General features: G+C 68.7%; 41 protein-coding genes, 2 tRNA genes and 2 pseudogenes (1 of these 45 running past the window's edge). 24 read left to right on the top strand and 21 right to left on the bottom strand.

Features of this window, described 5'->3' with window-relative positions; genetic code table 11:
- Both L687_RS0121635 and L687_RS32610 read right to left on the bottom strand, forming a co-directional pair.
- A pseudogene (locus tag L687_RS0121635) lies at positions 1-598 on the bottom strand (helicase-associated domain-containing protein); the annotation flags it as partial.
- A 10-nt stretch (positions 599-608) separates the two neighbouring features.
- Complete coding sequence (locus L687_RS32610) at positions 609-884, bottom strand: hypothetical protein (RefSeq protein ID WP_021200011.1); 276 nt, start codon at positions 882-884, stop codon at positions 609-611.
- Positions 885-1,001: 117 nt separating this feature from the next.
- On the opposite strand from L687_RS32610, the gene L687_RS32605 reads away from it, so the two are divergent.
- Together L687_RS32605 and L687_RS32600 are read left to right on the top strand one after the other, a co-directional pair.
- Positions 1,002-1,382 (top strand): cold-shock protein, encoded by a 381-nt coding sequence (locus L687_RS32605; protein ID WP_021200010.1) that lies wholly within the window; start codon positions 1,002-1,004, stop codon positions 1,380-1,382.
- A complete protein-coding gene (locus L687_RS32600; protein WP_021200009.1) occupies positions 1,366-1,974 on the top strand; it encodes a DUF3027 domain-containing protein in 609 nt (202 codons plus the stop codon). Before L687_RS32605 ends, L687_RS32600 begins: the two co-directional genes overlap by 17 nt.
- A 10-nt stretch (positions 1,975-1,984) precedes the next feature.
- Here the strand turns inward: L687_RS32600 and serC are convergent, their stop codons facing one another.
- On the bottom strand, positions 1,985-3,097 hold the full coding sequence (serC, locus tag L687_RS32595; protein ID WP_021200008.1) for a phosphoserine transaminase: 1,113 nt from the start codon (positions 3,095-3,097) through the stop codon (positions 1,985-1,987).
- Positions 3,098-3,197: 100 nt separating this feature from the next.
- On the opposite strand from serC, the gene L687_RS32590 reads away from it, so the two are divergent.
- From L687_RS32590 to L687_RS32580, 3 genes are all read left to right on the top strand, one after another.
- Positions 3,198-3,899 carry a metal-dependent transcriptional regulator gene (locus L687_RS32590; RefSeq protein ID WP_021200007.1) on the top strand — a complete coding sequence of 234 codons (702 nt, stop codon included), beginning with the start codon at positions 3,198-3,200 and terminating at the stop codon, positions 3,897-3,899.
- 286 nt (positions 3,900-4,185) lie between these two features.
- Positions 4,186-5,007, top strand: coding sequence for a M23 family metallopeptidase (locus L687_RS32585; RefSeq protein ID WP_021200006.1), 822 nt, complete (start codon positions 4,186-4,188; stop codon positions 5,005-5,007).
- A gap of 309 nt (positions 5,008-5,316) precedes the next feature.
- Positions 5,317-5,814: an HNH endonuclease gene (locus L687_RS32580; RefSeq protein ID WP_021200005.1), complete on the top strand. Its 498-nt coding sequence runs from the start codon at positions 5,317-5,319 to the stop codon at positions 5,812-5,814.
- Positions 5,815-5,860: 46 nt separating this feature from the next.
- On the opposite strand, the gene L687_RS32575 is transcribed toward L687_RS32580, so the two are convergent.
- The 9 genes and pseudogenes from L687_RS32575 to idi form a co-directional block, all read right to left on the bottom strand.
- Positions 5,861-5,933: transfer RNA gene (locus L687_RS32575), tRNA-Arg, on the bottom strand.
- A 40-nt stretch (positions 5,934-5,973) separates the two neighbouring features.
- Complete coding sequence (locus L687_RS32570) at positions 5,974-8,160, bottom strand: MMPL family transporter (protein ID WP_021200004.1); 2,187 nt, start codon at positions 8,158-8,160, stop codon at positions 5,974-5,976.
- 27 nt (positions 8,161-8,187) lie between these two features.
- The gene (locus tag L687_RS32565) at positions 8,188-9,081 is read right to left on the bottom strand and encodes a prenyltransferase (RefSeq protein WP_021200003.1); all 894 of its coding nucleotides are present in this window, start codon (positions 9,079-9,081) and stop codon (positions 8,188-8,190) included.
- Positions 9,078-9,422, bottom strand: coding sequence for a lycopene cyclase domain-containing protein (locus L687_RS32560; RefSeq protein ID WP_021200002.1), 345 nt, complete (start codon positions 9,420-9,422; stop codon positions 9,078-9,080). Before L687_RS32560 ends, L687_RS32565 begins: the two co-directional genes overlap by 4 nt.
- Entirely contained in the window at positions 9,419-9,766 is a 348-nt protein-coding gene (locus tag L687_RS32555; protein ID WP_021200001.1) for a lycopene cyclase domain-containing protein, read from the bottom strand. The genes L687_RS32560 and L687_RS32555 overlap by 4 nt, the downstream gene beginning before the upstream one ends.
- Positions 9,766-11,442: pseudogene (gene crtI, locus L687_RS32550) on the bottom strand (phytoene desaturase family protein); the annotation flags it as partial. The gene L687_RS32555 and the pseudogene crtI, both read right to left, overlap by 1 nt.
- Positions 11,364-12,272, bottom strand: a complete 909-nt coding sequence (locus L687_RS32545; RefSeq protein ID WP_021199999.1) for a phytoene/squalene synthase family protein — start codon at positions 12,270-12,272, stop codon at positions 11,364-11,366. The gene L687_RS32545 and the pseudogene crtI, both read right to left, overlap by 79 nt.
- The gene (locus L687_RS32540) at positions 12,269-13,348 is read right to left on the bottom strand and encodes a polyprenyl synthetase family protein (RefSeq protein ID WP_021199998.1); all 1,080 of its coding nucleotides are present in this window, start codon (positions 13,346-13,348) and stop codon (positions 12,269-12,271) included. Before L687_RS32540 ends, L687_RS32545 begins: the two co-directional genes overlap by 4 nt.
- Before the next feature lie 3 nt (positions 13,349-13,351).
- Complete coding sequence (gene idi, locus L687_RS32535; protein WP_021199997.1) at positions 13,352-13,873, bottom strand: isopentenyl-diphosphate Delta-isomerase; 522 nt, start codon at positions 13,871-13,873, stop codon at positions 13,352-13,354.
- Between the two features lie 88 nt (positions 13,874-13,961).
- On the opposite strand from idi, the gene L687_RS32530 reads away from it, so the two are divergent.
- The gene (locus tag L687_RS32530) at positions 13,962-14,609 is read left to right on the top strand and encodes a MarR family winged helix-turn-helix transcriptional regulator (protein WP_021199996.1); all 648 of its coding nucleotides are present in this window, start codon (positions 13,962-13,964) and stop codon (positions 14,607-14,609) included.
- Positions 14,610-14,654: 45 nt separating this feature from the next.
- On the opposite strand, the gene L687_RS32525 is transcribed toward L687_RS32530, so the two are convergent.
- From L687_RS32525 to L687_RS32515, 3 genes are all read right to left on the bottom strand, one after another.
- Positions 14,655-14,999: a histone-like nucleoid-structuring protein Lsr2 gene (locus L687_RS32525; RefSeq protein WP_031207426.1), complete on the bottom strand. Its 345-nt coding sequence runs from the start codon at positions 14,997-14,999 to the stop codon at positions 14,655-14,657.
- A gap of 97 nt (positions 15,000-15,096) precedes the next feature.
- Positions 15,097-15,954, bottom strand: coding sequence for a LuxR C-terminal-related transcriptional regulator (locus L687_RS32520; protein ID WP_021199994.1), 858 nt, complete (start codon positions 15,952-15,954; stop codon positions 15,097-15,099).
- A gap of 168 nt (positions 15,955-16,122) precedes the next feature.
- Positions 16,123-16,635 (bottom strand): methylated-DNA--[protein]-cysteine S-methyltransferase, encoded by a 513-nt coding sequence (locus L687_RS32515; RefSeq protein WP_021199993.1) that lies wholly within the window; start codon positions 16,633-16,635, stop codon positions 16,123-16,125.
- A 239-nt stretch (positions 16,636-16,874) separates the two neighbouring features.
- On the opposite strand from L687_RS32515, the gene L687_RS32510 reads away from it, so the two are divergent.
- Complete coding sequence (locus L687_RS32510) at positions 16,875-20,543, top strand: ATP-binding protein (RefSeq protein ID WP_021199992.1); 3,669 nt, start codon at positions 16,875-16,877, stop codon at positions 20,541-20,543.
- A complete protein-coding gene (locus L687_RS32505) occupies positions 20,536-20,739 on the top strand; it encodes a hypothetical protein (RefSeq protein ID WP_021199991.1) in 204 nt (67 codons plus the stop codon). Before L687_RS32510 ends, L687_RS32505 begins: the two co-directional genes overlap by 8 nt.
- Positions 20,740-20,875: 136 nt before the next feature.
- On the opposite strand, the gene mscL is transcribed toward L687_RS32505, so the two are convergent.
- From mscL to L687_RS32490, 3 genes are read right to left on the bottom strand one after another with little or no spacing between them, the layout of a single operon-like run.
- The gene (gene mscL, locus L687_RS32500) at positions 20,876-21,298 is read right to left on the bottom strand and encodes a large conductance mechanosensitive channel protein MscL (RefSeq protein WP_021199990.1); all 423 of its coding nucleotides are present in this window, start codon (positions 21,296-21,298) and stop codon (positions 20,876-20,878) included.
- Positions 21,299-21,322: 24 nt separating this feature from the next.
- Positions 21,323-21,595 (bottom strand): FmdB family zinc ribbon protein, encoded by a 273-nt coding sequence (locus L687_RS32495; RefSeq protein WP_021199989.1) that lies wholly within the window; start codon positions 21,593-21,595, stop codon positions 21,323-21,325.
- Between the two features lie 14 nt (positions 21,596-21,609).
- Positions 21,610-22,206 (bottom strand): 5-formyltetrahydrofolate cyclo-ligase, encoded by a 597-nt coding sequence (locus L687_RS32490; protein WP_021199988.1) that lies wholly within the window; start codon positions 22,204-22,206, stop codon positions 21,610-21,612.
- 41 nt (positions 22,207-22,247) lie between these two features.
- Here L687_RS32490 and galU point away from each other — a divergent pair, with 41 nt between their 5' ends.
- The 7 genes from galU to L687_RS42795 all read left to right on the top strand — a co-directional run bounded on the left by galU (position 22,248) and on the right by L687_RS42795 (position 30,395).
- Positions 22,248-23,135 carry a UTP--glucose-1-phosphate uridylyltransferase GalU gene (galU, locus tag L687_RS32485; RefSeq protein ID WP_021199987.1) on the top strand — a complete coding sequence of 296 codons (888 nt, stop codon included), beginning with the start codon at positions 22,248-22,250 and terminating at the stop codon, positions 23,133-23,135.
- A gap of 43 nt (positions 23,136-23,178) precedes the next feature.
- Positions 23,179-23,790 carry a GNAT family N-acetyltransferase gene (locus tag L687_RS32480; protein ID WP_021199986.1) on the top strand — a complete coding sequence of 204 codons (612 nt, stop codon included), beginning with the start codon at positions 23,179-23,181 and terminating at the stop codon, positions 23,788-23,790.
- Between the two features lie 92 nt (positions 23,791-23,882).
- A complete protein-coding gene (locus L687_RS32475) occupies positions 23,883-24,728 on the top strand; it encodes a hypothetical protein (RefSeq protein WP_031207424.1) in 846 nt (281 codons plus the stop codon).
- Positions 24,729-24,780: 52 nt separating this feature from the next.
- Positions 24,781-24,853, top strand: a tRNA-Ala gene (locus tag L687_RS32470).
- A gap of 143 nt (positions 24,854-24,996) precedes the next feature.
- Entirely contained in the window at positions 24,997-25,710 is a 714-nt protein-coding gene (locus L687_RS32465; RefSeq protein WP_040569730.1) for a GntR family transcriptional regulator, read from the top strand.
- Positions 25,711-25,869: 159 nt separating this feature from the next.
- Entirely contained in the window at positions 25,870-29,001 is a 3,132-nt protein-coding gene (locus L687_RS41880) for a LamG-like jellyroll fold domain-containing protein (RefSeq protein ID WP_021199983.1), read from the top strand.
- The gene (locus L687_RS42795) at positions 28,998-30,395 is read left to right on the top strand and encodes a HupE/UreJ family protein (protein WP_021199982.1); all 1,398 of its coding nucleotides are present in this window, start codon (positions 28,998-29,000) and stop codon (positions 30,393-30,395) included. The genes L687_RS41880 and L687_RS42795 overlap by 4 nt, the downstream gene beginning before the upstream one ends.
- A gap of 45 nt (positions 30,396-30,440) precedes the next feature.
- Here L687_RS42795 and L687_RS32455 read toward each other — a convergent pair whose 3' ends face one another.
- Together L687_RS32455 and L687_RS32450 are read right to left on the bottom strand one after the other, a co-directional pair.
- Positions 30,441-31,373, bottom strand: coding sequence for an arginase family protein (locus L687_RS32455; protein WP_021199981.1), 933 nt, complete (start codon positions 31,371-31,373; stop codon positions 30,441-30,443).
- A gap of 2 nt (positions 31,374-31,375) precedes the next feature.
- Positions 31,376-32,653, bottom strand: coding sequence for a DUF445 domain-containing protein (locus L687_RS32450; RefSeq protein ID WP_029267154.1), 1,278 nt, complete (start codon positions 32,651-32,653; stop codon positions 31,376-31,378).
- A 105-nt stretch (positions 32,654-32,758) separates the two neighbouring features.
- On the opposite strand from L687_RS32450, the gene L687_RS32445 reads away from it, so the two are divergent.
- Positions 32,759-33,031, top strand: coding sequence for a metal-sensitive transcriptional regulator (locus L687_RS32445; RefSeq protein ID WP_021199979.1), 273 nt, complete (start codon positions 32,759-32,761; stop codon positions 33,029-33,031).
- Positions 33,032-33,094: 63 nt separating this feature from the next.
- Here the strand turns inward: L687_RS32445 and L687_RS32440 are convergent, their stop codons facing one another.
- Positions 33,095-34,645, bottom strand: coding sequence for an amino acid permease (locus tag L687_RS32440; protein ID WP_021199978.1), 1,551 nt, complete (start codon positions 34,643-34,645; stop codon positions 33,095-33,097).
- 156 nt (positions 34,646-34,801) lie between these two features.
- Between L687_RS32440 and L687_RS32435 the strand changes: the two genes are divergently transcribed.
- The 8 genes from L687_RS32435 to L687_RS32400 all read left to right on the top strand — a co-directional run.
- Complete coding sequence (locus tag L687_RS32435) at positions 34,802-36,157, top strand: glutamine synthetase family protein (RefSeq protein ID WP_021199977.1); 1,356 nt, start codon at positions 34,802-34,804, stop codon at positions 36,155-36,157.
- Positions 36,138-36,890, top strand: coding sequence for a gamma-glutamyl-gamma-aminobutyrate hydrolase family protein (locus tag L687_RS32430; protein WP_021199976.1), 753 nt, complete (start codon positions 36,138-36,140; stop codon positions 36,888-36,890). Before L687_RS32435 ends, L687_RS32430 begins: the two co-directional genes overlap by 20 nt.
- Positions 36,887-38,248 carry an aldehyde dehydrogenase family protein gene (locus tag L687_RS32425; protein WP_021199975.1) on the top strand — a complete coding sequence of 454 codons (1,362 nt, stop codon included), beginning with the start codon at positions 36,887-36,889 and terminating at the stop codon, positions 38,246-38,248. Before L687_RS32430 ends, L687_RS32425 begins: the two co-directional genes overlap by 4 nt.
- Before the next feature lie 39 nt (positions 38,249-38,287).
- Positions 38,288-39,067: a 3-oxoacyl-ACP reductase gene (locus L687_RS32420; RefSeq protein ID WP_021199974.1), complete on the top strand. Its 780-nt coding sequence runs from the start codon at positions 38,288-38,290 to the stop codon at positions 39,065-39,067.
- A 33-nt stretch (positions 39,068-39,100) separates the two neighbouring features.
- Entirely contained in the window at positions 39,101-39,829 is a 729-nt protein-coding gene (locus tag L687_RS32415) for a FadR/GntR family transcriptional regulator (protein ID WP_021199973.1), read from the top strand.
- A 137-nt stretch (positions 39,830-39,966) separates the two neighbouring features.
- Positions 39,967-41,127 carry an ABC transporter ATP-binding protein gene (locus L687_RS32410; RefSeq protein WP_021199972.1) on the top strand — a complete coding sequence of 387 codons (1,161 nt, stop codon included), beginning with the start codon at positions 39,967-39,969 and terminating at the stop codon, positions 41,125-41,127.
- On the top strand, positions 41,124-42,302 hold the full coding sequence (locus L687_RS32405; RefSeq protein ID WP_021199971.1) for a polyamine ABC transporter substrate-binding protein: 1,179 nt from the start codon (positions 41,124-41,126) through the stop codon (positions 42,300-42,302). The genes L687_RS32410 and L687_RS32405 overlap by 4 nt, the downstream gene beginning before the upstream one ends.
- On the top strand, positions 42,295-42,658 hold the 5' end (the start) of the coding sequence (locus tag L687_RS32400; RefSeq protein WP_021199970.1) for an ABC transporter permease. Its footprint extends 521 nt past the window's final position; only the first 364 of its 885 coding nucleotides appear in the window; it begins with the start codon at positions 42,295-42,297; its stop codon lies off the right edge, out of view. The genes L687_RS32405 and L687_RS32400 overlap by 8 nt, the downstream gene beginning before the upstream one ends.

The following is a 42,658-nucleotide window of genomic DNA, read 5'->3' as shown; positions in this document are numbered from 1 at the left end:
GGCTCGATCGCAGCCGCCGGTCCGCGGACACGGCGAGCCCGGCCTGGAGGGCGATCGCGGCGAGGGTGTCGACGATCTCGGTGGGGACGCCGGCCTCCGCCAGCTGGCGCTTCTCACCCGCGCTGACGCCGCCGCCGGTGAGGAGGGCGAAGGGGCTCTCCCTCGCGATCAGGAGCAGGTCGGCGAGGACGGCCACTGTCGTGAAGGCCCGCTCCGCCGCGTGCGCCGCGGCGGTCTCCGAGGACGGAGACGCCGGTGCCGCGGCGGGCGGGAGGGGGATCGAGCGCCCGGCGATCGCGGTCACGACCGGTGGATAGGGGGTGCCGTCCGGGCGGAGCAGTGCGAGCGCCGTTAGCTGTTCCCGGTCCCGCCCGGCTTCGCCGCCGGACGCGGCGTCGAGCAACGCGCGCGCTTCGGATGCCGTGAGCGCGGGCAGGACACGCGACAGCGACGCCGGATCGAGCAGTGCCTCGGCGGCGTCGAAGAAGTCGTGCCACGGGGCGTCGGCGCGCACGGCCCGTGCCGCGAAGAGGCGGAGGAGGTCTTCGTCGCGCGCCGCCGCCAGCCAATCGGCCAGCGGTCGCGCGTGAGTGCTCATGGGCGTGGCCTCAGGAACGCGACGACGCGCGGCCCTTCCGGATGAAGCTCATCGTCAGGAGCGTGATGATCATGAGGAACGCCACCGGCAGTCCCCAATAGGGGATCGCGGCGATCACGGGCCAGATACCCTCGCCGAATGCGGCCTGCCCCATCCCGAGCGCCGTGCCGATGATGATCGCGAAGAAGCACACCACTGACGCGGCGGCGATTCCGAGCGCGGTGAACGCCAGGATGCGATCCAGCCGGCGGATGGGAACCTCCGGTTCCGAGTTCTGCGTGCTCATCCGCATCAGCCTACTCGCACTGAGGCTTCTGCTCTGCGCGCGCCGCGACCGGTAGGCTGGGGGCACGCGCACGAGCGCGTCCACTGTTCTGCATATCGATCTCAGCGAGGTTCTCCCATGCCCACCGGCAAGGTCAGGTTCTACGACGAAGACAAGGGTTTCGGCTTCATCGCCAGCGATGACGGCCAGGACGTCTTCCTGCACGCCTCCGCGATGCCTGCCGGCACCGCGGTGAAGGCCGGTGCGCGCGTGGAGTTCGGCGTGGCCGACGGCAAGCGCGGGCTGCAGGCGCTGTCGGTACGTGTGCTCGAAGCGCCGCCCAGCCTCTCGAAGGCCAAGCGCAAGCCGGCCGACGACATGGCCATCATCGTCGAGGACCTCGTGAAGCTCCTCGACGGCATCGGCGGGGATCTGCGCCGTGGACGTTACCCCTCCTCCGCTCAGGGTCGCAAGATCGCGGCCGTCCTGCGCAAGGTCGCTGATGACCTCGAAGCCTGACGCCGACGCGCGTCTTCTCGACGCCCATGATCTCGCGCTGGCCGCGCTGGCCGAGATCACTCCGGCGTCCACCGTCGGCCCCGCCGCCGGATATCTCGCCGAGGACGACGGGTCGGTGTCGCTGCGCTTCGAGAACCGGCTCGCCGGCTACCCGGGGTGGTACTGGACGGTGACCGTCGCTCGCGTCGAAGGCGAGGAGCCGACGGTACTCGAGGTCGAGCTCCTTCCGGGTGACGGCGCTCTCCTGGCCCCGGAGTGGGTGCCGTGGGCCGAGCGTCTCGCCGAGTACCGCGCGCATCAGGTCGAACTCGCCGAGGCGGCCGCGGCCGCCGGGGACGACGCAGCCGGCGAGGAAGCGCTCGACGCCGACGGGGACGGTGTCCTCGAGGACGACGACCTCGACGATGACGATGACGACGGTGAAGCCGACATCCTGCACGCCGGCGACCTGGACGGCGTCGACATCGACGAACTCGATGAGGGCGCCGCCGACGACGAAGAGTCGGAAGACGAAGAGTCGGAAGACGAAGAGTCCGACGACGACGCCGACGCCCTCGATGAGGACGCCGGCGAGGTCGACGAGGAGGAGTGACGCCGGGCGCTCAGGCGCCCAGGTTCTCCAGGACATACTCGATCGATCGGGTCAGCTGGCGCACGTCATCCGGCTCGATCGAGACGAACGTCGCCACCCGCAGTTGGTTGCGCCCGAGCTTCCGATACGGCTCCGTGTCGACGATGCCGTTGGCGCGGAGGGCCTTGGCGATCGCCGCGGCGTCGATGCTGTCGTCGAAGTCGATCGTCGCGACCACGGGGGAGCGGTGCGACGCGTCCGTGACGAAGGGCGTGGCGACCGAAGACGCCTCGGCCCAGTCGTACAGAACCGAAGACGACTCGGAGGTGCGTGCGGCCGCCCAGCCGAGCCCGCCGTTGTCGAGGATCCAGCGGAGCTGGTTGTCGAGGAGGTGCAGGGTCGTGAGCGCGGGGGTGTTCAGCGTCTGGTTGAGGCGCGAGTTGTCGACCGCGTTCTTCAGGCTCAGGAACTCCGGGATGTAGCGACCCGATGCCGCGATGCGCTCGATGCGCTCGACGGCAGCCGGCGAGACCGCGGCGAACCACAGGCCGCCGTCGGAGCCGAGGTTCTTCTGCGGCGCGAAGTAGTACACGTCGGCCTGAGCGGAGTCGAAGTCGATGCCTCCCGCGGCACTCGTCGCATCGATGACGGTCAGGGCGCCGTCGGCGGCGATGCGCTGGATCGGAGCGGCGACGCCGGTCGAGGTCTCGTTGTGCGGCCAGGCGTACACATCCACGCCCTCCACGACCTCGGCGACGGTGAGCGAACCGGGCTCGGCCTTGCGCACATCGGGCGCCTCGAGCCAGGGGGCGCCTGCGGAAGCGGCGAACTTCCCGCCGAACTCGCCGAAGACGAGGTTCTGGCTGCGCTGCTCGATGAGGCCGAAGGCCGCAGCGTCCCAGAACGCCGTCGATCCGCCGTTGCCCAGGATGATCTCGTATCCCTCGGGAATGCGGAACAGAGCGGCGAGCTGCTCGCGGATGCTGCCGACGAGGTTCTTCACGGGCGCCTGTCGATGGGATGTCCCCAGGATCGAGGCTCCCGACGTGACCAGCGCCTCGAGCTGCGCAGGGCGCACCTTCGAGGGACCGCAGCCGAAGCGGCCGTCGATGGGCAGGAGGTCACGGGGAATCTCGATCGCCATGCGTCGATTCTAGGGGGCGCCCGGCATGTCTCCGGACCGCAGCGAGTCCGATGTCGGTCCGGGAATGTAGGCTTGCCTAAGAACCTCGGAGGGCCTGCACATGACCGACCTGATCGACACCACGGAGATGTACCTCCGCACCATCCTCGAACTCGAGGAGGAGAACATCGTGCCGCTGCGCGCGCGCATCTCCGAGCGCCTCGGCCACTCGGGGCCGACCGTGTCGCAGACCGTCGGTCGGATGGAGCGCGACGGGCTCGTCATCGTCTCGGAAGACCGCACGCTCGAGCTCACCGACGCCGGCCGTCGCAAGGCGGTCGACGTGATGCGCAAGCACCGTCTCGCCGAGCGTCTGCTCTCCGATGTGATCGGACTCGACTGGGCGTTCGTGCATGAAGAGGCCTGCCGGTGGGAGCACGTGATGAGCGAGCAGGTGGAACGTCGCCTGGTCGAGCTGCTCGGACACCCGACGGAATCGCCGTACGGCAACCCGATCCCCGGTCTCGACCAGCTCGGCGACGTGCCGGCGCGCACCTTCGACGAGGGGGTCATCGGTCTCGTCCAGCGTCTCAATGCGGCGGGGGAACCGGTCGAGGGCACGGTCCGTCGTCTCGCCGAGCCCGCGCAGGTCGATCCCGAGCTTCTCGAGCAGCTGCGCGATGCGGGAGTCGTTCCCGGAGCGCACGGCGACTTCCGCTTCAGCGAGGGTTACGTGCTCATCCAGATGGACGGCAAGGAAGACGGCCTCGAGCTCCCGGTGGAGCTGGCATCGCACATCTTCCTGGTGGGCGAACCGGCCTGATCCCGCGCGGAAACCGGGTGCGACACCGCCACGGAGACGGGGCGTCGCGGGCTTCTGCGAGGATTGCCAGTTTCCCAGGGTGACATGATCGTTATCTTCCGGTAACCTCGGTCAAGTCGCCAGCGAAGAAGCCCGCTGGAGATGAACCCGCGAAGATCGCCTTCCAGGCTCGTCGTCTTCACGGCAGGAACGCACAAAGTACCCGAGCTACATTCGTGCCACGAGAGCAGAGTGCCGACGAGCCAGCGCTGACCCGAACAGCGTGAGGGCCCAGGAGGACCAAGTTTTGGCCGCAGACATCGAACCGCCCGCGAAGAAGACATCTGAAGACCGCGTACCCGCCCGCCGCACCGGCGCGAGGGTGAGTGCTCGCAAGGCCGTCAAGCCACTCCGATCCATCGCCATCTTCGGGGCCGTCGGAGCACTCGTCGCCGGCATCGCCCTGCCCGCTTTCGCCTCGTCGAAGCCGAGCGAGGCTGCGCCGACGACCGTGCAGCAGCTCGCTGCCGTCGACGCACAGTCGCTCGTCGTCGCCTCCCAGGCCACCGCGGCGCCGCTCGCTCGCGGCACGTTCAGTGCGACGACTCCCGAGGAGATCGCGAAGAAGAAGGCAGAAGAGGCTGCTGCCGCCCGTGCCGCTGCCGCTGCCGCTTCCACCGCATCGACTTCCTCCCGCTTCAACACCGCGGGCTACGCGCTCACGTCGCCGGGATCGGGTGAGGTGCGCTATCCGCTTCCGATGGGATCGTGGAACGTCAGCCGTACCGTGGGCGGTGGGCACAACGGTGCCGACATGCTCGCCCCGGCCGGCACCCCGATCTATGCGGCTGCCGCCGGTGTGGTCCGCGCCTCCGCAGAGAGCATCGGCGGCTACGGCGTGGCCGTGATGCTCGACAGCGTCGTGGGTGGCCAGCGTCTGCAGACCACGTACGGCCACATGCTCTACGGTTCGCGTCAGGTACAGGTCGGCCAGACGGTCTCCGCCGGACAGCTGATCGGCTACGTCGGCAGCACCGGTCGCTCGACCGCGAACCACCTCCACTTCGAGGTCTGGATCAACGGCGGACTCGTCGAGCCGATGTCCTGGCTCTCCGTCAACGCCGGCTGATTTCCGGACACGCCTCCTTCCATTCATCCGCCGTTTCGCCCTGCACCCAGGGGGATGGGTTAGCCTGATCCCGTTGTCGTACAGGTGGGAGAGGCTGATGGAGCGAATACCGACCATCCGAACCATGGATGCCCTCGGTCGTCACGTCCTTCTGCATAGCCCGCAGGGATGCCACGGCGTTGCCGTGCGCGAAAGGCGCTGTCTTTAGACGGCGCCTTTTTTCGTCCCCGCGTTCGATCTGCCTCCTGCACGACCTCGTGTGAGTCGAGAGTGCCGGGAAGCCGTCCCGGCGGATCGAGAGGATGACGAATGCGCACACTGGTCCTGAATGCCGGATACGAACCGCTCGCGATCGTGTCGTTCAAACGAGCCCTGGTGCTGGTGATGAACGACAAGGCGACCGTGATCGAACGCGTGGAGGAAGACCCCGTCTGGGGCACCCACGGCGTCTACGATCGCCCGGCGGTCATCATCCTGGCGCGTTATGTGCGGGTTCCGACGAGCAGGCGCGTGCCGGTCACGCGTCGCGGTGTGCTGCGCCGCGACAACCACCGCTGCGGTTACTGCGGCAAGGCGGCATCGACGATCGATCACGTGCTGCCGCGTTCGCGCGGGGGAGTGGACTCCTGGGAGAACCTTGTCGCCTGCTGCCTCCGTTGCAACAACGTCAAGAGCGATCGCACACCGCAGGAGATGCGCTGGCAGTTGCGCTTCACTCCGCGTCCTCCGCACGGCACCGCCTGGACGGTGCGGGGGACCGAACGCAGCGATCCACGGTGGGAGCCCTACCTGGCGCTCGCCGCCTGAGACGTCGAAGAGGGGCCACCCTTCGGATGGCCCCTCTTCGACGTCGTGCCCGCGACAGGATTCGAACCTGCGACCTGCCCTTTAGGAGAGGGCTGCTCTATCCCCTGAGCTACGAGGGCGTGCACCCAGTCTAAGCGACCGGATGCACGCCGCTACGTCTCAGTCCTCTCCGCGCCGCCACAGCTTCGACGGCCACCAGATGGCCTTGCCGATGTCGTAGGTTAGGGCGGGAACCAGCAGCGAGCGGGCGACGAAGGTGTCGAGGAGCACGCCGAAGGCCACGATGAAGGCCAGCTGCACGAGGAAGAGGATCGGGATCACCGACAGTGCGGCGAAGGTCGCGGCGAGGACGAGACCCGCCGAGGTGATCACCCCGCCCGTGATCGAGAGCCCACGCAGGATGCCCTCCCGCGTCCCGTGCGCCTTCGATTCCTCACGGACGCGCGTCATGAGGAAGATGTTGTAGTCGATGCCGAGCGCGACGAGGAACACGAACCCGAAGAGCGGAACCGCGGGGTCGGCGCCAGGGAACGCGAAGATCCCGTTGAAGACGAGGGCGGAGACCCCCATCGCCGTGCCGAAGGACAGCACCGTGGTGAGGATCAGCAGCACCGGTGCGAGGATCGACCGCAGCAGCAGCATCAGGATGAACATGATCACCACGAGGATCACCGGGATGATGAGGTTCCGGTCGTGGATCGATGCATCGTTCGTGTCGATCGACGTGGCCGTGACACCGCCTACGAGCGCGCCCATGCCGTCGAGTTCGCCACGCAGCTCGCGCACGGTCGACGCGGCGGCGGCGGAGTCGGCGGCATCGGTCAGGGTGCCCTGCAGGAGCACCTCTCCGTCGACCGTCGTCGGCTCAGGTGCGGGCGTGCCGGGTGCTCCGATCGCCGAGATGCCGTCCTCGGTGACGGGGGCGCTGCCGCTGGGCGAGTCGGCGGCCGTCACGGAGACCCCGTCGACACCGTCGTTCGCGAGCAGGACGTCAGCCGCATCCTGCAGCCGATCCTCCTTCACCACCACGTATACGGGGCTTCCGGATCCACCGGGGAAGTGCTCGCCGAGCGCGACCTGTCCGTCACGGGCCTCCGACGCGCCGAGCACCAGGTCGGACTGCGGCACGCCATCGGCGTCGAGCTGGGTGATGCCCGCCGCCCCGGCCAGGAGCACGAGCGTCGTCACGATCCAGATCACCCGTGGGCGGCGCTTGATGAGGCCGGCGAGACGTGCCCACAGGCCCGTCGTGCGCATGCCGTGCTCGGCGGCGACGACCTCCGGTTCGAAGCGGGGGCGTCGCGGCCAGAACACCGCGCGGCCGAAGAGCAGCAGCAGCGACGGCAACAGGGTGAGAGCCGAGAGCATCGCGAACACGATGCCGATCGCCGCGACCGGCCCCAGGGTGCTGTTCGACTTCAGATCGCTGAGCAGCAGACAGAGGAGTCCGGCGATCACGGTGCCGCCCGACGCGACGATCGGTTCGACCGAGCCCTTCCATGCCGCCATGACCGCCGTTCCCTTGTCCTGCGCGATGCGCAGTTCCTCGCGGAAACGCGCGACGAACAGCAGCGCGTAATCGGTGGCGGCGCCGATCACGAGGATGAAGAGGATCCCCTGTGTCTGACCGCTGAGCAGCAGCACCTCGAACTTCGCCAGCCACCACACCACGAGCAGAGCGACGCAGAGGGCGAACAGGCTCGTCGACAGCACGACGAGTGGCAGGAGGAACGATCGGTAGACCAGCACCAGGATGACGAGGACCGCGAGGAGGGCGACGCCGAGGAGCAGCCCGTCGATGCCGGCGAAACCGGCCACCAGGTCGGCGCTGAAGCCGGCGGGTCCTGTGATGTACACGGTGACCCCGTCGGGGACCGCGTCGCGCAGTTCCTCGCCGAGAGCCGTCGTCACGTCCGCGAGCTCGGCATCGGCGTCGATCGGGATGAACGCCTGCACCGCCTGCCCGTCATCGGAGGGGAGCGCCGGAGAGACCTCGTCGCCGACGCCTTCCACCTTCGGCGCATTCGCGACGGCGTCGGAGATCGCGTCGATCTCCGACGCCGTGAGCGCGTCGTCGGACGTGAACACGGCGATCGCCGGGATGGAGTCGCTGTCGTTGAACTCCCCGAGAAGCTTCTGCACCTGGGTGGCATCCGCCGATTCGGGGAGGTAGGTCGTCTGCTCGTTGGAGGACACCTCGTCGACCTTGCCGAACAGGGGCCCTCCGAGTGAGGCACCCACCAGCCAGACGAGGATCAGCGCCACGGGGAGGAAGATCCGCACCCAGGAGTGTCGTCGTGAACGCTCCCTCGCGGGCGGGGTCGGCGTGGCATCGGGGCGGGACATCGGGTTCCTTTCGGGCGGAGCTGGGGGTCAGGAGATCCAGGCGAGGATGAGGATCATCGTCGCGAGGAAGCCGGCGAAGTAGTTCAGGGCGATGAAACGTCGCCAGGCGCGGTTCGTGGAGGCGGAGGTCTCGTCGGTCACGTTCCACCACGGCGCCGCGTTGACGATGTAGGGCAGCGCGAGGGCGGCGGCGAGCGTGCCCGGCCAGGGGGTCAGCAGCATCGCCGCCCCCGCGATCACCCACAGCGACACCGACAGTCGCACCGTCGCGCGTGCGCCGATGACCGTCGCGATAGACGAGATCCCGGCTTCCCGGTCAGGGCCGATGTCCTGCACAGCTCCGAAGGCGTGGGCGGCCATGCCCCACAGGAAGAAGGCGCCGAGCGTGATCGCCGCGCCGACGGTCACGGGCGCCTCGGCCAGGGCGAGCCCGACGATGGCGGGGCTCACGAAGTGCGTACTGGAGGTGACGGAATCCAGGAACGGGCGCTCCTTGAATCGGAGGACAGGCGCGGAGTAGGCGATGACCGCGAACACGCTGACCGTCAGCCAGAGCCACGACGCCGGGTTTCCCACCACGACGAGGTAGACCAGGAAAGGGATGTTGGTCGCCGCGGCCGTCCACAGCGTCGCTCGATGGATGCGAGGGGCGAGGAGAGCCCCTTCGATGCCGCCCTTGCGCGGGTTCGCCAGATCGGAGGCGTAGTCGAAGACATCGTTGATCCCGTACATCGCGAGGTTGTAGGGGATCAGGAAGTACAGCGTGCCGATCACGAATGTCAGATCGATCTCGCGGGTGCTGAGGAGGTAGGCGGCGGCGAAGGGGAAGGCGGTGTTGATCCAGCTGATCGGACGCGACGACAGGATGATCTGGGCGATGTCTCGTCCGATGCTGCTCGGCGGAGCTGCGGCGGTGCTCATCGTGAAGTCTCCTCATCGATCGGTCGACGATCGTGCGCCCGCCGCCGGGCACGCATCGCGGTCCACAGGGCCGGGAGGAGCAGCGCCCCCGCGAGCGGATAGGCGAAGTCCTCGATCGGAGCCAGGCCGACGTGCACGCCGAGCAGCGGATCCTGCGCATAGTGGAACAGGCCGCTCGCGATCATCGCGGTATCGAACGCCGCGGTGAGCACGAACAGCACGACCACGGTCAGCAGCACGGCGAGCGGGCGCGGGCCGCGCGTGCGGGAGGCGAGCGCGAGCCCGATTCCGCCCAACGTGGCGACAGCCACGAAGCAGGCGGAGAGCTGGAGGTAGGTCATGATGCCTCCGCCTCGTCGCGCCGCCGCGCTCGGCGTCGGGAGATGACCCGGGCGGATCCGGTGTAGATCACCATGGTGCACACCACGAGGAACACCAGGAACACGGGTTCCTCGATGGGAAGCTCGGGGGCCAGGAGCAGACCCGACGCGATCGCGCCCTCGCCCCGGAAGAAGATCCCGTTGGCGATGCCCGCCACGTCCCAGAGCAGGAAGAAGACGAGGCCGACGGCCGTGACGACCGCGGCCGACACCGCGTCGCGCCAGAAGAAGAGGCGGAACCGCCAATCCAGCAGCAGCATGCAGCTCAGCGACAGGAGGAGGGCCGCCAGATACACGACGCCCATCAGGGCGCCTCCGTCATGGCAGCGGAAGAGCCGGGAACGGGGAGCGGGCCGGGGGAGTGGTCGCCGCGGACGCGCTTGAGGACGATCTCCGCACTGATCAGGCACATCGGGACACCGACGCCGGGCGCGGTGGTGGCCCCCGCGTAGAAGAGGCCCTGCACGCGCCGAGAAGTGTTCTGCGCGCGGAACATCGCGCTCTGCGAGAGGATGTGCGCCGGCCCCAGCATTCCTCCGCGCCAGGAGTGATAGTCGTCGCGGAAGTCTGCGGGACCGGTCGTCTCGCGCACGACGATGCGTTCGCGGAGGTCGGGGATCCCCGCCCACGCCGAGATCTGATCGATTGCCGCATCCGCGGCGCGCTCGATCTCGGGCGATCCCGCTCCGTCGGGTCCGCCGTGTCCGAGACCGACGTCCGCCGGGACCGGGATCAGCACGAACAGGTTCTCGCTGCCGGCAGGGGCCACGTCGGGATCCGTTGCGCTCGGCCGGCACACGTAGATCGATGCCGGCTCGGGAACGGTCGGCGTGGCACCGAAGATCGCGTCGAAGTTCGCGTCCCAGTCGTCGGTGAAGAACAGGGAGTGGTGCGGCAGCTCGGGGAGTGTGCCGCGAACCCCGAGCATCACGAGGATGCCGCCCGGTCCGCTGGTGCGCCGTGCCCACCACGACTCGGGGTAGGTCTGCAGCGAGGGGGGAAGCAGCGCCGTCTCGGTGTGGTGCAGATCGGCCGCCGAGACCACCACATCGGCGCTCTCCGTGTGCGTGGAGCCGGAGGCGTCGACCCAGCCCACGCCGGTCACGTGGGTACCGTCGCCGCCGTCCTGGGTGCGGATTCCGGTGACCTCCGCCCCGGTCTCGATGCGGACCCCCGCGTCGCGCGCCAGCGCCTCGATCCGCTCGATCACCCGCCAGAAGCCGCCCTGCGGATAGCTGACTCCCTGGTCGAGATCGAGGGCGCTCATCAGGTGGTACATCGCCGGCGCGCTTCGCGGGTCGGTGCCGAGGAACACCGCGGGATAGCCCAGGATCTGTCGGACCACGGGGTGCGTGAAGCGCCGCGCCGCGAAGGACTGCAGGCGTGTTCCGAGCAGGGCGGAGAGGCGCGGCAGTGCTCGGAGGACCTCGGGGGCGAGGAGCGAACGCATGCGCGTGAAGGGGTTGTAGAGGAAGTACTTCTGCGCCATCGCTCCGGCATGCTGCGCGGAGTCGAGGTAGGCGTCCAGCGTCGCCGTGGAGCCGGGCTCCAGCGCTTCGAAGAGTCCGGTGACCTGATCGCGTCCTGCGGGGACGGTCACGGGACCGGATCCGCCACCGACCGCATCCGGGTCGCGGAACACCCGGTATCCCGGATCGAGGGGGATGAGATCGAGCTGCGCATCGGTCGTGGTGCCCATCATCTCGAAGAAGTGGTCGAAGACCTCGGGCATCAGATACCAGGACGGCCCGGAGTCGAAACGGAAGCCGTCACGTTCGATCGTCCCGGCGCGGCCGCCGACGCGATCGTTCTTCTCGAGGATCACGACCTCGTGCCCGTCCCGGGCGAGCAGTCCCGCGGTCGCGAGACCGGCGACTCCGGCACCGATCACCACAACCCGGCTCATCGGTCCCGCTCCATCGCTGTGACGAGCACGGACCGCGCGGCGAGAGCGGCTTTGATCGGATCCGGAACGCGTACCCGGCGCCGGTAGAGGACGTCGGCGGGGGTCTGCGCCACACGGCGGGTCAGAGCGGCGAACAGAGCCAGGGCGCTGCGCACCGCCGCGCGGGCGTCCTTCGGCAGCAGGGGGATAGCGTCACGCGCGTCGGCCAGTTGCCGGAACACGGTCTGCACCCATGCGTCCCGGTCGGCATCGGTCAGACGCGCAGCGCCGCCGAGGTAGCCGCGGTGCAGGCGGTCGGTGTCATCGGCGAGGTCGCGCAGGAAGTTCACGTTCTGGAAGGCCGCACCGAGCTGACGGGCGCCGTGCCGCAGCGTCGCGAGGTCTTCGGGCGCACGTTCGGTATCCCGGAGGAACACCCGCAGGCACATGAGACCGACGACTTCGGCGGAGCCGTAGACGTACGCCGCGTGGGCTTCGACGTCATAGGCGGCGAAGCCGGCGTCTTCGTCGATGTCTGCGCGCATCGAGTCGAAGAACGGCTGCGTCAGGTCCTCGCCGATCCCGCACTCGCGCGCGGTCCGCGCGAACGCATGCAGGATGAGATCGCTGCTGTAGCCGCTGCGCATCGAACGATGCGCCTCCGCGATGTAGGAGTCGAGCGCGGCGGATTGCGCGGTCACGTCCAGACCAGCTTCGGCGGCGACGCCGTCGACGATCTCATCGGCGATGCGCACCATCGCATAGATGTTGCGGACGTGTTGGCGATGACGGCGTCCGAGAAGACGGGTCGCGAGTCCGAACGACGTCGAATAGCTGCGGATGACATCGGTCGTCGCGATCTCCGCCGTGCGGTTGAAGCGCCGGAGGGCGGTGCTGTCCCGACGATCGGCCGCGTCCGCGTTCATCGACTGCGACTTCCGACTCGGGAGGCGAGGGTGCGCAGTACCTGTCCGGCCGCCGGGGGCAGACCATCGGCTTCCGCTTCGAGGAGTGCGGCGTCCGTGGCATCGAGGTGCTCCTGCACCAAGCCTCGGACGAAGGTCTCCGAGCCGCATTCGCGCAGTCGATCACGGGCAGCGGCACCGTCGGTCGGGCTGAGATCCGGTCTTCCGAAGTGCAGTTCGATGTCGTCCCACTGGCTCGTCATGCGGGCGTAGGCGATGATCGCGGTCTCCTTGCCTTCGCGTAGATCCGAGAACGGGTCCTTGCCGTGCTCTTCCGGGTCTCCGAACACGGAGAGCAGGTCATCCTGCAGCTGATAGGCGAGGCCGAGGTGCAACCCGATCATGGCGAGATACTCCTCGGTCGCAGCCGACGAGGCGGCGAGCACCGCCGCAGCGCGCAGCGGGAGCACGAAGGAGTATGTCGACGTCTTGTACGCGCTCGTGGAGAGGATCGTGCGCAGATCGGGGGCGATGATGCCGTCGCTGAGGGCGACGTCGGCGTGCTCGCCGGCCACCGTCTCGAAGATGGTCTGTTCGAGCAGGCCGAGCAGACGATCGCGGGCTTCGGGCATGACGTCCGCTCGGGCGAAGCCCAGCACCGCCGAAGACAGGAGCAGGTCTCCGAGCAGGATCGCGCTCGATCGGGCCCAGTGCAGGGCGGCTTCGGTCGGTCGCGCCGCGTGCTCGGCGACGAGCGCACCGATCAGATTGGGACGCCGTCGTCGCATCAGATCGCCGTCGATGACATCGTCGTGCAGCAGGAAGGCGAAGTGGAGAAGTTCGACATGGGCCGCGACATCGATGGCCGTGCGCGTCTCATCGGCGGTCAGAGGAGCGGGGGTCAACGCGTGCGTCAGATCCAGGAGGAGCCGGGGGCGGATGAGCTTTCCGCCGAGGGCGTGCTCCTCCGCGGCCCGCCACAGCCCCACGAACTCGTTCCCGTACCGCTCTGCGGCGGCGCTCCTCTCGGAGAATCGATGACGCAGCGCCTCCTCGATCCGCGTCGCGAGCGATTCCTCGGTCGTCGTCACGCTCATGCGTCACACCTCGCCGAGTTGTCGCAGCTGCGGCAGCTGCTCCACGAGCCAGGGGCTGAACGCGAAGGGTGCATGCGTGACAGCCTCGATCAGCGAATCGATTTCGACCCAGATCCATTCCGACACCTCATCGGGATTGGCGGCCGGGTCGCCGTCGAGGATCGTGACGTGCACGGGGCAGATCTCGTTCTCGACGATGCCACTCGCATCCACCGCGCGATAGCGGTAGTCGGGGAGTGCCATGCGGATCTCGGTGAGGTGGATGCCGAGCTCGCCGACGCCATGTCGGCGCACGGCCTCGTCCATCGTCTCGTCCGGTCGTGGATGACCGCAGAAGCTGTTCGTCCAGACGCCCGGCCACGTCTTCTTCGCGAGCGCTCGACGAGTGAGGAGCAGCCGCCCCTCCCTGTCGAGGACATAGCAGGAGAAGGCGAGATGCAGGGGAGTGTCTCTCGTGTGGACTTCGCTCTTCGGGAGCGTGCCGAGAGCTGTCCCGTCTTCGGCGAGGAGGGTCACGTCGTCCATGGCATCTCCCAGATCTCGAGCGTTCATATTTAGCTAACTTGGTGAGTAGTCAACTTAGCATGAAACTGTTGGTGTGTAACATGATCGCATGACCACGGAGCCCGGCACCAGCCCGCACGCGGGCGCGGAGGATTCGCTCCCCGTCGGCGACGGCGGATCGCGAACGTCCGCGGATACGCCTGACGGGCTCGTCCATTCGGCGATCTACGACGTCGAGGCAAGTGATCCCCGCAGCGTCCTGATCGATCGCAGCGGTGTTCCGCCGGAGGAGTTGAAGCAGATCGCCCGGGTGATGGAGTCGCTCGCCGGACTGCGCGAAGCCGAGCAGGCGCTGTCCCAGGCGTCACGTCGATACATGCGTCTGAATGAGACGGACATGCGTGCGTTGCACTATCTGATCGTGTGCGCGAACCGGAACCTGGTGGCGACGCCGGGGGGAATCGCGCACCACCTCGGTGTCTCGACCGCGGCGACCACGAAGCTCCTCGATCGCCTGGAGCAGGGAGGGCACATCACGCGTGCCCCCCACCCCACCGACCGCAGGGCACTGCAGATCTCCATCACCGCGGAGACGCGACGTGCAGCGATGGAGACGGTCGGGCGTCAGCAGGCGAAGCGCTTCTATTCTGCCGCCCGCCTGAGTCCCGCTGAAAGGGAAACCGTGATCCGATTCCTCACGGATATGACGGAGGAGATCACGCTCCGCGACGAAGCCTGGGTGCAGGAAGGGGCGTAAAGTTCCCCCGCTTCAGCAGGGGAACTCGACGATCTCGGTCTGCGATCAGTGCGCCGCGTTGTACGCGTCGACGATCTGCGCGGGAATGCGGCCACGCTCGGAGAGCTTGTGTCCGTTCTCGTTCGCCCACGCGCGGATGGCCGCGACCTCAGGGTTTCGTGCAGGTCGCTTGCGAGTCGATGTCGCGCGCGGAGAATTTGACGAGCCGGCCTTTCGGCCTGCTGCCACATAAGGCGCCAATGCCGAACGCAATTCATCCGCATGCGCGGCATTCAGATCGATCTCGTATGCCGCGCCGTTGAGCGAGAAATGCACCGTCTCGCCTTCGCCCACTTCCAGGACGCTGCCATCGATGTCGTCGACCAGCTGATGCACAATTCTTCTCGCCATGATCGCGACCTTACTCGCTCCGAGGAAATGCGACAAGTTGCGAATAGCGAGCCGCGGTAATGTGACGCGCAATACGCAATAAATCAATTCTGTGTGGTCAGGGGAGAAGTCCGGCGCGGCGAGCCCTCGCCACGGCGGCATGACGAGTCGAGGCGTCGAGTTTCGACATCGCCGTGCCGAGGTAGGCCTTGACGGTCCCCTCGCGCAGACCGAGCTGCGCGGCGATCTCGGCATTCGTCGAACCGAGAGCCGCGCATGCGAGCACATCGGTCTCTCGCGGAGACAGGTGGACGGTGGGGATGGGGCTCGTCGCGGGTGATGCGATGTCGCCGGCGAGGGTCATGAGGCGTCGTTCGACCTGCGCGATCCGGTCGCGGACATCCGCGTCTTCCACGGAGGCGGCGATACTCCGCAGCTCTGCGAAGCTCTGCCTCAGCTCCTCGCGCTGTGCCGGCGCCACGACCTCGTCGCCGCGCGTGGTCTCCTGCAGACGGCGCTGCACCTCGTCGCGGATGCGCAGCTCATCGGCGACGGCCTGCGCGACCTGCATGGCGGGTGCCGTGGTCACACCGCCCACCCGCTCCTCATCCCATCCGCCGGCGTACAGCACTCCGCGGGAACGGCCGTGGACCACGATCGGCAGCGCGAGAAGGGTGCGCAGGCCCTCGCCGAGGACGAACACGTCGTAGTCGTGCGTGATCTGCTGTGACGACCCGTAGTCGCTCGTCATCCGGGGGCGGAGCTCCATCATGGCCCGCCCGCCGAGCCCGCGCTCGGGTCGCACCCGGAGCCCGTCCAGCGACCGCGTGCGCGCACCGACGATGCTCGTGACGCTCACGACGCCTTCTTCGATGAGACCGCCGAACGCGACGGGGAAGCGCGTCCGCCTGGCGAGCTCGCGCACGGCGTTCGCGACGAGATCCGCCTCGGATTCGCGGGTGACGGGTGAGGACACGACTACCTACTTCCGGGGTGACGCTGTTCCCCGTTTCGTAGCGTCGACGATATCACCCGTGTCATCGTCACCGTCGTCGTCGCGGACGGCGTCGGATCCATCGGCTCCCAGGGGAAGCGTGTGGACCCGGCGGCCTACTCGCCGGGTCCACGACGTGGCCTGTCGACCTCAGTGCGCCTCGAGGTCGAGCAGGAACCGCTTGCGTTCGGGGTGCGCTCCGTACTGCCCTGCGCTGCCGTCGGAGCGCACCACCCGATGCACCGGCACGATGATCGAGAAGGGGGTGATGCGGCACGCGGTGCCGACGGCGCGCGCAGCCCCGGGGTGACCCGCGAGGATCGCCACCTCCCCGTAGCTCATGGTCTGGCCCCACTCGATGCTGCAGATGGTCTGCAGCGCGGCGAGGGCGAACCCGTCGACGAGCCGCCAGTCGAGGCGGATGTGCCTGTCGAAACGCACCGGCTCGCCGTCGAAGTAGTCGGACAGGAGATGAGCGAGTTCGTCGGCGGCTCCGGGGTCGGGCTCTGGCACTGCTCTCAACTGATGGGACACGCCTTCGAGCAGCCAGGGCACGCGCGGGTCCTCGGACTCGGAGAGGTCGAATCGCACGATGCCCTCGTCGGAGAACACCGCGAGAGCATCCCCGAACGGCGTCGGGGCGAAATCGTAGCGGAACGTCATGCCCCCATCCTGTCCGCTCGGCTCGACGCGGAATCGCATGCTTGACGTTCCGAGTGGAGAACGCGACCCGGGTTCACATCGGGCAGGAGAAGTGCGCCACCCCCTACGCAGCGCAGAATCGCCGGAAATTCGGCGGAAACCCGCCTGGGATACCCCGTCTCCGCAGGTCGCACGCCTAGGGTGTCAGTGTGTGGCGACGTGAAGACAAGTCTGCGGACGACACAGCGGTGGATGCTGCTGTGTCGATCAGCGATCTGCACGGAACCACGACAGGCCTCGACATCGCACACGCCGCAGAGGCCGAGCGGACGCGTCTGAGGGCCGAGGCAGCCGATCTCGGTGGCCCTTCGCCGCTCGTGAGCTTCCGTGACAGCCCGGAGTCGGGCATCGATATCTCCAAGGCGCACCCGGGGAGCTTGCCGCAGTTCATCACCGGCAAGTCGACTCTCCTCTCGAATCTCTTCCGCGACGAGGTCGGGCTGCGGACAGCTCGGCTCGCCGCGGAGCGCATCACCGCGAAGAACACCGAGCTCCGTACCGTCCGCGGCATCGAAGCCGTGCACCTCGCCGTCGGAGTCGCCCGGTGGCGCATCGGGGGAGCGGGTTTCGCGGCCCCCGTGCTGCTGCGTCCGCTGGCGATCCGCCGCCACCACTCCGATTTCGAGTTGAAGCTGCAGGGCACCTTCGAGGTGAATCCCGAACTCGTGCGGATCGCTCGCGACCACTTCGGCCTCACGATCGATGCCACCGCGCTCGCCTCGTTGGCCTACGACGGCGGCATCTTCAAGCCGCAACCCGTGATCGACAGTCTGCGCGCGATGACGCGTTCGATCGACACGTTCTCGGTCGAACCGCGTCTGGTGGTCTCGACGTTCGCCGATGTGTCAGGACTGATGTCCCGCGACGGGGGCAGCCTCGATCATCCGGTGCTGAACGCCCTGGCCGGTCACGTGGGAGACCGCGAGCGCGTCACCGCTCCGCGAGCCATCCCGCATCACATCGGCCCGGATGATCGCGCACCGGCCTCGGACAACCTCCTCCTGGATGCGGACGCGGAGCAGGAAGCAGTGCTGGCCCGTATCGCGGCAGGGCATTCCCTCACCGTCGCGACCCTTCCCGGAACCGGGGGGACCCAGACCGTGATCAACGCGCTGGGTGAACTGGTGCGCGGCGGCAAGCGCGTGCTCGTCGTCTCCGCGCGGCGCTCCACCTTGGACGGGGTGCGTCACCGACTCGCCGGGATCGGCCTCGACAGCCTGGCGATCTCGCCGGCGAGCGTGCGGCGCGATCTGGTCAGGGCCATCGGACGCAATGAGAAGGCCACGGCGCCCAAGGTCAGCGAGGTCGACGATGCACTCGTGCGTCTGCGGACCGTCCTGCGCGACTACCGTCAGGCGCTCAGCGCACCCGTCGCCGGCCTGGACGCCTCGGTGCTCGACGCCACCCGTCAGCTGACACGGCTGGCGTCGCTTCCCGTGCCGCCGTCGACCACTGCTCGACTCGGCCCCGATGCCCTGCGTCGACTCGCCGCCGATCGCACCGAGGCCGCCGAGGCGCTCGCCCAGGCGGCCCGTCTCGGGGAGTTCCGCTTCGGCCCGAACGACTCGCCGTGGTACGGCGTCACCTTCTCCAGCACCGAGGCCGCTCGTGCCGCCCATGAGCTCGCCGGTCGACTGCACGCGAACAGTGTTCCCGCCCTTCTCGAGCGCGGCTACGAGCTGATCGCTCAGACCCACATGCGGCCGTTCTCGACCATCGACGAACTGGGTGAGTACCTGCGTCTGCTGCAGGGGATCCGCGACTCGCTGGACCGGTTCAGCCCGACGGTGTTCGAGCGTCCGCTGGGCGAGCTCATCCAGGCCCACGGTTCACGCCGCGACGCTCCCGGGTTGTCCGGGGCGAACAGACGTCGGCTGCGGCGTCTCGCGAAGGAGTACGTCCGTCCGGGCGTGCACGTCACCGAGATGCACGAGGCGCTGCTGCGCATCCAGGCGCAGCGCACGCAGTGGCAGCGGTGCGTCGAGGCGGGTGTCGCGCCCGAGATCCCCCTCGGTCTCGCCGACGTGTACGTGGCCTGGCAGCGGGTGGAGGCCGAGCTCGCCGAGCTCGACGCCGCACTCGGACGACGCGAGCCATTGGCGTCGCTCCCGGTGGCGCGACTCGTGCGCACGCTCGCGGGGCTGGCCGCCAAGTCCGATGTCTTCGAGAACCTCGTCGAACGCGCCCAGTTGCGCGACCGACTCGCTCTGCTCGGGCTGGAGCCGCTGCTCGCCGAGCTCTCCGTGCGCCATGTCTCCGAGTCCCAGGTGGGGGAAGAACTCGAGTTCGCGTGGTGGCAGTCCCTCCTCGAGCGCGCGTTGCAGGACAACCGCGCCCTCCTCGGCGCGAACACCGCAGTCGTCGATCGGCTCGAACGCGACTTCCGGCTGGTCGATGAGGCGCATGCCGCCATGGCCGGACCGCTGCTCGCCTGGCAGCTGGCCAACCAGTGGCGGATCGCGATCGTCGACGAGCCGCAGCAGTCGCAGCACCTGCGCCGTGCGCTGACGCAGTCGGCGACCACGACCGCGCAGGTCGTCAGCGCCGCGCCCACCCTCGTCGACGTGCTCGCCCCGGTCTGGATCTCGTCGCCGTACCTGGTGCCGGAGATTCCCGACTCGGTGGAGTTCGACACGGTGATCCTGGTCGATGCCGCAGCGATCAACCTCGCAGAGGCCGCCCCGGCGATCCGGCGCGCGCGCCAGATCGTCGCGTTCGGCGACCCGGTGACGCAGCGTCCTACGCCGTTCCGCATCGCGGTGGACCCGGAGGAGTCGTGGGAGGCCGAGGTACCGTTCGACGACGTCTCGGCCTTCGAGCGGCTCTCCGAGCTCCTGCCGGTGATGACGCTCACCCGCAGCTACCGTGCGGGCGGCGAAGACCTCGCGGAGCTCATCAACGACGCGTTCTACGGCGGCGAGATCGTGTCGCTTCCCTGGGCGGGCTCGTATCTCGGTCGCGGCAGCCTCACGGTCGACTACGTGGAGGGCGGCACGGGAACACCGGATCCGATCTCCGGCGCCGTCGAGAGTCCGGACGCCGAAGTGGCGAGGGTCGTGACGCTCGTGGTCGAGCACGCCGTGCATCGTCCTGCCGAATCGCTCATGGTCGTGACCGCGAGCGCGCGCCATGCCGAGCGCGTACGCGCCGCCGTCACCTCGGCGTTCGCCGGGCGCTCCGACGTCGCGGACTTCGTCGGACGCGACACGGTCGAGCCGTTCGCGGTGCTGACGCTCGAGGAGTCGGTCGCCGAGAGCCGTGACCGCGTCATCTTCTCGCTCGGCTTCGGACTCACCAAGCACGGTCGGGTGCTGAGCGACTTCGGCGATCTCTCCACTCCCGACGGAGAGCGACTCCTCACTGTCGGGATGACGCGCGCGCGCCGCTCGATGGTGCTCGTCTCCTCGATCCGTCCCTCCTCCTTCGACGACGGACGCCTGGAGCATGGAGCGGCGACGCTGATGTCGATCCTCGGCGGACTGGCCGCCCGCAGCCGAGACGCGCGCCTGGAAGACCTTGCCGATCCTCTCACCCTCGCCCTCGCGCGGGAGTTGCGGCGTCTGGGCGCCTCGGTGGACGTCGACTATCGCGGATTGCTGCCCCTGGTGGCCCAGCACGGCGGCAAGGCGGTCGTGATCGAGTCCGATCCGGAGACGCGGGGCGAGTCTCTGCGGGAGACGCTGCGGCTGCGACCGCACGTGCTGCGTCGTCTGGGCTGGCACTATGTGCGCGTGCACGCCTTCGATCTCTACAGCGACCCCGTGACCGCCGCGACGCGGATCGCCGCGGTTCTCGGCATCTCGGAGTCGACGCCGCGCGCGGAGAACGACACGCAGCCGATCGACATCGTCGACACCCGCGATGACTGACCAGTCCGACACCCCGACGCCGCGCCAGCGCGTGGTGCGGGTCACCGGTTCACGGCGTGCCCGCCTGACCCCGGTGCCGGGGAGCGACCCGGCACCGGAGTCCGGCCCCGCCGAAGTGCCTCCGCGGTCGCGGCCGAAGGGCGCCAAGGGGCCGAACGACGACCAGCTGATCCAGGATGTGCCGCCGCACTACTGAGGCGCCGGAAGAACGGAGTCGCCGGATGACGGGGCAGTGCTGTCGCTGAACGCCGTGTCCGGTCGTCCGGGCAACGGAACCAGAAACGCACGGCCCTCCGAAGAGGACCGTGCGTCTCGGGTGCGAGCGGAGGCGGTCAGGCTCCGCGTTGTGCCTTGAGCAGGTCGCGGATCTCGACGAGCAGCTCGGACTCGGTCGAGGCGGCCGGCTCCTCCTCGGGCTCCTCGGCCGGAGTGCCCTTGCGGGCCTCGACGCGGGCCTTGAACGTGTTCATCGGCAGCACGAAGACGAAGTAGACGACGGCGGCGACGGCGAGGAAGCTGATGATCGCCGAGATCAGCTCGCCGATGGGGAACGTGACCGTCTCGCCGTAGATGTTCGTCACGGGGATGCCGAACTGACCGGCGGCATCCGCCTTCAGGAAGAGCGCGATGAGCGGGTTGATGATGCTGTTCACGACGGCCGTGACGATCGCGGTGAAAGCCGTACCGATGACGACAGCGACGGCCAGGTCGATGACGTTGCCGCGGAGCAGGAAGTCCTTGAAACCTTTGAGCATGGGATCCCCCAACAGATCGGGGCCTCAGGAAGAGGCCGGAGTCGACGCAGCCGCCGGTTTGGCGCTCGTCGTCGATTCCGTCTTCGATGATGCCGAACCATCCTTCGATCCACCGGATTTGGCGCGCGAGTCCGTGCGATAGAAGCCGGAGCCGTTGAAGGTCACGCCGATCGAGCCGTACTGCTTGCGCAACGCGCCACCGCATTCGGGGCACACGGTGAGAGCGTCGTCGGCGAAGCTCTGCACGGCGTCGAACTTGTGTCCGCACGAGGTGCAGGCATAGGCGTAGGTGGGCATGGGGGTCCTTGCGATCAGCGTCGCCGCGGCGACAGGGTGAGGGTCTGCGACGGGGTCACGACGCCATCCACGGGCTGGTCGTGCACCTCGCGCGGAAGTTCGTCGAGTACCTCGGAATCATAGATCACGGCATAGACGGGCGGGCACTTCTCCATCGAGCCGATGGTCTTGTCGAAGTAGCCGCGTCCCCAGCCCATGCGCATCCCGGTGCGATCGACCGCGGCAGCGGGGACGATCATGAGATCGACGTCGTTGACGGCGATCGGGCCCAGCACCTCGCCTGTGGGCTCGGGCAGACCGAACAGCCCCTCGCTGACCTCGTCGTCGTCGGTCGCCACGGCCCAGTCCAGCAGCCCATCGGCGCGAGTGACGGGGAGGAGCACGCGGATGCCGCGCCGCACGGCCCTGGTCACGAATTCACGGGTGCCCGGCTCGGTGGTGGTGGACAGGAAGCACGAGATGGAGCGGGCGCCGAGCTCGTCGATCAGGGCGTCGAGGCGTTCGCCGATGGCCGTGGCCGCGGCGTCGCGCTGCGTGTCGGAGAGGAGCTGGCGTCGTTCGCGGAGTTCGGCGCGGAGTGCACGCTTCGCATGTTCGACGTCGTTCGACATGGCTCCGAGTCTACGTCGGCGCTCACCACTAGGCTGGCAAGATGGCTGACCACAAGATCAAAGCCGTCATTCCCGCCGCAGGCCTGGGGACGCGATTCCTCCCTGCGACGAAGGCGATGCCCAAAGAGATGCTGCCCGTCGTCGACAAGCCGGCGATCCAATACGTCGTCGAAGAGGCGGCGAACGCCGGCATCGACGACATCCTCGTCATCATCGGCCGCAACAAGAACGCCATCTCCAACCACTTCGACTCCGTGCCGGAGCTCGAGGTGAAGCTCATGGAGAAGGGCGATACCGGTCGTCTCGAGCGCGTGATGAAGTCGAGCGATCTCGCCGACATCCACTTCGTCCGCCAGGGCGAGCCGAAGGGGCTCGGTCACGCGGTCCTGCGTGCGCGCACCCACGTCGGCGACAGCTCTTTCGCCGTGCTCCTCGGAGACGACCTCATCGACGAGCGCGACCCGCTCCTCACCGACATGATCGCCGAGCACGAGCGTTCGGGCGCGGCCGTGATCGCGCTTATGGAGGTCGACCCCGCGAACATCCACATGTACGGTGCGGCCGCCGTCGAGCCGCTCGAGGGGTCCGACGCCGTCCAGGTGACCGGTCTCGTCGAGAAGCCCGCGCAGGAAGACGCGCCGTCCAACCTGGCCATCATCGGCCGCTACGTGCTCCCGGCGTCGGTTTTCGACATCCTCGAGCACACCGAGCCGGGCAAGGGCGGAGAGATCCAGCTCACCGACGCGCTACAGGTGCTCGCGACCGATCCCGACGGCCCCGGCGTGGTCGGCGTCGTCTTCGGTGGACGCCGTTACGACACCGGCGACCGCGTCGACTACATCAAGGCGATCGTGCAGCTCGCCGCGGACCGCGATGACCTCGGGCCCGAGCTGCGTCCCTGGCTCAAGGAGTTCGCGGAACGCCTCTAGGCGACTCTGCGGGCGTCGGTGCGGCATGGATCTGGCGACGGGAATGCGACACGGACCCATAGAACTGCGGCTCGTCCGTGCGAAGGATGCGCGACCGCTGCAGCATGAACTGCTCGCCAACAGGTCGTGGCTCCAGCCGTGGGAGGCGACCGTCCCCTACGGCTCGGTGTCGTTCGACATGAGGCTCAGCATCCGACGCCTGCTCCAGCAGTATCGTGACGGCTCGGGCTATCCGTTCGTCATGGAGTACGACGGCGAGGTCGCGGGACAGCTCAACGTGTGGGGAGTGTCCCGCGGCTCGCTGTGCTCGGCCACGATCGGGTACTGGGTGAGCGAGCGGTTCGCCGGCCGGGGGATCACTCCGACTGCCGTGGCGATGGCCACGGACGCGTGCTTCACGGAGTACGGACTGCACCGCATGGAGATCTGCATCCGGCCGGAGAACGCGGCGAGTCTGCGCATCGTGCAGAAGCTGGGGTTCCGGTACGAGGGGCTGCGTCGTCGTTACATCCATATCGACGGCGACTGGCGCGACCACTATGCGTTCGCCCTGACGAAGGAAGATGTGCCGCAAGGGGTGCTCGCACGCTGGCTCAGCGGTCAGGTGCCGCCCGACGCCGCAACGGTGCCCCCCTCCGACCGCATTTCGCAGTGAAAAGGGTCATCTGGTCCTGATCCGGACGGACACGCCGCGACACGCGCCTTACTGTACGGCCCAGCCAGCTTCCAGCCCTTAGCGTTGTCGGTATGGACGGGCCGGTGCTGAGCGGGGGAGTGATCGTGCTCGTCGCCGTGCTGCTCTGGATGCTCTATCTGCTGCCATCCTGGCGGGGGCGATTCCAATACAACGCCGCTGAACGCAACGCGGTGCGGCTGAACCAGGCCCTGCGTGTGCTCGCCGAGACGAGCGAGACTCCCGGTGAAGTGCGCTTCGAGTTGAACGCGCGCACCGCGCTGGCCCAGCAGAAGCTGGCCAAGCGGGTGCAGTCCGAACGTGAGGCTGCCGAACTCGAGTCCCTTCGTGAGCAACTCGCGGCGACCAGGGCCGATCCCGTGATCCGACGGGCACGGGCACGTCGACGTGTCCGTGTCGCCGCGACCAGCACCCTCCTCGTCGGACTCGTCATCGCCGGGCTCGGCGTCTGGCAGCTCCTGGCTGCCGGGAGCTCGGCGCTGCTGTGGATCGGTGGCGCCGCCGTCGTCGTCGCCGGCATCGCCCTGCAGCGCATGGCCGCGGTCGCCGGCCGTGTCGCACGCGCCACGCACGTGGTGGCCACGCCGGCCGCCCCGCGCGTCGCCCCCGAGCTGCACGACCAGGGGCGGGCGACGTGGACACCGCGTCCGCTGCCGGAGCCGCTCGTGTCGGTGCCCGGGTCTCGTGCGCAGGCTGCGCAGGCCCAGATGGAGGCACAGGAACAGCGTCGCAAGGCCGCGCGCGTCGCCGCCCTGCGCGAGCGTGCGGAGCAGATGGCCCCCGAGGCGCCGGTGGCGCTGCCCGCGGCCTCATCGCCGTATGCGCGGATGGGCTTCGTCGACGACGCCGAGATCGAAGCGCACGTGCGCGAGATGCTCTCGCGCCGCGCCGCCGGATGACCGTCCGCGGCGCGAACAGCTTCTCCGTCGTGATAGCGTAGATGTCGTTCACGGGCCTATGGCGCAGTTGGTAGCGCGCCTCGTTCGCATCGAGGAGGTCAGGGGTTCGAATCCCCTTAGGTCCACCGGACACTGAAGCCCCCAGGCACATGCCCGGGGGCTTCAGTCATCTCCGGGGTGCCCGCGCATGGGCGTTAGAGTGAGCTGTGCCGTCGCAACCCGGGAGCGTTCCGCTCCACAACGCCGTGATGCGCTCGCATGCGTTCCGATGAGTGAGGTGCTGGCCCGTCTGCGCGGGCAGATCCTCGACGGAACCTACGCTGGGGGAGCAGGGCTTCCCAGCGAGATGGAGCTGGCCGCCCTCCACGGCGTCTCTCGACGCACGATCCGCACCGTGCTCGCCACCCTGGCGCGGCAGGGGCTGGTCGAGTCGCACCGGGGCTCAGGATGGTTCGTGCAGCCCAGCCAGCCGCAGGGGTTCGACCGGATGCGCTCGTTCACCCAGTGGGCGCGTGGCCGCGGGCGCACCCCCGGTGGACGCATCGTGGCCCGCACGACGCGGAAGGCCACGGCGCGAGAAGCGCGACTGCTCGGGATCCGCACGGACGCAGACGTCCTGACCTTCACCCGTGTGCGGACACTCGACCAGCGCCCCGTGATGGTGGAGCGCTCGACATGGGCGCCCTGGGTGGTTCCGCACGTCGCAGGTCTTCCGGATGACGTGGTCTCCACGACGCGGGTGCTCGCCGACGCCGGGATCGTGGTCTCGTCGGGAAACCATCGGATCGAAGCGGTGGCTGCGGCGACCGAGGATGCGCGTCTGCTCGGAGTGCGCAGATCCAGTCCGCTCCTGCAGGTGCGACGCGAGACTTTCGCCTCGAACGGCCGACCCGTCGAATGCGCCGAGGATCGCTACGTTCCGCACACGATCTCCTTCGAAGCGCAGGCCTTCGGAGCGGCCGCGCTCCCCGGCGAAGACTGAACGGGTCGCGCGACTGCGCCCACTGTGCGCACCGGGTCGCCCGGATCGCCGCGCGGGCGGCCGATGACACGTCTGCGTCGGCCGGTGTTCACCCCGGCGTCATCTTGCGGCGGTCGATTGGGGAAGTCCGATTTCTTCTCGTCTCACAGAGGATGCTCCGTGTCTCGTCGTAAACCGCCCGCCCCCGATCCGTTCCTTTCCCGCCGCGGATTCGCGCGGCTCCTCCGCCCCGCATCGCTCGTCGCCGTCGCTGCCTGTATCGCGGGACCCGCGTTCCCGGCTGCTGCGTCCGTGGCCGCACCGGTCGTCACCACGTCGAACGCGACCCTCGCCGTGACCGATCCCGAAGACGTGTCGCCCGCCACCGAGACGGGCGGCACCATCATCCGCCTCGAGCGCGAGGCACCGACCAGCGGTCGGGTCGGGAGTGCTGTGCTGCTTCCTTCGGCCTCCGCGGCCGATGTCGACGGCTCCGCGAGCGAGCTCGTCGTCACGGTGGAAGACCCTTCCGGTGTCGTCACGATGGTGATGCCGGAGGAATCGGGCGGATATCGATTCACCCCGACCATCCCCGGCGAGTACGTCGTCGCCTACTCGATCAGCGATGCCGCAGGCGGCATGAGCGAGGAGACCCGCACGATCACCGTGGCCGGTGCGCCGGATGCGGCCGTGGCTGCGGCTCCGAGCGTCGCAGCGGCGCCGGCGGTCGAGGCCGGAGGACCGGACGTGCGCTTCGCGGCGATCGGTGACATCCACGTCAACTGGGACGAGCTCGCCGAGGCCTACGACTTCTGGGCACAGGAAAACGTCCAGACCGCCCTGTTCGTCGGCGACCTCACCAACAGTGCGACGCCGGGCGAATTCGCCGGACTCAAGCAGACGATGGATTCCAAGGCAGGCCTCGGTATCCCGGCGATCGCGTCGCTCGGAAACCACGACGTCTCGGGTATCTCCTCGTACGACCTGTTCACGCAGGCGACGGGCGGCCAGAAGCCGAACGCCGACTACACCGTGAACGGCTACCACGTCATCACGGTGTCGCCGGGCAGTGGCACCATCGACCCCGACACGGGCAAGCCCTCGGGAGCGAGCGGCGGCAACTACGCCTACGCCCAGTCCTGGTTGCAGCAGAGGCTGGCAGCCGCCACGGCTGAAGACCCGAACAAGCCCGTCATGGTGCTGGTGCACCACCCGCTCCAGTGCACCCATTACGTCTCGAACGAGTGGTACGGCACCGGTCTCTCCAGCGGCTGCGGCGACGGCTTCCAGTCCGTGTTCGACGACTTCCCGCAGGCTGTCGTCTGGGGCGGTCACATCCACACACCGCAGAACATCCCGACCTCGATCTGGCAGGGCCAGGAGAACCGGAGCGGCGAGCGGTCGACTCAGGGATTCACCACCGTGAACGCGCCGCCGCTGGCGTACTACGAGTTCGAGTCGGGTGTCGTGAACTCGAGCCCGACCAGCCGCGGCAACGACACCACGCCGGATGACGCGGGCAACAACCGCCAGACGGCCATCGTCGAGATCACCGGCACCACCGTCACGATCAAGAACTACGACCTGCTCGCCGATCAGTGGATCGACCAGACCTGGACCTGGGACGTGGCCGACTCGGTCGATGAGACCAAGTCCTATGACGAGCGTTTCCCGTTCAACAACTCTCACCGCGCCGCGCAGTCCGCCGGCCCGATCTGGCCGGAGGGTGCGGCCGTGACCGTCGGCGACATCGCGAGCACGAAGGCGATGGCCTCCTTCCCGCAGGCCGTGCCCGCGCCGAACTCCGTCGGCGACATCGTGCACAAGTACCGTTACTCCACGGTCGACGTCGCCACAGGCGAGGAGGTGAACTCGTTCCTGCAGTGGTCGGGCTTCTACAACCTGCCGATGCCTGCCGACCGCAGCCACGAGGTGTGGAACCTGCTCCCCGGGAAGGAGTACGAGGTGCGGGTCACCCCGATCAACGCCTGGGGCAAGGAGGGTGCCGCGCTGACGACGCGGTTCACCAGCACCGAAGGCAGCGGCGGTGAGGGGCCCTTCGACCCCAGCAGTCTGACCTTCGACGACCTCCGCGCCGCCCTGCCCACGGCTGATCTCCTGGATGTCGGCTTCGCGGGCGGCACGGCGAGCGACTCCTCTCCGGCCGCGCGTCTGCTCACCGCAGGCGCCGATGCCCGGATCGAGAACGATCCCGGCGTGGGATCCGATGTCGTGATCGGCGCGGAGGGGGCTGCCACCGGCATCCGCACTCCGAAGTGGACGGACGCGGAGTATGCAGCGCTGCAGGATGGTTTCACCCTCGATGCGACCTTCCGTCTCGACGCGATCGCCGGCGGATACGTCGACGTGTTCGGCGGCATGCAGAGCGGGGGCATCGGTCTCGAGGCCGTCGGCACCAGCGCGACGACGTACGAGCTGCAGTTCTGGTACGCCTCACCTCGTCCGGCGGTCAGCCTGAAGTACGGCCAGTGGTACCACGTGACCGCCTGGTATGACGGCCAGGATGCACGGCTGTACGTCGACGGCGTCCGAAAGGCCGAGTCCGAAGGAGTGTCGTTCTCCGTCAAGCCCAGCGCGGCCGACGCGCGCTACATGGTGATCGGCGGCGACGCGAACACGTCGGGCGCGCTCGACGACGCCACCATGGACGGACGGATCGCCGGAGTCGAGGTCTACAGCGCTCCGCTCTCCGACAAGGACGTGTACCGGGTGGCGACGCGGGAGCTCACCGCACTCGACACCATGCCGCCGCTCGTGCGCGTCGCCCCGGAACCCGCGGGTGAGGCCACGGTCGGAACCGCCTACACCGCCCCGCGCGCCGAGGCCGTGGACAACTCGGGACGCGTGAGCACGATGCTCGAGGTGACCGACCCGTCGGGTGCCCCCGTGGCGGTCGACGACCCGGCGTCCGGCCTGCGGGCGCTCGCCGCGGCTGCCGGAGACGGATACACGTTCACCCCGACCGCGACCGGCACCTACACCCTGAAGTACATCGCGACCGACGCGGCCGCCCGGCAGAACCAGGTCACGTTCACCGTGACCTCGACAGCCGGCTCCGACGGCGGCAACCCCGGCGGCAACCCCGGCGGCACCCCCGGCGGCACCCCCGGTGGCACCCCCGGTGGCGGCGCGAACCAGGGCGGCGGTTCCGCCGGCGGACAGTCCGATCCACTGGCGGCGACCGGTGGCCCGGCCCCGACGATGCTCGCCTTCGCCGGACTGCTGCTGCTCGCCGGAGGCGGCGTTCTGCTCCGCCGACGGATGCTGCGCCACCCGGAGGGACAGGAATGAGGAACCGGCGTCGGCATCCGGGTGCGCGTCAGCGCCCCCGACCGGCGATCCGCACCCTGGTCGCCGGAGTCGTCGCCCTCACCGGGGTCGCCGTCAGCGTGATGCTGACGGCGACCCCGGCCGCGGCGCACAGCTATGCGGCGACGGTCTTCGCCGATGTGTCCGAACCCGAGCGCGGCGTCGTGCGCACCGTGCTCGACATCGAGTACGTCCTGCTCGCGACCGACGGAGCGCGGGCGATGGGCGACACGGCCTTGGAGCAGGAGGCCTACGCCGACGTGCAGGCGAGCGGCCGGGATCCGGAGAAGCTCACGCCCGCGGTGCTCGACGATCATGCCGACTCCGTCGAGGGATACGTGCTGCCTCGGTTCTCGGTGAGCGTGGCGCAGGACGGGGAACCGTCGCAGGCGTGCCCCAACGCCGTGGTGGCGCCCTACGAGATCGTCATCCGGGACGGCGTACCGCATGCGCGCCTGGTGATCGAAGCCGACTGCACGGCGCAGGTAGAGGCGATGCCCGTGCCGTATCGGATCACGACCGAGCTGTTTCCCGGAACGGCTCCCGGGGGCATGACGACGACGATCGTCGACTACGACGTGCGTTCGGGGGCGGGTGTGGCCAGCCTCGACACCGACACGAACCCCTCGATGGTCACCACGACCGACTGGGGCTCTCGGATGGGTGAGTTCCTCGTGCTGGGGGCGGAGCATCTGCTGCTCGGCCCCGACCACCTGCTGTTCCTGCTGGCGCTGATCATCGGATCTCGACGGCTCCGGGATATCGTGCTGGCGGCGACGGCGTTCACGGTCGCGCACTCGGCGACCTTCATCCTCGCCGCCCTCGGGGTGGTGAGCATCCCCGCCTGGATCGTCGAGCCGGCCATCGCCCTGTCGATCGCCGTCGTCGCGCTCTGGGAGATGCGGCGGTTCCGGCGTGCCGGACAGGCGGATGCGATAGGGGTGGGCGGGACGCTTCGGCCCTTGTCCGGGAAGGCCCAGGGTCCTCTCGACGAGCAGCCGCTCGTCGGAGGCGGCGGGAGCGCTGTCGCCGTGCGGGAGCAGATCCTCGCGGCGCCGGCATCCGCACCGGCGGTCGACGGCTTCACCCGAGGGGATCTGCTGCGCATCGGCGTGGTCTTCGCCTTCGGGCTGATGCACGGCGTGGGCTTCGCCGGAGCGTTGGGAATCGACGAACCGTTCTCGTGGGATCTGCTCGGGGCGCTCCTCGTCTTCAACGTGGGTATCGAGCTGGCGCAGCTCCTGGTGATCGCGGTGGTGTTCCCGCTGTTTGTGCTGCTGCGCCGTCGGCTGCCGTCGGCGGGCTTCTGGATCGCGGCTGTGGTCGCCGCGATCGGGCTGTTCTGGTTCGCCGAGAGGCTGATCGCCGGAGTCTGATCCGCGTGCGCCCGCCTCCGACACGGGGGTGGGCGCACGGTGGTCTCAGCCGCGAGCGGCGAGCCCGGTGAGCAGTTCCAGCACGCACAGCGCCGCGAGCCGCACGGTGCGGGCATCGTCGGCGTCGGCGGTCGCATCGACCTCCGCGAGGTCGGCACTCACGACGCGGGCGTCCGCAGCCACGGCACGTGTGAGGGCCCGAAGCTCCCATGCCTGCAGGCCGCCGGGAACGCTCGCGGGGCACCCGGGCGCGACGGAGCGGTCGCACACGTCCACATCGATGTCGAGATGGACGCGCGGATCGGCTCCGGCGCCGGCGACCTCCACCGCCTCCGCGACCACGTCGTCGATGCCGCGGCGGCGCAGTTCGTCGAGTGTGATGACGCGGATGCCCCAGTCGGCGGCGCGCCGGGCGTAGGCGGCCGAGTTCGCGAAGTCGGCGATCCCGATCTGCACGATCCTCGTCGGGTCGATCCGAGACGTGTGCAGCGAGGATGAGCCGGGGACGTCCTCCACCAGACGCCGCACGGGCGTGCCGTTGGAGACGCCGTCGCGCAGGTCGAAGTGCGCGTCGAAGGTGATCAGTCCCGTCGCCTCGGCGCCGAGTGCCACGGGATATGTGAGCGAGTTGTCGCCGCCGAGTGCGATCACGAGTCTCGTGGCCGCGGCGAGATCGCGCACGCGGGAGATGACCCTCGCTTCGCCGGCGGAACCGTCCGGGTCGGCGACGTCACCGGCGTCGGCGATGCGCAGCACGTCATCGAGCTCGACCATGGGAGGCCCCATCACAGTCGTCCCGTAGCGGGGGAGGGCGTCGCGGATGGCGGCCGGAGTCGCGTGGGCTCCGGTCGGTGAGAGCGAGGTGCGCCAGGTGGGTACTCCGAGCAGCACGGCGTCGGCGGCGGTGTCGAAGGCGGGCCAGTTTCCGGCACGCGGCCAGAGCGGGTCGTGACTCAACTGTCGGGAGGAGGGGGACATGGTCAGACTCCGGGGATCAGGGCGTGGGCGATGGAGAAGATGGCGAGACCGGCCAGGGCGCCGACGAACGTGCCGTTCAGGCGGATGTACTGCAGGTCGCGGCCGACCATGAGCTCGATCTTCTCGGTGGTCTCGGCCGGATCCCAGCGCTCGACGGTGTCGGTGATGATCGAGGCGATGTCGTGCCGGTAGCGGTCGACGAGGAAGACCGCGGCGTCGGATACCCACGTGTCGACCCGATTCTGCAGCGCGGTATCGGTCGTGAGGCGCTCGCCGACCTCCTGCAGTGCCTGCACGGCGCGGCGGCGCAGACCGCTCTGCGGATCGGCGAGGGCCGTGAGCAGGCCGTTCTTCGCGGTGTTCCAGGCCTCGGCGGCCAGGGCGCCGACACGGGGGCTGTCGAACAGCGAGGCCTTGGCGTTCTCGAGCTTCGCGCGCGTGGCCGGATCGTTCTGCAGGCTGTCCGCCAGACGCGCCAGGTAGCCGTCGACGGCGAGACGAGCCGGATGGCGCGGGTCGGCCTGCACGGCGTGCACGAACTTGACGGCCTCGTGATAGACGGTGTCGTCGACGAACCGGTGCGCGAGCTTCGGCACCCACCCGGGAAGCCGTCGCGAGACGAGGCCGGTGAACGAATCGGCATTCGCATCGAGCCAGCGGGCGATGCTGTCGGCGGCGAGGTCGACAGCGCCATGATGGGCATCCGCCTCGACGATCTTCTCCAGCCACGCTCCGGCGGGCGGACCCCACTCGGGATCGACGAGGTGCTCGCGGGCGAGATCGGTGATCAGGTCGCGTACGTCGTCGTCGCTCAGCGCATTGAGCACGGCCGTGGCGATCGTCGCCCCCTCGGTGCCCACCCGCTCGGCGTGCGGGGCCTCGCGCAGCCATTCACCGGCGCGGAGCGCGATCCGCGTGCTCGACAGCTTGGTGCGCACCACGTCGGCTGCGAGGAAGTTCGTCTCCACGAACTCCCCGAGGGAGCGGCCGATCTCGTCCTTGCGGTTCGGGATGATCGCGGTGTGGGGGATGGGCAGCCCGAGCGGACGGCGGAAGAGCGCGGTCACCGCGAACCAGTCTGCGAGGGCACCCACCATGCCGCCCTCCGCGGCGGCGCGTACATAGGCGAGCCCGTCGAACCGCTGCTGGAACGCGAAGGCGAACACGAACACGACGGCCATGAACACCAGAGCCCCGAGGGCGACGGCCTTCATGCGTCGGAGCGCGCGAAGGCGCTCCTGGTCGGCGGGCGAGAGCTGCGTCATCGGTGTTCGCGGCATGACGTCATCTTTTCACGGTGCTGCCCCGACGGTCCCGACCGGCGACGGTGCGGTGTCTCGGTGCGCAGACAGCCGCGCACCCGGAGAGACGAGTACCCTCAAGGGGTGATCGAAGACATCAAGAAGCGTGCGCTGCACCGCACCAGCATCCTCGAGGGGCAGATGCGCGGCGTCGCGCGGATGATCGAGAACGAGGACTACTGCATGGACATCATCACGCAGTCCCGTGCGATCCAGCGCTCGTTGGAGTCGCTGAACCGGCTGCTGCTGGAGAACCACCTCCGTACGCACGTGACGCACATGTTCGACGAGGGCGGCGAGGAGCGCGACAAGGCCGTCGTCGAGCTGCTCAAGGCCTTCGACTTCGACCGCAAGTAGAGCGCTCCGGGGTCGGGCACGACACAGCGCCCCGACCGACTCGTCGAGGCGCTGTGCGCGGACTCACCGGCCGCTGTCGTCGAACACCTCACCCTCCATGGCGTCATAGCCCTCGGTCTGCGGATCGCCGTGCGAGCCGCCCGAGATCGCGTACTCCTCCTCCGGGGAGAGCACCAGGCGGTGGCGGAAGAACAGCCCGAATCCGAGCAGGATCACGACGTACACGATCGCGATGGCGATGATCGCCGGGCCGAACGTCGGGTTCAGCAGGAATCCGACGAAGATGAGTGCGGCGATCACCAGCGCGACGGCCGCACCGGGGATGCCCCACGGGCTGCGGTACGGGCGGTCGACGTTCGGATACTTCTTCCGCAGGATCATGAACGACACCAGCTGCAGGCCGTAGGCGAGCACAGCACCCCAGACCGCGATGTTCAGCACGATCGCACCGGCGACCGAACCCGCGCCCTCGGCGTCGACGGCCGCGAGCACATCGAGCACGATGAGGGCGACGAAGCCGATCGCCGCACCCACGACGAGAGCCACCCAGGGGGTCTGTCGCTTGCCGGTGAGGGACAGGAACCGCGGGTAGTAGCCCGCACGGGACAGCGAGTACATGTTGCGGCCGTAGGCGAACATGATGCCCTGCAGGGACGCGAGCAGTCCGATCAGGGCGAAGAGGGCGAGCACCGCGGCGAGCTGGTCGCCGACGATCGCGCGGAAGCCGTCGAGCAGGGGCTCGCCGGCGGTGCCCGTGGCCTCGGCCCCGATCACGCCCGTGTTCAGGAACAGCACGAGCAGACCCGTGACGATGAGGGTGCCGCGAGCCCAGAATCCGGCCTTGGGGATGTCGCGGGTGGGATTGTGCGATTCCTCCGCGGCCAGGGGCAGCTCTTCGATGCCGAGGAAGAACCACATCGCGAACGGGAGGGCGAACAGGATCGGCAGCACCCCGTGTGGCAGGAACTCGGTCTGGCCCGGATCGGGCGCGATGTTCCAGAGAGCGTCCCAGCTGAAAGCGCCGGAGAAGATCGCCATCAGGGAGAAGACCAGGATGATGCCGATCGAGATGATCGACACGACGATCGCGAAGCGGAAGGAGATCGCCGCGCCCGCGGAGTTCAGCGCGATGAAGACGACGTAGAGGATCAGGTACCAGAGCCACCCCGGCAGTTCCAGCCCCAGCAGCTCGCTCGTGATGCCGTTCGCATACGACGCCGAGAAGTAGACGATCACCGCCGTGGTCGCCACGTATTCGATGGTCTCGGCGGCGCCGGTCACCAGGCCGCCCCACGGGCCCATCGCGGAACGGGCGAACGAGTAGGCGCCGCCGGTGTGCGGCATCATCGCGGCCATCTCGCCGATCGCGAAGATCATGCCGTAGTACATGAGGACGAGGATCACGAAGGCGATCAGCATCCCGCCGAAGCCCGCGAAGTCGATACCGAAGTTCCATCCGGAGAAGTCGCCGGAGATGACGGCTGCGACCGCGAGCCCCCACAGTCCCCAGACGCCGGCGGATCTCTTCAGCGTCCGTTTCTCGAAGTACTCGCTTCCGGCACGTGTATAGGTCGCCCCAGCGACCTTGCGGGACTCACTGCTCTGCTCAGACATCCGCTCTCCGTTCGCATGCACACAGGCGCCGGGTGCACCTTGCGGATGATTGTGGCAGTCAATGGTGGTTTCGTCTACCTTTAGACGCCGAGGTGATCTACTCTGAGGGCGAAGCCGGTCGGCCGATCGCTTCACCACGACGACGGGAGCGAGAAGATGTCGGGAAACCTGAGCATCGAGCAGCTGGATGCCGGCATCGCCGCCGGCGAGATCGACACGGTGATCGTCGCCTTCGCCGATGCGCAGGGACGGCTGGTCGGCAAACGGGTCTCCGCGAGGCTGTTCCAGGAGGACATCCTGCATCACGGCGCCGAAGCCTGCGACTACCTCCTGTCGGTCGATGTCGACATGAACACGGTCGACGGCTACGCGATGTCGGGATGGGATCGCGGGTACGGCGACATGGTGCTGCGGCCCGACGTCGCGACCCTCCGCCGCATCCCGTGGCTCGATGGAACCGCGCTCGTGATCGCCGACCTGGTGTGGGGGAACGGTGAACCGGTGGGGCCCTCGCCGCGAGCCATCCTCGATCGCCAGCGCGACCGTCTCGCCGAGCGGGGCTGGACCGCGTTCTCGGGCACCGAGCTCGAGTTCATCGTCTTCGACGACACCTATCGCGAAGCCTGGGCCCGCAAGTACGAGGGGCTCACACCGTCGACCGATTACAACGTCGACTACAACCTGCTCGCCTCCACGCGCCTCGAACCCCTGCTGCGCGACATCCGCAACAGCATGGACGGCGCGGGTCTGTACTGCGAGGGCGTGAAGGGGGAGTGCAACCTGGGGCAGCAGGAGATCGCGTTCCGCTACGCCGAGGTGCGCGAGACCGCCGACCAGCATGCGCTCTACAAGAACGGCGCGAAGGAGATCGCGGAGCAGCACGGACAGGCGCTCACCTTCATGGCCAAGTTCAACGAGCGCGAGGGCAACAGCTGCCACATCCATCTCTCCCTGCGTGCCGCCGACGGCACCCCGGTGATGGCGGGGGGCGGCGAGCATGGGTTCAGCCCGATCATGGAGCACTGGATCGCCGGCATCCTCGCGACCCTGCGCGAGTTCACCCTGCTCTACGCGCCCAACATCAACTCGTACAAGCGGTTCGCGAAGGGCAGCTTCGCCCCGACCGGCGTCGCCTGGGGCATCGACAATCGCACCTGCGCGCTGCGCGTGATCGGTTCCGGCTCCGGCCTCCGGGTCGAGAACCGGGTGCCGGGCGGCGACGTGAACCCCTACCTCGGCATCTCGGCGATCATCGCCGGGGGCCTGTACGGCATCGAGAACGAGCTGCCCCTGCCCGAGCGCTTCACAGGCAACGCCTACGAATCCGGCGTCGAGCACCTGCCCACCACCCTCCGGGAGGCGGCGCAGCTGTTCAGCGAATCATCCATCGCCCGCGCGGCGTTCGGCGACGACGTCGTGGACCACTACCTGAACCAGGCGCGCATCGAGGTCGAGGCCTACGACGCCGCCGTCACCGACTGGGAGCGCATCCGTGGTTTCGAGCGGCTCTGACCTGGCCCCGCTGATCGGTGTCACGACCTATCTCGAGCGGGCGCAGCAGGGGGTGTGGGATGTGCGGGCGGCGTTCCTGCCCGAGCAGTATCTGACCGGGGTGACGGATGCCGGCGGCATTGCGCTGCTGCTGCCGCCGCAGGACCCGGCGTCGGCGGAGGCCGCCATCGCCGGCATGGACGGCCTGATCCTCTCCGGAGGTGCGGATGTCGCCCCCGAGCTCTACGGCGAGGAGCGGCATCCGCTCACCGATCCCGCACGCGTGGACCGCGACGCGTGGGAGCTGGCGCTGTTCCGTGCGGCCGAGCGACGACGCATCCCGGTGCTCGCGATCTGCCGAGGGCTGCAGCTCGTCAACGTGGCACGGGGAGGCACACTCCAGCAGCATCTACCCGAATCGCTCGGCACCGAGCGGTACCGCCTCGGCGGCGGCATCTTCGCCGAGAACGACATCGAGGTCTCGGACAACACCGCGCTCGCCGAGGTGCTCGGTGCGGGCGACGTGCGCGTGCACAGCTACCACCACCAGGGCATCGATCGCCTCGGGGAAGGGCTGGTCGCGGCTGCGCACTCCGACGACGGACTCGTGCAGGCGTTCGTCGACACCTCGGCCGGCCACATCGTCGGCATCCAATGGCATCCGGAGGAGAACGCCGACGACCGGCGCCTCTTCGCCGATCTCGTCTCACAGGCTCGTGCGCTCGCCGCGCGGCGGAAGGAGGGCGCCCGATGAGCGCGTTCACAGTCATCAACCCGTCGACCGGGAAAGCGATCCGCGACGTCGCCCGTGCCGATGCCGCCGAGACCGATGCCGCGATCGCCCGCGCCGTCGCTGCTCAGCGCCGATGGGCGGCGCTCGCCCCGGTCGCGCGAGCCGATGTCCTCCGGTCGTTCGCCCGTGCGGTCGAGGGCGCGGTCGAGGAGCTGGCACAGCTGGAGGTGCTCAACTCGGGGCATCCGATCGGCTCGGCCCGGTGGGAAGCCGGCCACGTGGCCCAGGTGCTCAACTACTACTCCGCCGACCCGGAGCGGCTGTCCGGGCGTCAGATCCCGGTGGCCGGCGGTCTCGACGTCACCTTCCACGACCCCTACGGCGTGATCGGCGTCATCGTGCCGTGGAACTTCCCCATGACGATCGCGTCCTGGGCGTTCGCGCCGGCGCTCGCCGCGGGCAATGCCGTGGTGCTGAAGCCGGCCGAGCTCACACCGCTCACCGCGATCCGCCTGGGCGAGCTCGCGCTCGAGGCGGGGCTCCCCGAGGGGCTGTTCCAGGTCGTCACGGGCTCGGGCTCGGTCGTCGGTCAGCGCCTGGTCGAGCATCCGGATGTGCGCAAGGTGGTCTTCACGGGCTCGACCGAGGTCGGGATCGAGGTCGCCGCCGGATGCGCCAGGGCGCTCAAGCCCGTGACGCTCGAGCTCGGCGGCAAGAGCGCGAACATCGTCTTCGCCGATGCCGACCTCGAACGCGCGGCGGCGGGAGTCCCGGGCTCGGTGTTCGACAACGCCGGCCAGGACTGCTGCGCACGCAGTCGGCTCCTGGTGCAGCGCTCGGTGTACGACCGCTTCCTCGAGCTGCTCGAACCGGCCGTGACCGCGTGGCGCGTGGGCGACCCCGCGCGTGAGGACACCGACATGGGGCCGCTCATCTCGGCGGGGCACCGCGACACCGTCGCCTCGTTCCTCGACGGCGCCGACATCGCGTTCCGCGGGAGCGCGCCCGAGGGAGACGGCTTCTGGTTCGCGCCGGCCGTCGTGCTCGCGGCTCCCGCCGACCGCATCGCCCAGCAGGAGGTGTTCGGTCCCGTCCTCGCGGTGATGCCCTTCGAAGACGAGGCCGACGCGATCCGCCTGGCGAACGACACGGCCTATGGTCTCGCCGGCTCGGTGTGGACCGAGAGCCTCGGGCGCGGGGTGCGTGTCGCGCGTGGTGTGCGCAGCGGCGTGCTGTCGGTGAACTCTCACTCCTCGGTGCGGTACTCCACGCCCTTCGGCGGCATGAAGGCGTCGGGGCTGGGGCGCGAGCTCGGGCCGGACGCCGCGGAGCACTTCACCGAGACCAAGAACGTCTTCTTCGCGACCGATGAATCCTGATCGTCGCGCAACCCACCCCATCCGGAACGGAGAACCCACATGAGCATCGATCTGACCCAGCGACTGAAGGACCGCGTCGCCATCATCACCGGTGGCGCGAGCGGAATCGGGTTCGCCACCGCGCAGCGCTTCGCAGCGGAGGGTGCGTTCGTCGTGATCGCCGACGTCGATCCGGCCACGGGCGAGACGGCGGCTGCCGAGGTGGGTGGGGTGTTCCGCCGGGTCGACGTCGCCGACGAAGACCTGGTAAATGCGCTGTTCGACGGCGTCGCCGAGGAGTTCGGACGTATCGACATCGCCTTCAACAACGCGGGCATCTCACCGGCGGACGACGATTCGATCGAGACGACCGAGCTCCCGGCGTGGGATCGGGTGCAGGACGTGAACCTCAAGAGCGTGTACCTGTGCAGCCGCGCCGCGCTGCGTCACATGGTGCCGGCGGGACGCGGGTCGATCATCAACACCGCCTCCTTCGTCGCGCTGCTCGGTTCCGCGACCTCGCAGATCAGCTACACCGCGTCGAAGGGCGGCGTGCTGGCGATGTCCCGCGAGCTGGGGGTGCAGTTCGCGCGCCAGGGAGTGCGGGTGAACGCGCTGTGCCCCGGACCGGTGAACACCCCGCTGCTGCAGGAGCTGTTCGCGAAGGATCCGGAGCGGGCGCAGCGGCGCCTCGTGCATGTGCCGATGGGACGCTTCGCCGAGCCGACGGAACTCGCAGCGGCGGTCGCCTTCCTCGCCTCGGACGACTCGTCGTTCATCACGGCGAGCGCCTTCGTCGTCGACGGCGGGATCACGAACGCCTACGTCACCCCGCTGTGAGCGACCCTCACCTCGCTGTGACAGGGTGAAGGCATGAGCGAGCACCCCCACGACGGCGACCTCGTCGAGGTGCGCAGAGCGGTCTACCGGCCGTTGCGGCGCGGCAACGCCCTGGAGGACACGGTCGCCCGGCTCGTGCAGACGATCCGTCTCGGCGTCGTCGCTCCGGGGGAATCCCTGCCGCCCGAGCGCGAGCTCGCGGCATCGTTCGGGGTCAGTCGCGACACCGTGCGCGAGGCGATCCGCGAACTCGCGGACACCGGCTACCTGCTCCCGCGGCGCGGCCGGTACGGAGGGACGTTCGTCGCCGATCCGCTGCCGCACCCGACCGTGTCGGGCACCGTGACCGCGGAGGAGATCGACGATGTGCTCGGGCTGCGCCTGGTGCTCGAGACCGGTGCCGTGCGTGCCGCGGCGAGCCGATCGCTCGACGCCGCGACGCGCGCCGACCTCTGGGCGCGGCACGAGGCGGCTCTGCCGGCCGGGCCGGATGAATACCGGCGCCTGGACACTTTGCTGCACCTGGCGATCGCCGAGGCCGCGGGCATCCCCTCGCTCGTCGCGCTGGTCGCCGAGAACAGGGCGGATGTGAACGCCTGGCTCGACACGTTCCCGCTGATGCCGCGCAATATCCAGCACTCGGGCGCGCAGCACGAGGGCATCGTCTCGGCGATCCTCGCCGGACGCCCGGATGCGGCCGAGGCCGCGATGCGCGATCACCTCGCCGGATCCGAGGCGTTGCTGCGCGGGTTCCTCATCTGATCAGCGCTAATCGGTCGCGACTTCGACGATTCGCAACGGATATCGTTGCGAATTGATCAAGAGACTTCCGATTTCGCTATACCTGGCGACTTTCCTGTGCCAGACTCGCGGCAAGCGAATCTCAATGGGGAGGCTCCATGCCCGACACCACCCGAACGTCGACGGCGACACTCGACGCACCCACCGTCACCGGTGCGGTCCGCATCGATGGCGTGACCAAGCGGTACGGCACGGCCATCGCGGTCGACGACCTGAGTCTCGACGTGCAACCGGGCGAGTTCCTCTCGCTCCTCGGTCCGTCGGGCTGTGGGAAGACGACCACGCTGCGTATGATCGCGGGCTTCGAGTATCCGGATGCCGGGGACATCCTCATCTCCGGCCGCAGTGTCCTGAACCTGCCGCCCTATCGGCGCGAGGTCAACACCGTCTTCCAGGCCTACGCCCTGTTCCCGCACCTCACGGTCGCCGAGAACGTCGCCTACGGTCTGCAGCAACGGCGCGTTCCCAAAGCCGAGCAGCGGGAGCGGGTGAGTGAAGCGCTCGACATGGTGCAGCTGCGGGCGTTCGCCGATCGCAAGCCGACGCAGCTCTCCGGCGGCCAGCAGCAGCGGATCGCGCTGTCGCGGGCGCTCATCAACCGGCCGAGCGTGCTCCTGCTGGATGAGCCGCTCGCGGCGCTGGACCGTCAGCTGCGCGAGGAGATGCAGCTCGAGCTCAAGCTTCTGCAGGCCCGCCTCGGTACGACTTTCGTGTTCGTCACGCACGATCAGGCCGAGGCGCTGTCGATGAGCGATCGGATCGCGGTGATGCGCGCGGGACGGATCGAGCAGCTCGATGCGCCCGCGGCCATCTATGCGGAGCCCGCGTCGGCCTACGTCGCCTCGTTCATCGGGCAGCAGAACTTCGTGCATGGCACGGTGCGTGCCGACGGTGAGGCCGTCGACACGGCGATCGGCGTGATCGCCGGTCGCTGGGGTGGCGAGCGGGTCGCCGCCGGTCAGCCGGCGGTCGCTGCGATCCGGCCCGAGTACGTCCGCCTGGAACAGGGCGAGGGTGCAGGGGTCCGCGGTCGTGTGCTCGGGGTCTCGCATCTCGGCGAGACACTGCAGGTCGCGGTGCGCATCGGCGAGGATGCCACGTTCCTCTCGCGCATGCCGGCGCCCACCGCGCCGGAGGTCGGAGTCGACGACGAGGTCCGTTGCGTCTGGAATCCCGCGGATGCACGGCTGTTCGCCGCGGACGGCATCCCCACGACGGCGACGCACGTGATCACCCTGCCCAAGGACGGCGGCCGGTGACCGGTACGCCTCCGGTGCGGGTGCTCGCGCACCGGAGCGCCGCGCGGGTGATCCGCACCGAGCTGACCAGGCGCGGCTTTCTCGCCACCGCCATCATGGCGGGCGGCGCGGTCGTGCTCAGCGCGTGCGCACCGGGCCAGAACGCCGCGGCCGTGCACGCCAAGGGGGGACCGCTCGAGGACAAGCTCTCGATCTACAGCTGGGGCGACTACGACGCGCCGGAAGTGCTCGAGCAGTTCACAGCCGAGAGCGGCCCGCGCATCGTGCTCGACGCCTTCAACTCGAACGAAGAGCTGATCGCCAAGCTCGTCGCGGCGCGGGGCACCTCGGGCTACGACATCGTGGTGCCGACCGGCGTCTTCGTCGGACCGATGGCCGAGAACGGCCTCCTGCAGAAGTTCAACCTCGACCTGTTGCCGAACATGAAGCACGTGGCGCCGGAGTTCCGCGGGCGCTCGTGGGATCCGGGCAACGAGTACTCCGTGTGTAAGGCATGGGGGACGACCGGTTTCGTGTACGACAAGAGGGTGATCTCCCGAGAGCTCACGACCTGGAACGACTTCATCGACGCCGCACAGAACGAGGCCTCCGGTTCGACCTCGGTGCTCGACGATCCGGCGCCGCTGCTCGGCATCTACTTCTGGGCGAACGGTATCGACTGGACCACCACGGACCCGGACGACCTCGACGCCGTCGAGAAGTTCCTGGTGAAGGACCTCGCGCCGCACATCTCGGCGTTCGACTCGTACCCGGGAGGTTCGTCGATCCCGCAGGCCTCGCACGCGCTGCTGCAGTCCTACAACGGCGACGCGAGGCTCGGCATCTTCGAGTCCGACGACCCCGATCGGTGGCAGTGGGTGCTGGGGAGCCCCGCGACCGAGCTGTGGATGGACAACTGGGCGATCGCCGCCGGTGCCCCGCACCCCGAGGCGGCGCACGCGTTCATCGACTTCGTGCTGCAGCCCGACGTGCAGCTCGCACAGGTCGACTACATCGGCTACGACACCGGCATCTCGGGGATCCGGGAGGAGGCGGAGGCCGCGGGGCTGGAACGGCTCGACATGGTGTTCTTCGACGAGGAGCAGGTGGCCACGATGCACGAGGGCAAGCTGACGGACGCACAGGACCGCGTCGTCTCGATCTGGAACTCGATGAAGGCGGCTGCTGGTGCCTAAGCTCAAGTTCGGTCTCGCCATCCCGGCCTGGGTGTGGTTGCTCGTCTTCTTCGTCGCCCCGATCTTCATGGTGATCGTGTTCAGCTTCGGATACAAGCCGAGCATCTTCGCCACGCATGCGCTCGACCACCTCTCGTTCGACCGCTACCTCGAGGCGCTCTCGCCGACCTTCTTCAGCACGTTCCTGAACACGCTGTGGATCGGCATCCTGGGCACGGCCCTGTGCCTCGTGATCGGCGGGCCGGTCGCGTACTGGATCGCGGTGAAGGCACCGCCCTCGAAGCGGGGGTTGCTTCTCGCGCTGGTGATGGTGCCGTTCTGGACCAACTTCCTGGTGCGTACCATCGGCTGGCAGG

The organism is Microbacterium maritypicum MF109, assembly GCF_000455825.1.
Taxonomy (GTDB): Bacteria; Actinomycetota; Actinomycetes; order Actinomycetales; family Microbacteriaceae; genus Microbacterium; species Microbacterium maritypicum_A.
Note: the sequence above shows the minus strand (reverse complement) of the source record. Positions and strands in the feature narration are given on the sequence as shown.

Bases quoted from the DNA above. Each gene is read 5' to 3' on its own strand.
- L687_RS32610 (WP_021200011.1), bottom strand. From the start codon at position 884: ATGAGCACGCAGAACTCGGAACCGGAGGTTCCCATCCGCCGGCTGGAT.
- L687_RS32605 (WP_021200010.1), top strand. From the start codon at position 1,002: ATGCCCACCGGCAAGGTCAGGTTCTACGACGAAGACAAGGGTTTCGGC.
- L687_RS32600 (WP_021200009.1), top strand. From the start codon at position 1,366: ATGACCTCGAAGCCTGACGCCGACGCGCGTCTTCTCGACGCCCATGAT.
- serC (WP_021200008.1), bottom strand. From the start codon at position 3,097: ATGGCGATCGAGATTCCCCGTGACCTCCTGCCCATCGACGGCCGCTTC.
- L687_RS32590 (WP_021200007.1), top strand. From the start codon at position 3,198: ATGACCGACCTGATCGACACCACGGAGATGTACCTCCGCACCATCCTC.
- L687_RS32580 (WP_021200005.1), top strand. From the start codon at position 5,317: ATGCGCACACTGGTCCTGAATGCCGGATACGAACCGCTCGCGATCGTG.
- L687_RS32570 (WP_021200004.1), bottom strand. From the start codon at position 8,160: ATGTCCCGCCCCGATGCCACGCCGACCCCGCCCGCGAGGGAGCGTTCA.
- L687_RS32565 (WP_021200003.1), bottom strand. From the start codon at position 9,081: ATGAGCACCGCCGCAGCTCCGCCGAGCAGCATCGGACGAGACATCGCC.
- L687_RS32560 (WP_021200002.1), bottom strand. From the start codon at position 9,422: ATGACCTACCTCCAGCTCTCCGCCTGCTTCGTGGCTGTCGCCACGTTG.
- L687_RS32555 (WP_021200001.1), bottom strand. From the start codon at position 9,766: ATGGGCGTCGTGTATCTGGCGGCCCTCCTCCTGTCGCTGAGCTGCATG.
- L687_RS32545 (WP_021199999.1), bottom strand. From the start codon at position 12,272: ATGAACGCGGACGCGGCCGATCGTCGGGACAGCACCGCCCTCCGGCGC.
- L687_RS32540 (WP_021199998.1), bottom strand. From the start codon at position 13,348: ATGAGCGTGACGACGACCGAGGAATCGCTCGCGACGCGGATCGAGGAG.
- idi (WP_021199997.1), bottom strand. From the start codon at position 13,873: ATGGACGACGTGACCCTCCTCGCCGAAGACGGGACAGCTCTCGGCACG.
- L687_RS32530 (WP_021199996.1), top strand. From the start codon at position 13,962: ATGACCACGGAGCCCGGCACCAGCCCGCACGCGGGCGCGGAGGATTCG.
- L687_RS32525 (WP_031207426.1), bottom strand. From the start codon at position 14,999: ATGGCGAGAAGAATTGTGCATCAGCTGGTCGACGACATCGATGGCAGC.
- L687_RS32515 (WP_021199993.1), bottom strand. From the start codon at position 16,635: ATGACGTTCCGCTACGATTTCGCCCCGACGCCGTTCGGGGATGCTCTC.
- L687_RS32505 (WP_021199991.1), top strand. From the start codon at position 20,536: ATGACTGACCAGTCCGACACCCCGACGCCGCGCCAGCGCGTGGTGCGG.
- mscL (WP_021199990.1), bottom strand. From the start codon at position 21,298: ATGCTCAAAGGTTTCAAGGACTTCCTGCTCCGCGGCAACGTCATCGAC.
- L687_RS32495 (WP_021199989.1), bottom strand. From the start codon at position 21,595: ATGCCCACCTACGCCTATGCCTGCACCTCGTGCGGACACAAGTTCGAC.
- L687_RS32490 (WP_021199988.1), bottom strand. From the start codon at position 22,206: ATGTCGAACGACGTCGAACATGCGAAGCGTGCACTCCGCGCCGAACTC.
- galU (WP_021199987.1), top strand. From the start codon at position 22,248: ATGGCTGACCACAAGATCAAAGCCGTCATTCCCGCCGCAGGCCTGGGG.
- L687_RS32480 (WP_021199986.1), top strand. From the start codon at position 23,179: ATGCGACACGGACCCATAGAACTGCGGCTCGTCCGTGCGAAGGATGCG.
- L687_RS32475 (WP_031207424.1), top strand. From the start codon at position 23,883: ATGGACGGGCCGGTGCTGAGCGGGGGAGTGATCGTGCTCGTCGCCGTG.
- L687_RS32465 (WP_040569730.1), top strand. From the start codon at position 24,997: ATGAGTGAGGTGCTGGCCCGTCTGCGCGGGCAGATCCTCGACGGAACC.
- L687_RS42795 (WP_021199982.1), top strand. From the start codon at position 28,998: ATGAGGAACCGGCGTCGGCATCCGGGTGCGCGTCAGCGCCCCCGACCG.
- L687_RS32455 (WP_021199981.1), bottom strand. From the start codon at position 31,373: ATGTCCCCCTCCTCCCGACAGTTGAGTCACGACCCGCTCTGGCCGCGT.
- L687_RS32450 (WP_029267154.1), bottom strand. From the start codon at position 32,653: ATGCCGCGAACACCGATGACGCAGCTCTCGCCCGCCGACCAGGAGCGC.
- L687_RS32440 (WP_021199978.1), bottom strand. From the start codon at position 34,645: ATGTCTGAGCAGAGCAGTGAGTCCCGCAAGGTCGCTGGGGCGACCTAT.
- L687_RS32435 (WP_021199977.1), top strand. From the start codon at position 34,802: ATGTCGGGAAACCTGAGCATCGAGCAGCTGGATGCCGGCATCGCCGCC.
- L687_RS32425 (WP_021199975.1), top strand. From the start codon at position 36,887: ATGAGCGCGTTCACAGTCATCAACCCGTCGACCGGGAAAGCGATCCGC.
- L687_RS32420 (WP_021199974.1), top strand. From the start codon at position 38,288: ATGAGCATCGATCTGACCCAGCGACTGAAGGACCGCGTCGCCATCATC.
- L687_RS32415 (WP_021199973.1), top strand. From the start codon at position 39,101: ATGAGCGAGCACCCCCACGACGGCGACCTCGTCGAGGTGCGCAGAGCG.
- L687_RS32410 (WP_021199972.1), top strand. From the start codon at position 39,967: ATGCCCGACACCACCCGAACGTCGACGGCGACACTCGACGCACCCACC.